This is a genomic window from Microbacterium sp. Be9, from assembly GCF_011754135.1.
Classification (GTDB): Bacteria; Actinomycetota; Actinomycetes; order Actinomycetales; family Microbacteriaceae; genus Microbacterium; species Microbacterium maritypicum_A.
In genome coordinates this window covers 113,447-171,117 of the sequence record NZ_WNWT01000002.1, presented here as the reverse complement: position 1 = coordinate 171,117, position 57,671 = coordinate 113,447, and the positions used below count along the sequence as shown (strand labels likewise).

Below are 57,671 nucleotides of genomic sequence, written 5' to 3'. Positions count from 1 at the left end.
GCCGCACCAACTGCGCCTTGAGCCCGACGACGGTCAGCGAGTGCCCGATCAGGTCGTGCACGTCGCGGGCCACCGCTTCACGCCCTTCGCTCGTCGCCAGCTCGAGGCCGAGCCTCTCCGCCTCCGCCGAACGCAGGATGAGCCACGTCGACACCGTGTTGACCACGCCGAGCAGCGCCACGATCGCGAGCACGGACAGATAGCTGATCCCCCCAGGAAGCAGGAAGACGCACAACGCCGTCACCGTGACCGCGGCGATCGTCGTGATCCAGTGCCACAGGCGCGTCAGCCCGTAGGAGGCGAACGACATGAGGAACGGCAGGAAGCTGAGCGCCGATCCTCCCTCCGCCGGGATCGAGATCACGACGCACCCGATCAGTGCGACGAACGTGATCCACTGCCTCCGCGAGGGTGCGCGACCCAGTCCGCCGCCGCCCCGCATCCCGTGCATGAAACCGGTGACGTACAGCACGACGAACGCGACCAGTGCAGCCCACCCCACCACGACCCACGGGACCGGCGCTTCCGAGCGCAGCAGCGCGATCACCGGATAGACGAGGAACACGAGCCAGATCACGGCCATCAGCCAGCCGAACCGCGCCCACGGGTCCTTCCCCGTAGCGCTGCGCGCCCCGGGAGCCGCCCATGCCGCCGGGGCCGCGCCCGCCGCCGCGAACGACGCGGCCTCGCGGGCGGACCCTGGCGTCTCTGGACTCTCCGGGTTCGTGTGTCGCGTCATCCGTCCAACCTACTGTCGCCCTGTGCCGCCGTCGGGGCCGCTACTGCCGCGCCCGGGAGCGCTTCATCCCCATCATGACGAGGAGGGCGAACAGCAGGAGCCAGACGGCGACGTTGAGGAACAGCATCCAGAGCGGATCGGTCTGTCCCGTCGTGAGCGTCCCGTCGGTGAGGGGCCACCGGCTCAGGGCGACGAAGCCGTATAGGGGGGTGAAGCGCGCGATGTCGAGCATCACACCGTCGAGCGGCAGGAACACGTTGCCGAAGAACGCGAAGAACGTCATCGAGATCGAGGCGAGGGCCGCTGCCGAGTCGGAGCTGAAGAACAGTCCGACGCCGAGACCGAAGAGTCCGTACATGAGGCCGATCCCGAGGATGATGCTCGCCGTCGCGACCCAGCGCCAGGCGTCTTCCGCCTCGGCACCGGTCATCATCCCGGCGGTGAACACCGCCACCAATGCCAGCGCCGCGAAGGCGACCGCGGTGATCAGCTTCGTCACCGCGTATCCGGCCGTCGTGAGCGGGGTCATCGCGAGCTGGCGTCCCCACCCCTGCTTGGCCTCCGTCGCGGCGAGCGACGTGAGCGAGCTCATGGCGACCGCCGTGCCATAGGCCGCCATCGAGGTCATCACGTAGAAGGAGACGTTCCCGTGACCGGCAGAGAGCGAGCCGTAGCCCATTCCGGCGCCGAACAGCAGGTACATCGCGACCGGCATCGCCAGAGTGAACGCGAGCGTATAGGGGTTGCGCAGCTGGCGGAGGCCTTCGATGCGCAGCATGGTGGGTGAGACGAGCATGTCAGTTCTCCGTCAGTGCCGTGAAGGCGGTCTCGAGGGTGGGCGCGGCGATCTCCAGGTCATGGGCACCGTTGTCGAGCAGGATGCGGGCGGCGGCGTCGGAGTCAGCGGTACGCAGGCTGAGACGATCGCCGTCGAGCCGCACGCCGGCGACACCATCAGCCGCGCTCAGCACGGTGACGAGCACGGCCGCGTCTTCGTCGACCGTCGCCGAGACGGTCCGTTCTCCGAGGCTGGCGCGCAGCAGCGCGGTGGGGGCGTCGGCGACGACCGTCCCGCGATGCATCACCACGGTGCGGCGTGCGAACTGCTCGGCCTCCTCGAGATAGTGGGTGGCGAAGACAATCGTGCGCCCGGCATCCGCATCCGCCCGCATGACATCCCAGAAGTGCCGCCGGGCCGTGACGTCCATTCCCGCCGTGGGCTCGTCGAGCACCAGGATGTCGGGGTCGGACACCATCGCGAGCGCGAACTTCACGCGCTGCTGCTCACCACCGGAGCACTTCGAGACCCTTCGGCGGGCGAGATGCTCCAGGTCGGCGCGGGCCACGACATCGTCCACCCGGTCGAGGGCGTCGGCACCGTGGAGAGAAGCGATCAGCCGCACCGTCTCTCCGACGGTCAGGTCGCCGAGCAGGCCCCCGGTCTGCAGCACCGCCCCGATCGAACCGCTGGAAGTGGCGCGCTGCGGTGTCGTCCCGAGCACCCGCACGGTGCCGCTGCTGGGCTCGGTGAGCCCGAGAAGCATGTCGAGCGTGGTGGTCTTGCCCGCACCGTTCGGTCCCAGCAGCGCGACGACCTCGCCACGTCGGATCGACAGGTCGACCCCGTCGACAGCCTGCACCCGGCGGTCGCCCGTGCCGAAGTGTCGTTTCACGGCGCTCAGCTCGAGCACCACGGGTTCATCGGTCGGGGCGGCGGTTACCGGTCGAGCGGAGGCCCGCGTCGCCGTCCCGTCCACGGAGGAGTTGTTCATGCCTCCAGCCTCGTCCGATGCGGGCGGTGGCGCCGGAGGGCGGTGTCATCTCCTGGACGTGACACATGTCATGTCCAGGAGCCCCGCCGCCCCGGGAGGAGAACTCACCCTCGGGCGGAACGACCGGGGCCGACGCTCCGCCCGTCGAGGGGATCTCCGCCCGACGCGGAGCGGAGCCCGGGACCTCAACGCGCCGGAAGCAGCGCCCCCTCGAGGAAGTCGGCCAGCTCGGTCGTGTCATACAGCGGCAGGATCGCTGCCACGTACTGGTCTGGCCGCACCACGACCACCACGCCGTCGCGCGACAGCTCGCGCGCGGCGAAGATGTCGGTCTCGGTCCACTTGCTGGGGCCCGCCGCGTACACCTTCTCCCAGTCGGTCAGTCCGAGCGGCCCGGTCTTCGGCTGGAACAGCGCGAGAGCCGAGGTGACCTCGACCTCTTCGAACGGCTGCTGATAGACCGCCTTGACATCGAAGACGGCATCGACGTCGGCGTCCTCCGGCGTGAAGCGCGCGAACAGCGGCTCGGCCGCCTCCGCCCATGTGGCGAGCCCTTCACCGGTGCGGTCGCCGAATGCGTACACCCGCCAGCGGCCGTCGGCCTTCGCGTGGTGCCCGAGGTGCACGACGTTGCCGTCGCCCACGCGCACGACCTCGGCGGACTTGAAGCGCTTCCCGAGCGGGAAACCCACGGCCAGATCCTGGTGCCGGTCGGTTCCGGTGATCATCGACGAGGTGTACTGCGTCATGAACCCCGACGGGAACTCTGCCGTGGCGAGGTAGTAGGTGGCCAGCTCGTTGGGGTCGGAGATCTCCTCGGGCTTCCGCGCCATCAGGCTCGACCACTCGCGGTCGAAGTCGATCAGCTGCTGCGCCACGGGCCGCCGCTCGGCACCGTACGTGGCCAGCAGGGCTTCCGGGGCACGGCCCGAGAGCACAGAGCCGAGCTTCCACCCGAGGTTGAAGCCGTCCTGCATCGACACGTTCATGCCCTGGCCCGCCTTGGCGCTGTGCGTGTGGCACGCGTCGCCGGTGAGGAACACCCGGGGCGTGCGTCCCGAACCGTCGATCACGTCGTCGAAGCCGTCGGTGACCCGGTGACCGACTTCGTACACGCTGTGCCAGGCGACCTCGCGGACATCGAGCGTGTACGGGTGCAGGATCTCGTTCGCGCGGCGGATGATCTCCTCGATCGGCGTCTGCCGTACGCGATGGTCATCGTCGTCCGCGACCTCGCCCAGGTCGATGTACATGCGCGAGAGGTATCCGCCCTCCCGCGGGATGTGCAGGATGTTGCCCGCCTCGGAGTTGATCGCGCACTTGGTGCGCCAGTCCGGGAAGTCGGTGTTGACGAGCACGTCCATGACGCCCCAGGCGTGCGCGGCCGAGGCGCCCACGTGCGTGCGGCCGATCGCCTGACGCACACCGCTGCGGGCGCCGTCGCAGCCGACGACGAACTTGGCACGGATGGTCCGCTCCTCGCCCGAGCGCTCCCCCGCGACGTAGCGGATGCCGACCTCGACGGGGTACTCCCCCTCGTCGTGCACCGTGAGGCCGGTGAACTCGACCCCGTAGTCGGGCACGATCCGGCCGGGTCCGTTCGCCGCGGCTTCGGCGAAGTAGTCGAGCACGCGGGCCTGGTTGACGATGAGGTGCGGGAACTCGCAGATGTCGTAGGCGTAGTCGGAGGTGCGCGAGGTGCGGACGATCTCGTCGCGCTTGTCCGGGTTCGGGCCCCAGAAGTTCATCCAGCCGATGTTGTACGCCTCGGCGATGATCCGCTCGGCGAAACCGAACGCCTGGAACGTCTCGACGCTGCGTGGCTGGATGCCGTCGGCCTGGCCGAGCGGAAGGCGCCCGTCGCGCTTCTCGATGATGCGGGTGGAGATGTCGGGATACTGCGCCATCTGGGCGGCGAGCAGCATCCCCGCAGGCCCCGAGCCGACGATGAGCACATCGATCTCGTCGGGGAGGTCGGCGGGCCGCGCGACCCCGATGCCGGCGGCGCCCTGCACGCGCGGGTCAGCGGAGACGTAGCCGTGGTGGTGGAACTGCATCGTCGTCGATTCCTTCCGGACGTCATCGTCGGGTGTGTCTGTCGGAGGTGGTTCATCGGGTCTTGCACCCGACGCCATCGTGTTCTATATTCGAACACAACGTTCTACTATTGAACACAGCCTAAACCGCGCCGTCCGCGATCGCAAGGGAGCACCCGCATGCCCGACAGCACGATCCCCTCGCCCGCCTCCCAGACTCTCAGTCGCGGCATCCGCATCCTCGAGGTACTCGCCGATGCCCGCGGCCCCCTGACGATCGACGAGATCGCGTCCCGTCTCGGTGTGCACCGCTCGATCGCCTATCGCCTGCTGCGCACACTCGAAGACCACGGGCTGGTCACGCGCGACGCCTCCGGAGCCGTGAATCTCGGGGCGCGCATGGCAGCGCTCGCGGCCGGGGTCGCGCACGACCTGCAGGCCGAGGCGCTTCCCGAGCTCACGGCGATCGCCAACGAACTCGGCATGACATGCTTCCTCGCCGTCCTCGACGGCACCGAGTGCATCACGCTGGCCAGCGTCGAGCCTCGGCACGCGGTCGCGAGTGTCGCCCAACGCCCCGGCGCCCGGCACCCGGTGTCGGTCGGCGCCCCCGGGAAAGCGATCCTCGCGCAGGTGCCGGTCGCGGAGTGGCCGGAGGAGGTTCCCGCATCGCTTCCCGCCGACGTCGATGCGGCGCGTGCCCGCGGCTATGCGACGAGCCACGACGAGGTCATCCCCACCGTCCAGTCCGTCGCGGTCCCGCTCACACTGCGCGGACAGCGCCCGGCCGCGATCGCCGTCGTGCACGTGGCAACAGACCTCGACGATGCCGAGATCGCCGCGCGACTCCGACAGGCGGCGTCCGACATCCGCGACGCTCTCGACGGCTGACGCGCGCGCAGCCCTCGAGCCGAAGCTCCCGCCGCGGTTCCTGTCGTCGCCGTATGACAGACGACAGGAAGCGCGACGGGAGCACGTCATGCCATCCGCGCGAGGTCAGGCCTTGGCGAGTCCATAGATCGGGCTGACGGACTGCTCTTCCTCATGATCCGGTCCGAGCGGGATGCCCGAGCGGTCGCGGAGCAGCAGAGTCGCGACGAGACCCAGCACGGTCATTCCGGCCAGATACCAGGTGACGGCCCCCGTCGAGCCGGTCGCCTTCACGATGGCCGTCGCGATCGTCGGGGCGAACGCACCGCCGGCGATGGCGCCGATCGCGTACGAGATCGAGACACCGGAGAACCGGATGCTCGCGGGGAACAGCTCGGCGTACAGCGCCGCCTGCGGACCGTAGGTGAATCCGAGGCCGATCGTGAGGATCGCCAACCCGGCGAACAGCAGGCCGATCTCGCCGGTGTTGACCAGCGGGAACAGCGTGAACACACCGACCAGCTGCAGCGCCCAGCCGACGATGTACGTCGTGCGGCGGCCGATGCGGTCGGACAGCCACCCCGCGAGGAGCGTGGTGAGCAGCCAGGTGACCGCGGATCCGGCGACCGCCCAGAGCACGGGGCCGCGCTCGAGGCCGATGGGGCCGGCGGGGTCCGTGGCGTACCCCTGGATGTATCCGCCCGTGGTCATGTAGCCCACGGCGTTGTTGCCGGCGAACACGAACGCGGCGATGATCACGAGCAGCAGGTGCTTGCGGAACAGCTGCGCGATCGGCATCCGCGCCTTCTCCTTGCGCGCGGCGAGCTCGGTGAAGACCGGGCTCTCCTCGACCTTGCGGCGCACGTAGTACCCGACGAGGATCAGCACCACGCTGAGCAGGAACGGCACACGCCAGCCCCACGCGAGGAACTGGTCGCCGGGGGCGATCACCGTCATGAGCGCCATCACACCGGAGGCGAGCAGGAGGCCGAGAGGCACGCCGATCTGCGGGGACGCGCCGAAGATGCCGCGCTTCTTGCGGGGCGCATGCTCGACGGCCATCAGCACGGCACCGCCCCACTCACCGCCTGCCGAGATGCCCTGCACGATGCGCAGCAGCACCAGCAGGATCGGCGCCATCAGTCCGATGGTCTCGTACGTGGGCAGGATGCCGATGAGGGCGGTGGCCGCACCCATCAGGATCAGCGTCCACATCAGCACGGCCTTGCGCCCGAGCTTGTCGCCGTAGTGGCCGGCGAGGAAGGCGCCGAGGGGACGGAACAGGAAGCTGACGCCGACCGTGGCGAAGCCGATCAGGGCGCTGTTCTCGCCGAGCGGGGCGAAGAAGAGTTGACCGAACACGAGCCCGACGGCCGTGGCATAGATGAAGAAGTCGTACCACTCGACCGTGGTGCCGACGACGGTGGCGAACACGACACGGCGCCGATCGGCCGCTGTCGCGATGGTTCCGGTGGGCGTGAACCCAGCCTGTGACTGCCCGCTCATGGGGTGTCTCCTTTGGTTGTGACCGCATTGTCACGGCGTGCAGCGGAGCGGATCCGAAGTGCTTGCCGAGGGGTGAACCGATGATATATGATTTCGAATACGACGCACAAGGCGTCACGCACGACATCGCAGACGAGCGCAAGGAGGCGCCCCGTGACGGCCCCCATCACCCGCCCCGGCAAGATCATCGCGATCCACCTGAGCTATGCCTCGCGCGCCGACCAGCGCGGCAGGCGCCCTGCCTCCCCTTCCTACTTCTTCAAGCCGGCCAGCTCGGTCGGCGTCTCCGGTGGCACCGTCGAGCGCCCTGCCGGCACCGAGCTGCTCGCCTTCGAGGGCGAGATCGCTCTCGTGATCGGCACTCCCGCCCGCCGGGTCTCGCTCGACGACGCCTGGGACCACGTCGGCTGGGTCACCGCCTCGAACGATCTCGGCCTGTACGACCTGCGCGCGAACGACAAGGGCTCGAACGTCCGCTCCAAGGGCGGCGACGGATACACGCCGCTCGGCCCCGACCTGATCGATGCCCGCACGGTCGACCCCGCCGCCCTCCGGGTGCGCGCCTGGGTGAACGGAGAGCTCCGTCAGGAGGACACCACCGCCGGCCTCATCTTCCCGCTCGCGCAGCTCGTGGCCGACCTGTCCCAGCACTTCACGCTCGAGCCCGGCGATGTGATCCTCACCGGCACTCCCGCCGGTTCTTCGGTCATCGTCCCTGGCGACGTCGTCGAGGTCGAGGTGGATGCCCCGGAGGCCCCCGGCGCTCCGACCTCGGGCCGTCTCATCACCACCGTCACGCAGGGCGAGATGCCCTTCGACGGCGACCTCGGATCGCTCCCCGCCGTCGACGACCTGCAGCGTACAGAAGCGTGGGGCTCTCGCGAGGAGGCAGGCCTGCCGCCCCTCGAGAAGACGCACGGGCTCTCCCCCGAGCTGCGCGCCCAGCTCCTCGAGGCGCCGACGGCCGGTCTGTCGGCGCAGCTCCGCAAGCGTGGACACCACTCCTGCTTCATCGACGGCGTGTCTGTGAACATCCCCGGGAGCAAGATCGTCGGCACCGCGAAGACGCTGCGCTTCGTGCCGTTCCGCGAAGACCTCTTCGCCTCCCACGGCGGCGGCTACAACGCCCAGAAGCGCGCGTTCGACGCCGTGGAAGAGGGCGAGATCATCGTGATCGAAGCCCGAGAGGATGCCACGACCGGCACCCTCGGCGACATCCTCGCCCTGCGCGCGAAGGTCCGCGGAGCGGCCGGGGTCGTCACCGACGGGGGCGTCCGCGACTTCGACGCCGTGGCCGAGATCGGTCTCCCCGTGTTCTCGCAGGGCGCGCATCCGTCCGTGCTCGGCCGCAAGCACGTGCCATGGGATGTGGACGTCACGATCTCCTGCGGCGGCGCGACCGTGCAACCGGGCGACATCATCGTCGGCGACAGCGACGGCGTGATCGTCATCCCCCCGGCGCTGGCCGCCGAGGTCGCGGCGAGCGCCGTCGCGCAGGAGATCGAAGACGCCTGGATCGCCGAGCAGGTGGCCGCCGGCCACCCCGTCGACGGGCTGTTCCCTCTGAACGCCGAGTGGCGCGCCCGCTACGAGGAGGCCATCTCCGACCGGAGCGCCGCTGACCGGAGCGCCGCTGACCGGAGTGCACGATGACCACGACGGCGGCCAGCAAGTCCGAGGTGGCTTACGAGTGGCTCCGCTCCCGCATCACGGGTCATATGTTCAGCCCCGGATATCGTCTGGTGCTGGGATCCATCGCGGACGACCTCCAGATGAGCGTCGTCCCGGTGCGCGAAGCCATCCGCCGCCTCGAAGCCGAAGGACTCGTGACGTTCGAGCGCAACGTCGGCGCACGCGTGACCCTCGTCGACGAGAGCGAATACGCCCACACCATGCAGACGCTCGGCCTCGTCGAAGGCTGCGCCACCGCGCTCTCCGCTCCCCTTCTCGACGACGCCGCCCTCGATGAGGCCACCCGCATCAACGAGCGGATGGCGCAGATGCTCGACCAACTCGACGCCCACGCCTTCACCGAGCTCAACCGCCAGTTCCATTCGGTGCTGTTCGAGCCGTGCCCCAACCCGCATCTGCTCGATCTCGTGCACCGCGGCTGGTCGCGGCTCTCCGGCATCCGCGACACGACGTTCGCATCGATCCCCGGACGCGCCCAGCACTCGGTCGAGGAGCACACCGAGATCCTCGATCTCATCCGCGTGGGTGCCGACCCTCTCGAGATCGAACTCGCCGCCCGCAACCACCGCTGGCGCACCATGGACGCGTTCCTCGACGCGCTGCACGCCCGTTCCACCCAGACGACTTCCGACCAGACGACTTCTGCCCAGACGACTTCCGACCAGACGACTTCCGACCAGACGACCGGAGAATTCTCATGACCGATTCGCGCATCCCCGCCGACCTCCCCGACCACATCCAGCACTACATCGACGGCGCATTCGTCGACTCCGTCGATGGAGACACGTTCGACGTGCTCGACCCGGTCACCAACCAGGCGTACACGACGGCCGCAGCGGGCAAGAAGGCCGACATCGAGCTCGCCGTCGCCGCCGCGAAGCGCGCGTTCGACGAGGGCCCCTGGCCGCGCATGCTCCCCCGCGAGCGGTCGCGGGTGCTGCACAAGATCGCCGACATCGTCGAGTCGCGCGATGCGCGTCTGGCCGCGCTCGAGTCGTACGACTCCGGCCTCCCGATCACGCAGGCACTGGGTCAGGCCCGTCGCGCCGCCGAGAACTTCCGCTTCTTCGCCGACCTGATCGTCGCGCAGTCCGACGACGCCTTCAAGGTGCCAGGGCGCCAGATGAACTACGTCAACCGCAAGCCGATCGGCGTCGCCGGGCTCATCACGCCATGGAACACGCCCTTCATGCTCGAGTCGTGGAAGCTCGGTCCCGCGCTCGCGACCGGCAACACGGTCGTGCTGAAGCCTGCCGAGTTCACGCCGCTATCCGCGTCCCTCTGGGCAGGGATCTTCGAGGAGGCGGGGCTGCCGAAGGGCGTCTTCAACCTCGTGAACGGCCTCGGCGAGGACGCGGGCGACGCGCTCGTGAAGCACCCCGACGTGCCGCTCATCTCCTTCACGGGTGAGAGCTCGACCGGACAGCTCATCTTCGGCAACGCCGCACCGTTCCTCAAGGGGCTGTCGATGGAGCTCGGTGGCAAGTCGCCCGCCGTGGTCTTCGCCGACGCCGACCTCGAGGCCGCCGTGGACGCCACGATCTTCGGCGTCTTCTCCCTCAACGGCGAGCGCTGCACGGCCGGATCCCGCATCCTCGTCGAGCGCTCGATCTACGAGGAGTTCGTCGAGCGCTACGCCGCTCAGGCGAAGCGCGTCAAGGTCGGCTACCCGCACGACCCCGCCACGGAGGTCGGTGCTCTCGTTCACCCCGAGCACTACGAGAAGGTGATGAGCTACGTCGAGATCGGCAAGACCGAGGGCCGCCTCGTCGCCGGCGGCGGTCGTCCCGAGGGTTTCGAGGAGGGCAACTTCGTCGCGCCGACCGTGTTCGCCGACGTCTCCCCCGACGCCCGGATCTTCCAGGAGGAGATCTTCGGACCGGTCGTCGCGATCACGCCGTTCGACTCCGACGAGGAGGCGCTGTCGCTCGCGAACAACACCAAGTACGGACTCGCCGCCTACATCTGGACCAACGACCTCAAGCGGGCGCACAACTTCGCGCAGTCGGTCGAGGCCGGCATGGTGTGGCTGAACAGCAACAACGTGCGCGACCTCCGCACCCCGTTCGGCGGTGTGAAGGCCTCGGGTCTCGGTCATGAGGGCGGCTACCGCTCGATCGACTTCTACACCGACCAGCAGAGCGTGCACATCACGCTCGGGCCCGCCCACAACCCGACCTTCGGCAAGAACTGACCCACTGTCTCGTTCCGGTCGCACTCTCCGCCGCCCCACCGACGCGGATGCGATAGAGAGTGCGACCGGAACCTCACGCAAGGACGCTGACATGACACACCGCGACGACATGACCCTGACCTCCTCCGGCTTCTACGTCTCCCAGGAGGCGCCGATCCGCTCCGAGAACCCCATCGCGACGCCGCAGAGCTCTCCCCCGGACATCCTCCGCTGCGCGTACATGGAGCTCGTGGTCACCGACCTCGCCGCCTCCCGCCAGTTCTACGTCGACATCCTGGGCCTGTACGTGACCGCGGAGGACGACGAGGCGATCTACCTGCGGTCGACGGAGGAGTTCATCCACCACAACCTGGTGCTGCGCAAGGGCCCGATCGCCGCCGTGGCCGCGTTCTCGTACCGGGTCCGCACTCCCGAAGACCTCGACCGCGCGGTGGAGTTCTACACCGAGCTGGGCTGCGATGTGCGACGAGACGAGAACGGCTTCGTCAAGGGCATCGGCGACTCGGTGCGCGTCGTCGACCCGCTCGGCTTCCCCTACGAGTTCTTCTACGCGACCGAGCACGTCGAGCGGATGTCGTGGCGCTACGACCTGCACATCCCCGGCGAGCTGGTGCGGCTGGACCACTTCAACCAGGTCACCCCCGATGTGCCGCGCGCCGTGGGGTTCATGCAGGATCTCGGATTCCGCGTCACGGAGGACATCCAGGACGACGAGGGCACGGTCTACGCCGCCTGGATGCGCCGCAAGCCCACGGTGCACGACACGGCCATGACCGGCGGCGACGGCCCCCGGATGCATCACGTGTGCTTCGCGACCCACGAGAAGCACAACATCCTCGCGATCTGCGACAAGCTCGGCGCGCTCCGCCGCTCCGACTCGATCGAGCGCGGCCCCGGGCGTCACGGCGTCTCGAACGCCTTCTACCTCTACCTGCGCGACCCCGACGGCCACCGCGTCGAGGTGTACACGCAGGACTACTACACGGGCGACCCCGACAACCCGGTCATCACGTGGGACGTCCATGACAACCAGCGTCGCGACTGGTGGGGCAACCCCGTCGTCCCGTCCTGGTACACGGATGCCTCGCTGGTCCTCGACCTCGACGGCAACCCGCAGCCGGTCGTGGCCCGCACCGACGACTCCGAGATGGCGGTCACGATCGGTGCCGATGGTTTCTCGTACACGCGCGCGGACGACGACAAGGACATGCCCGAGTACAAGCAGGGCGAGTACAAGCTGGGCCACCAGCTCTAAGGGGGCACGGATGCTGTCAGCAGAGACGATCACGCAGATCGCGGCGGAACTCGCGGAGGCCGACCGCACGCACTCCGTGATCCCGCGCATCACGGCTCGGTACCCGGAGGCCACGGTCGAGGACTCCTACGCGATCCAGGGGGTCTGGCGCGACTCGCAGATCGCCGCGGGCCGTCGACTCGTCGGTCGCAAGATCGGATTGACCTCGAAGGCGATGCAGCAGGCCACGGGCATCACCGAGCCGGACTACGGGGTGATGTTCGACGACACGGTCTACGACTCGGGCGCCGAGATCCCGGTCGACCACTTCTCGAACGTGCGCATCGAGGTCGAGCTCGCCTTCGTGCTGAAGACCCCGCTCGAGGGCCCCGACTGCACCCTCGACGATGCTCTCGCGGCGATCGACTACGCCGTCCCCGCGCTCGAGGTGCTGAACTCGCACATCGAGCTCGAGGGCCGCACGATCGTCGACACGATCAGCGACAACGCGGCGTACGGCGCGATGGTGCTCGGCACCGTGCGCAAGCGCCCCGATGAGATCGACCTGCGCTGGGTTCCCGGTGTCCTCTCCCGCAACGGCGAGATCGAGGAGACCGGTGTCGCCGCCGGGGTGCTCGGTCACCCGGCCACCGGGGTCGCGTGGCTCGCGAACAAGTTCCATCAGCACGGCGCGCGTCTCGAGGCCGGAGAGATCATCCTGGCAGGATCGTTCACACGCCCGATGTGGGTGTCGCGTGGCGACGAGGTGCTGTGCGATTACGGACCGATGGGAACAATCGCATGCCGCTTCGTCTAGCCCCTTCGTTCCGCGAGCAGATCGCGGACTCCGATCGCCCCTTCGTGGGCATGTGGGTCTGCTCCGGCAGCCCGCTGCTCGCCGAGGTCGCCGCGGGGTCGGGACTGGACTGGCTGCTGATCGACATGGAGCACTCGGCGAACACGCTCGAGTCCGTGCTCGTGCAGCTCCAGGCCGTCGCCGCGTACCCGATCGCCCCGCTCGTGCGGGTGCCGTCGAACGACACCGTCGCGATCAAGCAGATCCTCGACCTCGGAGCGCAGAACCTGATCGTGCCGATGGTCTCCTCCGCAGACGAGGCCTGCGCCGCCGTCGCGGCCACCCGCTACCCGCCCGAGGGCGTGCGCGGAGTGGGCAGCGCCCTCGCCCGCAGCGCGCGCTGGAACCGTGTCGATCGCTACCTGCAGGAATCGGCGCAGCACATCTCGCTCACGGTGCAGATCGAGACGGCGGCGGGCGTCGAGGCCGCAGCCGACATCGCCGCGGTCGACGGCGTCGACGCGGTTTTCGTCGGCCCTTCCGATCTGTCCGCGTCGATGGGCCTGCTCGGCCAGCAGACCCACCCCGAGGTCACGGCCGCCGTCAAGAGGGTCTTCGCCGCGGTCAAGGCGGCAGGTAAAGCCGTCGGCGTCAACGCGTTCGACCCTGCAACCGCCGACGCCTACTTCGCCGCCGGTGCCGACTTCGTGGCCGTCGGGGCGGATGTCGCTCTGCTCGCACGGGCGTCCGAGGCTCTGGCCGCGCGCTTCATCGCCACCGACGACTCCTCCCGCGCCAGCTACTGACCTTTCGAATCGCGCACGTGGCTGTGTCCAGGACCTGGATGCAACCGTCTGCGCGATTCGAACGACTCCCGCCCGTGGCAGGATAGCCGGGTGCATAGGACCGAGGTCGTGAGGTGAGCCGCGGGCTCGCCGCGATGCAGGACCGCAACTTCCGCTGGTTCTTCCTCGCCCGGGCGATCACGATGATCGCCGGGTCGATGTCCTCGATCGCCCTCGCCTTCGCGGTCCTGGAGATCGACAACGACGCGCGATCGCTGTCCTTCGTGCTCGCCGCCTTCACAGTGAGCAACATCGTTTTCGTGCTGTTCGGCGGCGTGATCGCCGACCGACTCCCCCGGGCGCTGATCATCCAGGCCTGCTATGTGGTCGACATCCTGTCGATCGGCACGATCGCCGCGCTCCTGTTCACCGGCAACGCCACGATCCCGCTCCTCGTGATGCTCTCGATCGTCAACGGCGCTTCGACGGCGTTCGTGCTGCCGGCGATGCAGGGCATCATCCCGCAGCTCACGACTCCCGAGCATCTGCAGCAGGCGAACGCGATGCTGTCCTTCGTGCGCTCAGCCGTGACCATCGGCGGCCCGATCATCGCGGGCATCCTGGTGGCGACCGCGGGCCCGGCCTGGGCGATGGTCGTGCAGGCGACCGGATGGGTGATCGCGATCCCGGTGCTGGCCCTGGTGAAGCTCCCTCCCCCGTCGCACGCGGGCGGCACCACGATGTTCCACGACCTCCGCATCGGATGGCGGGAGTTCTGGAGTCGCTCATGGCTGTGGACGATCGTGCTGGCCTTCATGGTCATGAACGCCATCCACGTCGGCGCCTGGGGTGTCGTGGGCCCGTACATCGCGAAGAACAACGATCTGCTCGGCATCACCGGATGGGGCTGGGTCGTGAGCGCCGAGGGCGCCGGCGTGCTGCTGATGACGCTGCTGCTGATGTGGTTCCCGCTGCGACGGCCGCTGCGCTACGGCATGATCGGCATGGCCGCCTTCGCGATCCCCGTGACGATTTTGGGCATGCATCCCGCGGTGGTCCTGCTCGCCATGGCCGCGTTCATCGCGGGGGCGGGGGCCGAGGTCTTCAGCACGGGGTGGAACCTCGCGATGATGGAGAACATCCCCGGCGAGAAGCTCTCCCGGGTGTCGAGCTACGACATGCTCGGCAGCTTCGTCGTGATGCCGATCGGCACGCTCGTGTACGGCTGGCTGATCACACATGCCGACCCCGCGACCGTGCTCATCGCCTCGGGTGCCGTGTACGCGGTGATCGCGCTGGCCACCCTGATGGTGCCGAGCGTCTGGCGGATGGGACGCCCGGAAGCCGCGACGATCTCCGCGTGAACTAGCGGATTCATAGCATCGACCGCGAGACTGTCGGCATGACCTTCGCCGCGCTCCAGCCCCTCGCCGATCGTGCCGCCCTCTTCGTCGCACTCCGTCAGGATGCTCTCTCCGCCGCCGCCGATGCCCTCGGCGAGCACCGCTGGGACGCGGACCTGGCTGCCGGCACGCTGACCTTCACGGCCGACGCCGATCCGTCCCGCCAGCTCGTGGCCCGCGCGCACCTGATCGCGACGATCGCACCGGGACCCCGGTCGCTGCTGTGGGCCTGGGCACACCCGAGCGGCGACCCGCAGGGAGTCGCCGCGCAGCTGCACGCATACGGCAATGAGCACGGCGTCGCCGAACTCACCACCGCCGAGGTCGCGTTCCCCGCCGAGGTCTCCGGCGACGACGAATGGATCGCCCAGGCGGCCCACACGGTCGGCGGCGTCGCGGTGGAGCTCACCGGGCGCTCCCCCTACTATTCCGCCCCGGTCGGCAACGGAACACGGGCGGTCTTCCTGCTCGACGCTCCGCTCGCGCCGCTCACGGTGGCCGATGCGGTCATCGCGCTCCCCCGCGTGCTCTCCGCCGCCGTCCTGCCCGATGCACGCACGGCGGTCTGGGACCTCGCCCGCCTCGCGGGCTGGACGCTCACCTGGACCGATGAGGCGTTCTCCGGGGCGACGGTGTCGGATGCCACGGGAACCGCGACGTTCCGCTTCGACGAGCAGGCCCGCATCAGCGGGATCGAGAGCACACTGCACAATCAGGGGTGACCGGGCACGCTCAGGGGTGATCGGGCACAATCAGGGGTGATCTGCCCTGGAGGTGTGGGATTCTGGGCGCATGAAGAACGGAATCGTCCGGTTCGCCGCGCTCTACGTGTTCGACGTCGCCGTGCTGCTGCTGATCGGCCTGCTGCTGCCCGGTGTGTCGGTCGGTCTGAACGCGCTGTGGGCGTCCGTCATCCTGACCCTCGCCGCCCTGTTCGTGAAGCCGCTGCTCGCCGGGGCCTTCCGCACGTCGGCCGCGAAGTCCGCCGCCGAGCGCACCAGGACCGGCGAGAAGGTCGTGCAGTACGTCCTGGTGTATCTCGTCGAGCTCATCATCTGGGTGCTCACGGTGTGGCTGAGCGGGGTGCGTGCCTCCGGCTTCTGGGCGTTCGTGCTGCCGCCGCTCGCACTGCTGTTCGGCTGGATGATCTACGACCAGATCGACGATCGGCTGCGGGCGAAGGCGGGCGAGATCTACGATTCGGTGCAGGCACGCGTGCAGGGAGGCGCGAAGGCCCCATCCTCCGCGCCCTCCGCGCCCGCCGCGCCGCCGGAGTCGCCGGAGACCCGCGCCGCCCGTGACGAGCTCCGCGACGGGCTGACGCCCGAGCAGCGACGGATGCTCGACGAACTGGGCTGATCCGGGCGGTACGCGCCCGGAACGAGGAAGGCGCCCTCCCGTCACCGGGAGGGCGCCTTTCCTGCGCGAAGGGTCGTCGTCAGAGCGACCGTTCGGCCGCTTCCACGACGTTGGTCATGAGCAGCGCGACCGTCATCGGGCCGACACCTCCCGGGTTCGGGGAGATGTAGCCCGCCACGTCGGCGACATCGGGGGCGACGTCGCCGAACACGAGGCTCTTCCCCGTCTCCTCGTCGGTCTCGCGCGTCACACCGACGTCGAGAACGGCCGCGCCGGGCTTCACGTCTTCCGCGCGGATCAGGTGCTTCACGCCGGCCGCGGCGACGATCACGTCGGCCTCACGCAGGTAGCGCGGCATGTCGACGGTGCCGGTGTGCGTGAGGGTGACCGTGGCGTTCAGGTCGCGCCGGGTGAGCAGCAGTCCGATCGAGCGTCCGATCGTGACGCCGCGCCCGACCACCACGACATGCTTGCCCTTGAGGTCGTAGTCGTTGCGCAACAGCAGTTCGATGACCCCGCGCGGCGTGCATGGCAGCGGCGTGTGGATCGGGCTGTTGACGTTCAGCACCAGGCGCCCGAGGTTGGTCGGGTGCAGGCCGTCGGCATCCTTGGCCGGGTCGATCCGCTCGAGAATCGCGTCGGTGTCCAGATGCTTGGGCAGCGGCAGCTGCACGATGTAACCGTGGCAGGCCGGGTCGGCGTTGAGCTCGTCGATCAGCGCTTCGACGTCGGCCTGGGTCGCTTCCGCCGGCAGCTCGCGCTGGATCGAGTTCATCCCGATCGCCTCGGACTGCCGATGCTTCATACCCACGTACAGCTGCGACGCCGGGTCGGCGCCCACGAGCACGGTGGCGATCCCGGGCGTCACCCCCTTGCTCTTCAGCGCGGCGACGCGCTCGGTGAGCTCGGCCCGGATCGCGGCCGAAGCCGCCTTCCCGTCGAGGATCTTCGCGGTCATGGTGTCTTCCTTACGTCGTCACCGCCGAGTGCACGGCCTCCCGTCGAGCGCACGGCTTGTTCACGTCGACAAGCCGTGCGCTCGGCAGTACCTCGTGCACTCGCGAGAGGGAGGTGCTGCGGAATTACTGCTGCAGGTCCGGGTAGAGCGGGAACGCGGCGGCCAGGGCGTCGACGCGGGCGCGCAGGGCCTCGACGTCGGCCCCCGGGAGCAGCGCGAGGGCGATGATGTCGGCCACCTCGGTGAACTCGGCATCACCGAAGCCGCGGGTCGCGAGCGCGGGCGTGCCGATGCGCAGGCCCGAGGTCACCATGGGCGGACGCGGGTCGTTCGGGACGGCGTTGCGGTTCACGGTGATGTGGATGTCGTGCAGGAGATCCTCGGACTGCTTGCCGTCGATCTCGGCGTCGCGCAGGTCGACCAGAACCAGGTGCACGTCGGTGCCGCCCGAGCGTACGGAGATGCCGGCGTCCTTCACGTCCTGCTGCGACAGGCGCTCGGCGATGAGCTTCGCCCCGCGCAGCACACGCTCCTGGCGCTCCTTGAACTCGGGGGTGCCGGCGAGCTTGAACGCCGTGGCCTTGGCCGCGATCACGTGCATGAGCGGTCCGCCCTGCTGCCCGGGGAACACCGCGGTGTTGATCTTCTTGGCGAGCTCGGCGTCGTTGGTGAGGATGAAGCCCGAGCGCGGGCCGCCGATCGTCTTGTGCACGGTCGAGGAGACGACGTGTGCGTGGGGCACCGGGTTCGGGTGCAGACCTGCGGCGACCAGACCGGCGAAGTGCGCCATGTCGACCCAGAGCAGCGCGCCGACCTCGTCGGCGATCTCGCGGAACGCGGCGAAGTCCATCGTGCGCGGGTAGGCCGACCAGCCGGCGATGATGACCTTCGGCTTGTGCTCGATCGCGAGGCGACGCACCTCCGCCATGTCGATCGTCGAGGTTTCGGGGTCGACACCGTAGGCGACGATGTCGTACAGACGGCCGGAGAAGTTGATCTTCATGCCGTGCGTGAGGTGGCCGCCCTGGTCGAGGGACAGACCGAGCAGGGTGTCGCCCGGACGGGCGATCGCGTGCAGGACCGCCGCGTTCGCGGAGGCGCCGGAGTGCGGCTGCACGTTCGCGAACTCCGCACCGAACAGGCTCTTCGCCCGCTCGATCGCGAGGGACTCCGCGACGTCGACCTCTTCGCAGCCGCCGTAGTAGCGGCGTCCGGGGTAGCCCTCTGCGTATTTGTTCGTGAGCACGGAGCCCTGCGACTGCAGCACCGAGACGGGCACGAAGTTCTCCGACGCGATCATCTCGAGGAAGGTCTGCTGACGCTTCAGCTCGCGATCCAGGACCTGAGCGATCTCGGGGTCGACCTCGGAAAGCGGGGCGTTGAAGTAACGGTCGGTCATGATGACGTGCTCCTTTGACAACGGATTCGAAAGGGGTGTTCCTATCGGCCCAGGCGCGCGGTCGAATTCCGTGGTCAGTCGCTCCCCGGTGGTAGTCCACCCAGACGCCAGTCGCGACGGTTACGAGCATAGCCGATGCGAGCCGCCGCGCACGCTGCCGTCTCATGGCGGTCGCAGAATCGATTCGAGTTCTGCCATTCCGCTGAGCGGCACCGACGGGTAGGTTTTGTTCATGGTCCTTCCTCATCCTCTTCCGCTCGTTCCCGTGCCCGTGTCCGCCGTCGCACGAGAGGGACGGATGCCGATCACCGCGAAGACGCGCGTGCGCGGTTCCTCACCCGCCGCTGCCCAGCTGATCGACGCGGTCGAGCGCCGCAGTGGCATCCGGCTCTCCGTCGACGACGAGGCCCCCGCCGACATCGAGTTGATCGTCGACCCGGAATCCTCGGCGCCGGAAGGCTACACACTCGAGATCGGCGATCAGGCCATCGTCGTCGGGGCCGACGAGGCAGGGCTCTTCTACGGCGTGCAGACACTGCTGCAGCTGCTGCGCCAGGACGACTCCGGTTGGGCGCTGCTCCGCGCCGACGTCGCGGACTCCCCGCGCTTCCCGCGACGGGGCGTCATGCTCGACGTCGCCCGGCACTTCTTCGGCGTCGACGATGTGAAGAGGTTCATCGACAGCACGAGTGCGCTCAAGTTCAACCACCTGCACCTGCACCTGAGCGACGATCAGGGGTGGCGCGTGCACATCGACTCCTGGCCGCTGCTCACCGAGCGCGCCTCCGGCACGTCGGCGAACGGCGACCCCGGCGGCTTCTACTCGAAGGACGACTACCGCGAGCTCGTGGCGTACGCCGCCTCGCGCCACATGATCGTGATCCCCGAGATCGACCTGCCCGGGCACACCCACGCGATCGGCGTGGCCTACCCCGAGCTCGTCGAGGCGCCGGTGCTGAACGACAACCTCATCGCGGATTCCGCGCGTCTGGGGCAGCCGTTGCCCGTCGCCGGCGAGACCTACCTCGGCTGGGGTGTCGGCCATTCCAGCGTCCGCATCCACGAGGAGCGCACGTACGAGTTCGTGCGCGACGTCGTCCGCGAGTTGGCCGAGATGACGCCGGGGCCGTACATCCACATCGGCGGCGACGAGTCGCTCGGCACTCCCCAGGCCGACTTCGATCTGTTCGCCGCGCGCGCGACCTCGATCGTCGTGGAAGAGGGGAAGATCCCGATGGCCTGGCACGAGATGGGCTCCGCGGCGAACATCGCCGAGGGCACCGTCGGGCAGTACTGGGGGAAGACCACGCCCGAAGGCACGCACGCCGAGGAGGCCGCCCATTTCGTCGAACGCGGAGGCGCCCTCATCATGTCGGCGGCTGACGTCACCTACCTCGACATGAAGTACACGGAGGACTTCCCCCTCGGACTCACCTGGGCGGCGATCATCGACGTCCGCTCCGCCTACGAGTGGGAACCCACCGCGGTGCTCGACGTCCCCGAGGCCGCGATCCTCGGCGTGGAGGCCCCTCTCTGGTCGGAGACCACCCGCACGATCGACGAGGTCGAGCAGCTGGTCTTCCCGCGCGCCGCTGCGCAGGCCGAGGTCGCCTGGTCGCCACGAGAGACGCCGGAGCGCACATGGGAGTCGTTCCGCCTGCGGGTCGGGTCGTTGGCGCCGCTGTGGAAGGCTGAAGGGGTCGATTTCCACCCCGCAGACGAGATCCCCTGGAGCGCACGTTGAGCACCCACTCCTCTTCGACCGGTTCGCTGGTCATCCACTCCGCGCGGATCGTCGATCACGGCGACATCGTCGAGGACGGCTGGATCCGGGTCGAGGACGGTGTCGTGACGGCCCGCGGGACGGGATCGGAGTGGACGCCGGCGGACGAGATCGTCGACGCGACCGCCGTCGCCGGCGCGGGCGCCCTGCTCACTCCCGGCTTCATCGACATCCACGGGCACGGAGGCGCCGGTGCCGCGTTCGACGACGGCGTGGAGGCGATCCGCACCGGACGAGACCTGCACCGCGCGCACGGCACCACCCGCGCGGTCATCTCGCTCGTGACCGCGTCGCTGGACTCCCTCGCGCGCAGTGTCGCGCTCATCGCGGATCTGACCGAGACGGATACCGACATCCTGGGATCGCACCTCGAGGGGCCCTTCCTCGACCCCGGGCATCACGGAGCCCACGAACCCTCCCTTCTCCGCCACCCGGCGGCGGCAGATGTCGCCCGCCTCCTGGAGGCCGGCCGCGGCACCGTCCGTCAGGTCACCATCGCGCCGGAGCTCCCTGGCGGAATCGACGCGATCCGACAGATCGTGGCAGCGGGCTCTGCGGCCGCCGTCGGCCACACCGATGCGGATGCCGCCATGGCGATCGCCGCGTTCGAGGCGGGAGCCTCCATCCTCACCCACGCGTTCAACGCGATGCCGGGGATCCATCACCGCGCTCCGGGGCCGGTTCTCGCGGCAGCGGCCGATCATCGTGTGGTGCTCGAGGCCATCGCCGACAACGTGCATCTGGACCCGCACGTCGTCAAGCTCGTCTTCGACTCCGCCCCCCGGCGGGTCGCGCTGATCACCGATGCGATGGCGGCCGCCGGGAGTGCCGACGGCCACTACGACCTCGGCGCGGTGAGCGTCACGGTGCGCGACGGCGTGGCGAGGGCTGACGACACCGGATCGATCGCCGGATCGACGCTCACGCAGGACGTGGCCCTGCGGCGGACCGTGCAGGCAGGCGTGTCGCTGCCCGAGGCCGTCCGCGCGCTCACGGAGACGCCGGCACGGGCGATCGGCCGCGATTCTGCTCTCGGCGGTCTGCGCAACGGGATGCTCGGCGATGCCGTGCTCCTGGATGCGGAACTGCGCGTCGCGCGCGTGTGGTCAGGACCCCGGCTGCTCGTCTGAGACGGCGCCGCGCGCGACGCGCAGCTCTGCGCTCTCCGGTCATGCATGTGTGACGGGGCGGGAGGCCGCCGTTCCCCAGATCGGCGGCCTCGTTCCCCCTCGTGAGACGGGCGGCCGGGTTCTCCTCCCCCGAGGATCCCGACCTGCCCGACCAGTGCGAATACCCCCCGCACCAGTGCCTGGATCCCGCCCCCCGGTGGGATCCTCACGGCTGTCTCTATGGGATGAGACGACGCTCCTCCCGATTCATTACGCGACTTCTCGAAATTCCTTCGAGAAGTTCTTCCCGATCCTCGGATCGAACGTGCGGGAGGCCGCCGCTCCCCAGATCGGCGGCCTCGTTCCCTCTCGTGAGACGGGCGGCCGGGTTCTCCTCCCCCGAGGATCCCGACCTGCCCGACCAGTGCGAATACCCCCCGCACCAGCGCCTGGATCCCGCCCCCCGGTGGAATCCTCACGGCTGTCTACATGGGATGAGACGACACTCCTCCCGATTCATTACGCGACTTCTCGAAATTCCTTCGTACGAGTTTCGGGGACCCCCGACATCCGGCTCCAGCGGCACCTCTGGCGAACCCGGGCATCGCCTTGGAGTTCCGGGAAAGGGTGGCTTCCCTGGGAGATTCGCGAGAGAATGGAGAAGTCGCGTGATGAGAGGCGCTCTCATGCGTCTCTTCCCGTGGAGGCGCACCTGCGCCCGGCGACAGATGGATGATTGTGCACGAAGAGAACACGACACACGACGAAGCGATCGGCGACGCCGACCTGATCCTCCGCACCCGTTCGGGCGACACGGAGGCGTTCGGTGAACTCTGGCGACGACACTACCCGTCGGGTCTCTCCGTGGCCCGCTCGGTCACCTCGTCGATCGACCCCGATGACCTCGTGCAGGAGTCGTACACGCGCATCTATCAGGCGATCATCAAAGGGGGCGGGCCGAACGGATCCTTCCGCGCCTACCTGTTCACGAGCATCCGCAACACGGCGGCAGGCTGGGGACGCGCCCGCCGCGAGACCGCGATCGATGAGCTCGACGCCGTCGCCGACCCCGACACCACCGATCAGGCTGCGAGCGAGGCACTCGACCGCAGCCTCACCGCGCAGGCTTTCCGCAGTCTCCCCTCCCGCTGGCAGGAGGTGCTCTGGTACACCGAGATCGAGCAGATGAAGCCGCAGGAGGTCGGCCCTCTCCTCGGGATGAAGGCCGGCGCCGTGTCGCAGTTGGCCTTCCGCGCCCGCGAGGGTCTGCGCGAAGCCTGGATCCAGGCGCATCTGCGCAGCGCCGAAGACGGCTCCGAGTGCCAGTGGACCATCGAGCACCTGGGCGCCTACTCACGTGGCAACCTCAGCACGCGCGACCACAAGCGGCTCGAACTGCACCTCGATGAGTGCGCTCGATGCATGATCGTCGCGGCCGAGGCGAAAGATGTCTCCAAGCGTCTCGCCCTGGTGCTCCTGCCTCTCGTCCTCGGCGTCACCGGCGCCGCCGGCTACCTCGCCACGCTGCAAGGCGCCGGCACGCCGATCGTCGCGCTGGCGGCCATGCCGTCGAGCATTCCCGGAGCCGTCTTCGCTGGTGACCCCGGTGCTTCACACGCCGCGACGGGCCTCGCCGCGACCGGTGGTTCAGGTTCAGGTTCCGGTGGCGGGGCCGGCGGCTCGGCGGGAGGCACTGCCGGCTCGTCCGCCGGTGCCGGATCCGCGGGTGGCGTGTTCACCGGGATCGGCGCGCTCGTCGGTGTGGGATCGGCCGCTCTGGTGGTGGCCGGTGTCGTCGCTGCCGCCACGATCCTCCCCGGACTCGCCGGTGCCGACCCGGCGACCTCGCTTCCGAGCGCGGGGGACGAGGACCCGTCGTCGATCTCGGCGGACGTCGGACCGGACGAGAAGCTGAGCCTCGACGAGCCCGTCGTCATCGAGCCGCCGGTCACCGTGCCGGAGCAGCCCCCTGCGCCGCCGGCCGCCAACGAGAGTCCGCAGCCCGGCGCCGATCAGTCCGGACCTGCTGTCACTGCTCCGCCGGTGACAGCGCCGACCACGCCCCCGGTCGAGCCGGCGAAGCCGGTCGAACCCGAGAAGCCGGTCGACCCCGTGGATCCGGGCGTTCCGACCGATGTCCCGGAGTGGGCCCTTGCGACGATCTCCGTCACCGACGATCCGCTGGGCCTCACGATCCATTACCGCGTGCCCGTCACCGGCCTGCCGGGGGCGACGGTCGAGGCGCTCCTCGACGGCAGCTCACGCGGTGGTGACCGGATCGTCCTCGACGACACCGGAACCGGCACCCTCAACTTGCGTCCCGATATCGTGCAGTATGTGTTCGCCCGCTCGACCCTGGTCAGCTTCCGGTACATCCTCGACAACGGCGACACCGGACTCTCCGTCACCCCATCACTGTTCGAACTGCAGCCCGCGCGTCCCGGCATCGAGGTTCCGATCGAGGAGATTCCCGCCGAGGAACTCCCTGCCGAAGAGACTCCGCTCTCCGCGTCGCCGGTCGACGAGCCCCTCGTTACCGTCGAGGCACCGGCAGAGGTAGCCCCGGCACCCGTGGAAGCGCCACCGGTCGAGACCGCGCCCGTCGTCCCGGCACCGATCGAGACCGCACCCGTTGCTGCAGTACCCGTCGCTGCAGTGCCCGTCGCCGCAGTACCGACCGCTCCTGCTCCCGTCGAACAGGCACCCGACGCGGAGCCGGCCGCCGGATCCCTGGCGACCGTCGACCCGGCCGCTGCCCCGGCTGAGGACGCCCCCGCCGCCGAATAGACTGGATGCATGTCCTCGGATCCCGCTCCTGTCCCCGGCGTCGACCGCCCGGTCATCACCGCTCTCGACATCGTCCGCGCCGTCGTCCTCATCGTCGCCGTGGCCTCTCTCGCCCTCTGGGGCTTCGCGAGCTGGGATCTTCCCTGGAACGTCGTCATCGGCGTCGGAGCCCCCGTCGTCGTGATCCTGATCTGGGCGCTGTTCCTGTCGCCGCGTCCGGTCCTGCGCGTGCACCCTTTCCTCCGCGCCGCCGTCGAGTTGCTGATCTACGTCGGAGTCACCATCGCCTGGTGGTCGATGGGCCAGGCGCTCATCGGCACGGCCTTCGCCCTCGTCGCGGTGGCCGCCGGTGTGCTCAGCGGCCGACGCGCGCTGTCTTAAGGCTTCTCTCGTGAGCACACCGTCGTGAGCACGCCATCATGAGCGCCCTCTCCCTCCTGCAGGAATCCCTCGGAGCGCTCGTCGACACCGACGATGCCTCGCTCGAACAGGCCAGGGCCGACCGCTCCGGTCATGCCGCAGTGGGCCGTCCACTCGCCGTCGTCCACGCGGAGCGGATCGAGCATGTGCAGCAGACCATGCGCATCGCCACCGCCACCCGCACTCCGGTCGTGATCCGCGGCGCCGGAACCGGGCTGGCGGGCGCCGCGAACGCAGGAACCGGCGAGATCGTGCTGTCGCTGCGCCGGATGACAGCGATCAACGAGATCCGTCCCGATGATCTGCTCGCCGTGGTCGAGCCCGGAATCCTGAACGCCGACCTCAACGCCGCACTCTCCGAGCACGGGCTGTGGTGGGCGCCCGACCCCGCCAGTCGCGACATCTCGACCGTCGGCGGCAACATCGCCACGGGCGCCGGCGGTCTGCTCTGCGCCAAGTACGGCGTCGTGCGCGACGCGGTACTCGGGGTCGACGTGGTGCTCGCGGACGGGCGGCTGATGCACCTCGGGCACCGCAGCGTCAAAGGCGTCACTGGACTGGATCTCACCGCACTGATGGTCGGCTCGGAAGGAACGCTCGGAGTCGTCGTCGGGGCCACCCTGAAGCTGCGCCGTCTCGTCCCCGGCGAGATCTGCACCGTCACAGCGACCTTCCCCGGCGTACGCACCGCGGCCGCCGCCTCCGCTGCCGTCACCGCTGCCGGCGTCCAGCCGGCGATCATGGAGCTGATGGACGCCGCGAGCCTCTCCGCCGTGCATGCTCTCCTCGCGCTCGCTGTTCCCCCGGAGGGCGCGGCCCAGCTGACCATCCAGACGGACGGCCCGGCGGCTGCCGCCGAAGCGGACACGATCGCCGCGATCCTGCGCGATCACGAGGGGGCGGTGATCGTCTCCCATGACCGCGACGAGGGCGAGCGCCTCCTCGCCGTCCGACGGTCTATGCACGCAGCGATGGCATCGCTGGGCACGACGCTGATCGAAGACGTCTCGGTACCGCGCAGCGCCATGCCGGCGATGTTCGACGCGATCGCGCGCATCGAGCGCGAGTACGGCATCGTGATCCCGACGGTCGCCCATGCCGGCGACGGCAACCTGCACCCGAACTTCATCTTCGAGGGGACGGAGACGCCGCCGCACGTGTGGGCGGCAGCAGACGAGCTCTTCCGCGCCGCCATCCGTCTCGGCGGCACCCTGACAGGCGAGCACGGCATCGGAGTCCTGAAACGGCGCTGGCTCGCCGAGGAGTTGGGTGACGACCAATGGCAGCTCCAACGTCAGATCGCCGCCGTGTTCGATCCGCTCGGCATCCTCAACCCCGGAAAGGTGTTCGCCTCCGATGCCTGACATCCATGTGAGCGCGGCGGTGATCGTCGATGAGTCCGGACGCGTGCTGGTCGTCCGCAAGCAGGGCACGACCATGTTCATGCAGCCGGGCGGCAAGCCCGAGGCTGGCGAGTCCGCCGCGCAGACGCTGATCCGCGAGCTCGACGAGGAACTCGGGCTGGTCCTCGACGAAGCCGACCTCGAGCCTCTCGGCACGTTCGTCTCCGCGGCAGCGAACGAACCGGGGCACCGGGTCGTCGCAGAGGCTTTCGCGACCTCCGTCGACCCCGGGGCGGTGAGTGTTCAGGCAGAGCTCGCCGAGCTGCGGTGGATCACCCCGGCCGACGTCGCCACGCTTCCGCTGGCGCCGCTGAGCGTCGAGCACCTGCTCCCGATCGCCTGGCCAGCGCCGGCGAGCTGAGCGCGCCGGCGCGGCGCTAGGGCAGGCCTCAGATGCCCTGCCAGGCGGGCTTGTTGGCGAACGTGTAGCGGTAGTAGTCGGCGAGTGCGAGGCGCGACGCCGCGGCTTCGTCGACCACGATCGTGGCGTGCGGGTGCAGCTGGATCGCGGAACCGGGCAGGAGAGCCGTGAGCGGTCCCTCGACCGCTCCGGCGACGGCCTCGGCCTTGCCCTCACCGAAGGCGAGCAGCACGAGGTGACGCGCCCTCAGGATCGTTCCGAGCCCCTGCGTGATGCAGTGCATGGGAACGTCGTCGATCGAGTCGAAGAAGCGGGCGTTGTCTTCGCGCGTCTGCTCCGTGAGCGTCTTCACGCGAGTGCGGGACGCGAACGACGATCCGGGCTCGTTGAAGCCGATGTGTCCGTCCGTGCCGATGCCGAGGATCTGCAGGTCGACGCCCCCGGCGGCATCGATGGCCGCCTCGTAGTCATCGCCCGCGTGCTGGATCGTCGCCTGCGCACCGTTGGGGACATGGATGCGCTGCGGGTCGAGGCCGAGCGGCTCGACGACCTCACGGGTGATGACGGAGCGGTAGCTCTCCGGGTGCGCGGGGTCGATCCCGACGTACTCGTCGAGGGCGAAGCCGCGCACCTGCGAGACGTCGTGACCCGCGAGCTGCGTGCGCAGCGCCTGGTACACCGGCAGCGGTGTCGATCCGGTGGCGAGGCCGAGGACCGCATCCGCACGACGCGCGATCAGCTCCACGATCTCGGTGGCGACCAACGCACCGGCAGCCTCGGCATTCTCGACGATGACGACCTCAGCCATGGGGAACGATCTCCTTCTCGGTGATGGAAGCGCCGACGAGTGCGGCGCCGAATGCGGCGGCGGGAGAACCCGCGGGGAGCAGTTCGATTCTCTCATCCAGGCGGAGCGACCGCATGAACGGTGACGCCTCGGCGCCCGCGTGCAGGGCGGCGCGGATGCCGTTCTCGAGCCGGTCTCCGAGAGCGGTGAGTCCTCCCCCGATGACCACCGTCTCGACGTCGGCGGAGAGCACGAGAACCCGCACGGCGGCTGCGGCTCCGTGGTAGAGGTCGTCGCGAAGGGAGAGTGCCAGCGGATCGCCGGCGTCCGCCGCGTCGAAGATGTCCCGGATCGGCAGCGCACCGGGGCGACCCCACGCCTTGGCCAGCGCGCCCCCACCGCAGAAGGTCTCGACGCAGCCGTGCTGTCCGCAGCCGCACAGTCGTCCACGCGGATCGACCGAGAGGTGACCGACCTCGCCGGCCGTTCCCCGCGCGCCGCGCCAGATGCGCCCGTCGATCACGATTCCGGCGGCGACGCCCGTTCCGAGGTTCAGGTAGGCCATGGACCCGGCGACTCCGCTCAGCACCGCGGCTCCGAGCGCCGCGGCCTTCACGTCGTTCTCCACCCGGAAGGGGACACCGAGTGCACGCTCGGCCGTGGCAGCGAGGTCCAGGGACTCCACCCCGAGGTTGACGGCGTGATCCACGCGGCCGGCCTCGGCGTCGACGAGTCCGGGGATCCCGATCCCCACGGATCCGACGTCGTCGAGGGCGAATCCGCTCTCGACGGCGAGGGCGGTGACCGCCGCGACGATGCTCTCGACGACGGCGTCGTCACCCCAGCCGGTCGGTCGGCGCAGTCTCCCCCGGATGTCTCCGGACGGATCGACGGCGACCGCGTCGATCTTCGTACCGCCGACGTCCAGGCCCACTCGAATGGGCCGACCGGAGCGGTCGGCACTGCCGGCACCCATCATCGGATGCTGCTCCCTGCCGTGACGGTGATGGTGGCGTCGACGATCACGACACTCCCAGCTGTCCGGAGAGCACCATGACGGCGGCTCCTCGCAGGACGATGTCCTCCTGGTGCGTCAGCCGCACCACGACATCCTCGAAGACGCCCTCGAGGGTCCGCGCGTGCAGCGTCTCGATGGCGGCGTCGATCAGGATGCCGTCGAGCAGCTCGGCCGGTCCGGAGAGCACGACCTCGGAGAGATCGAGCGCCGCGACGATCGGGGCGACCGCGATGGCCATCCGCGTTCCGGCATCACGGAGGATCTCGTCTCGCGCATCGGGGTCCACAGCGATCGCCGCGCCGAGGCGGCTCACGCTGAGCCACGCTTCGAGACAGCCGTCCTTGCCGCACGCGCAGCGCGGTCCGCCGTCGGTTCCGACCACGACGTGACCGATCTCCCCTGCGGCGAAGCGGCTGCCGAGCAGAGGCTGGCTGCCGGTGATGAGACCGGCGCCGACGCCCTTGCCGATCTTGATCAGCATGAAGTCGGCCTTGGCGTCACCGAAGGTGTACTCCGCGAGCACCGCTGCGTTGGCGTCGTTTCGGGCGAGGACGGGAAGGTCGAGGTCGACGCCGAGCTTCGCCTCGAGCGGGAAGTTCGTCCAGCCGAGGTTGGGCGAGCTGAGGACGAGGCCATCGGGACGCACCACACCGGGCGTGCCGATTCCCACACCCAGCAGAGGCTGGGTCGATGCGGCGACGAGGGCGTCCGCCAGCTCACGCAGTGCCGCATAGGCCGCCTCGCCGTCGGGCGATGCGGGGCGGGCCACCTCGCGCCGCTCGAGCACATCTCCGTCGAGACTCAGCACCGCACCGGTGAAGGCGTCCGGTCCGGAGAGGTCGAGACCGACGATCTGATGCCCGAAGCGGTCGATGTCGATGAGGATCGGCGGCTTGCCGGGGCCGACGGCCTCACGGACGCCCATCTCGATCACGATGCCGTCGGCGATGAACTCTGCGACCAGGTCGGAGATGGTGACCCGGGTGAGTCCGGTCTCCCGGGAGAGGTCGGCACGACTCATCGCGCCGGCGTGGTAGAGCGTCTGCAGCACGAGGGCGCGGTTGTGCCCTCGTGCGTGCTCGGGCAGCACCTTGGATCGTGAGCGCAGGTGGCGCCCTGGGCCGAAGGCGTGCGCATTCGCACCGACGTACTCTGACGGCGATGCGGAACGCTGTTCATCCGAAACGGACATGTTTGTTAGTAGACCTTACGAACAAAATTTGCGCAACCTCTACCCGCGGACGTGCGAGCAGGGTTACCGAAACGTTACATTACTTTCGATCGTCTTCGGCGACCGTGTTCGAGCGCTCGAGGAGACGCTCCACCAGGCCCGCGACGATCTGCTCCCGCGCCTCGATCGTGAGCGGCTTCCCCGGCACGCCGGGACGGCGCTGAGCGGGTTGCGGACCGTCAAGGGGACGATACCGCACCCCGGCGGCGGCGAGCCGGCGCAGATGGGTCGGCAGGCGGCGTCCGAAGCCGGCATACGGTGCGGCGTCGCCTCCTTCCCAGAGCCTCTCGGCGATCGCCGAGAGACGCGGGAACACCGCGAAGTCGACGCGATCCGCTGTCGGCAGATGCTCGCTCCACACGTTCGCCTGTCCCCCCACTGCGCCATCCACGACGCGCAGCGTGTAGGCGCGCTCGATCGTGAGCGGCGGACCGACCCTGATCGGCTCCTCCTCGGACTCCGACTGCGGGTAGTCGAGATAGACCTCGAGGTCGGGGCACGCCACGACCTCGATACCGAGACGCAGCGCCTCGCGCATCGCCGCCGGGCCGCGCCAGGCGAGGATGCGCACCCCCTCGGGGACATCCCCTTCGAGAACCTCGTCCCAGGCAAGCGCGGTGCGCCCCCGGGAACGCACGTGCGCCACGAAGTGCGCGGTGAACCACGGCTGCACGTCATGCGGCGTGGCGAGGCCGAGCTCACGCATCCGCGCGCCGGCCGCTGCGCTCTGCGCCCACTCGGTGACCGGCACCTCGTCGCCGCCGATCCCGATCCACTCCGAATCGAAGGCATCGCACAGCGCATCGATCGCCGCACGTCCGAAGGCCAGAGCGGCATCCGTGGGCGCCAGGGTGCGCGGGTTCACCCCGAAGCGCTCCCAGGCGGAGGGCGCCGGCTCCCCGACGTCGAGGTTGCCGAGCTCGGGGTACGCGGCGAGGCCCGCCTGGATGTGCCCCGGCAGTTCCACCTCCGGCACGAGGGTCACGAATCGCTCGCGAGCGTAAGCGACCAGATCGTGCAGTTCCGCCGTCGTATAGAACCCCTCGTGCACACCGGGGACGACGGTCGACGACGGACCGTGTCCCAGCTGTGTCGCCTCCCGCCGCCCGCCCACCTCGGTGAGCCGGGGGAAGCCGGGCACCTCGAAACGCCAACCCTGGTCGTCGGTGAGGTGCAGATGCAGGACATTCAGGTGATGGTCGGCGAGAAGGTCGATGAACCGGCGGACCTCCTCGACGCTCCGGAAGTGCCGGGCGACGTCGAGCATGGCTCCGCGCCAGCTGTACGCGGGCGCCCCTTGCCAGACCCCCGCGGGGATCAGCGCCGTCGTGGCATCCGGGTCCCGGAGCTGTCGCAGTGTGGTCGCGCCCCGGAACACCCCCGCGGGACTCGCGCCCCTGACCTCGATCCCGGAAGCGCTCACGGTCACCCGGAAGGCCTCGTCGCCGATGCGGCCGGCGACGACGGCATCCGCGCCGAGGGACTCGTCGATCACCAGACGGATCGGCGAGAGTTCGCCGTCGTCTCCGTCGCCGCCCAGGCGCGCCACGGATGCGCGGAGGTCAGCGGCGGTGAGATCAGAAGCGGTGAGATCAGAAGCGGTGGTACCGGAAGCGGTGATACCGGAAGCGGTGCGGATCGGCGTCCGTTCCGTCCACAGGAATCCCGGGGCGGCCGGATCGATACGCGCATCGACGCGCGGCACCGTTGCACGGTGCGGCGGCGGCGGCATCCGCAGCGCGCGGCCGGGAGTGAGTCCGGTGACGTCACCGGCCGACACCACCGGTACGCCGTCGACCAGTACCTCGACGATGCCCTGCGGGGCGGCGAAAGGCGCCTCGAAGGTCGCTCCCGCCGCGATGGTCTCCGGATCGAACAGCACCAGATCCGCGGTCGCACCCTGCGTGACGATGCCACGGGGTGCATCGCCGCGATCGAGCCCCAGACGCCTGGCCGGAGTTCCGGAGAGGTGACGGACGGCTTCCTCCCAGGTGAGGATGCCGAGTTCGCGCACGTAGTGCCCGAGGTATCGCGGGAATGTGCCGCGCCCGCGCGGGTGCGGCCGGGCGCCGATCAGGATCCCGTCGCTTCCGCCCGCGTGCCGCGGATGCCGCATGATCGCGCGGACGTTCTCCTCGTCGCCGATGTGCATCAGGATCCCGGTGGCCCCGGCATCGTCGAGGATCGTGTCGAGCACCACATCGACGGCGCGGCGGCCGGTCGTGGTGGAGATCTCGGCGATGGTGCGTCCGACGAGATCGGCCAGGGCCGGATCGGCGGTGCCGGAGATCTGGATCTGCGTCCAATCGGCCTTCTCACCGTGGAAGCCGTCGCAGCCGACCTCCTCGAGCTCCACGCGCACGGCCTCTCGGCCGGCACTGTCGAGCCCGGCGATGGCACCGAGCAGATCGCCGGTGGCTGCGAGCCTGCTGGGCAGCAGTGCGGAGAGGGTGGTGGCGCCGGGAAGATAGGGATACGTGTCGAGCGTGACGTCCACGCCGTCCGCGATCGCCTCGTCGACCAGAGTCAGCAGGTCACGCGCGCGCCCCCGGTTCGGAGCGAAGTTCATGGTGGCATGGGTCAGATGCACGGGGCATCCCGTGCGACGGCCGATGTCGAGCGCTTCGCGGTACGCCTCGAGCGCCCCTCCCCCGTAGCTGCGGGTGTGCGGCGCCCAGTAGCCGCCGCGTTCGGCGACGACGCGGCACAGCGCCTCGAGCTCGGCGGTGTCGGCGTACATCCCCGGCGTGTAGGTGAGTCCGCTCGACATCCCGAACGCTCCCGCATCCAGCGCTTCGCCCAGGAGGTCGGCCATGGCGGACACCTCGGCCGACGTCGCCGGACGGTTCTCATGACCGACGACCATCATCCGCAGGTTCCCCTGCGGTACGAGGACAGCGGCGTTCGCGACCGCTGCGGCGTCGATCGCCGCGAGCAGATCGTCCATCGTCCGCCATGGCACCTCGGCGGGCATGCCGTTCCATCCGGCGATCTGCGCGGGGATGACCGCGGCCGCCGCATCGTCGAGGGGCGCGTACCCGAGCCCGTCCTGACCGAGCACCTCGGTCGTGACGCCCTGGCGGATCTTCGCGTCGTGCGCGGCACCGCTCAACACGGCGAGTTCGCTGTGCGCATGCATGTCGATGAATCCGGGGGCCAGCACGAGGCCGTCGGCTCCGACCTCCACAGCCCCGTCGGGAAGCGCGAGCACCGGCTCCGATGCCCCTTCGGGGATGATCGCCACCACCCTCTTCCCCTCCACGGCGACGTCGGCGACATACCTCGGCGCGCCCGTCCCGTCGATGACGGTGGCTCCGCGATAGACCCGGACCAGGCCGGCGGCCGCCTTCTCCGCGCTCAGAAGCATGTCGCCACCGCTCCGATCACCCGAGGGTCGGCGGCGTCCGGATCGTCGATCACCGCGACCACCCGCCATTTGTCGAACGCCGTGCAGGGATGTGAGAGTCCCAGCCGCACGACATCGCCGACGGCGACCCTCGCGTCATCCGCGAGGCTCAGGAACGCGTGCTGGTCGTTCAGCGCGGTGATCGCACCCGCGACGCTCTGGGGAACGGGCAGGTCGAGATCGAAGGGCACGTCTCGACGACCGGCGTCGAGCAGCGCGAGGCCGTCCTCGGGCTGCGACACCACGCGCGACCAGGCGTGCATCGCAGAACGCAGCGGTGCGGTCCCGGTGAGCGGCCCGAAGGGCGACATGCGGGAGTAGAAGCCGTCGTCGTGGATCTGGAAGGCGCCGGAGCGCAGCACGACATCCGCCTCGGCGCCCACCGTCCCGAGCACCGCCGCCGCCCGGTCGGGGAAGGAACTGCCGCCGGCGCTCAGCACAGGGCGCACGTCGTCCGGGTACTCCAGCCGCGTGTGCAGCTCGATGAGCGTCTCCAGGTAGGCGTCGACCGCGGCCACGGAGGTATCGCTGCGGTCCGGCCCGAACGGCCCCTCGTATCCGGTGACGCCCGCGAGGCGCAGTCCCGGGGCGGCGGCGATGGCCTGCGCGATGCGCTCCCCCTCCGCCACCGTGCGCGCGCCGGTTCGACCGTGTGCGCCGCCCAGCTCGACCAGCACGTCCAGCGGACGCGACGCATCGCGCATGCCGTTCGCGAGGATCATGACGCCGTCGAGGGAGTCGGCCCAGCACAGCACACGCAGCCCGTCGTCCGCACCGAGCAGGGATCCCAGTCGGCGCACCGCCGCGGGATCGGTGACGGCGTTCGCGATGAGCACGGTCGAGACGCCGGCATCCACGGCCACTTCGGCCTGCCAGGGCGTCGCGACCGAGATCCCCCACGCGCCCGCGTCGAGCAGCCGCTGCCACAGGGCCGGCGCCATGGTGGTCTTGCCGTGTGGAGCGAGCAGCACGCCACGGTCTTTCGCCCAGGTGAAGACGGTCTCCTCGTTGTGCGCGAGGGCACCCTCATGCACCGTCAGGACCGGGGTGACCAGATCGGAGAGGTGCAGGCCGGCCTCGGCCACCTCGGCGAGACGCAGTCCCGCAGCATGCGCCGGGAAGCCCTTCGTCCAGGCGCCGATAACGGGATCCGGAATTTGTAGAGGCATCTAACAATGCTACTAGGCTTGACGGCATGACCGAGAAGATCCGCGTTTCCACCGATGCCGCCCCCGCCCCCGCCCACACGTTCTCGCAGGGGATCCGCAAGGGCCCGTTCGTGCAGGTGTCCGGTCAGGGGCCCGTCGATCCGACGACGAACGAATACCTGTTCCCCGGCGACGTGGCCGCCCAGACCACCCGCACGCTCGAGAACGTGAAGGCGATCGTCGAAGCCTCCGGCGCGACGTTCGACGATGTCGTGATGCTGCGCGTCTACCTGACCAAGCGCGAGGACTTCCCGATCATGAACGACGCATACGGGGAGTTCGTGACCGCGCACACCACGAACGGGGTGCTGCCCTCGCGCACCACCGTCTTCACCGGCCTGCCGCGCGAGGAGATGCTGGTCGAGATCGACGGCATCGCCATCGTCGACTGACCGGGGCGAAGCGGGGAGGAACGCTATCACGGACCGTTGCCTCCCCGTTACCTCCCATCCCGTACCATTGGACGTCAGGACACGTTTGAGAACCGGGGGGTGAAGTTCGTGACCGATCTGATTTCTGCGCCGGGCGCAGCAGCCGAGGCGCGTGGAGACGACTCCGCGCCCACTGCAGTGCTCACTCCCACGGACGCTCCCACCGAGACCGTTCCACCGACCACAGGCGACCAGCCCCTGGCCTGGGCACCCATCGAGCCGTCTCCCAAGAAGCGCCGCCTCGGCCTCTGGATCGGACTGGGCCTGGGGGTCGTCGCACTCGGCGCCGGCGCCGCATCCATGATCCTCATCGCACCGGGCACCACGGTCGCGGGAATTCCCGTCGGATGGATGACACCTGGAGCCGCAGCCGACGCCATCGGCTCCCACCTGGCCGAGACCGAGATCACTCTCACGGGAGACGGAGACGGCACTGTCCTGACCGGCGCCGACCTCGGCGTCACCGTCGACGCGACCGCTCTCGCCGACAAGGCCTTCGCCGAGCACCCGCTGTGGAACCTCGGCGCGTGGATGGGCGAGCCCGTGCCGGCGGAGATCGCATTCGACTCCGAGAAGGCGACCACCGCACTGCGCGACGCGGTACCGACCAGCTTCGACGACCCCGTGGACGCGGGTGTCGTCTTCGATGCCGCGAGCGGCACCTTCGTCATCACCCCGGCCGAAACCGGAACCGGCATCGACCTCACCGCGCTCAACGCCGCCTTCACCGAGGCGGTCGGCGAAGGCCGTACCACGCTCGAGTACTCGGGCGACGCGGCCGAGGCCCTGCCCGCCGTCTCGGACGACGATGCCACCGCCACGGCCACGGCTCTCAACACCATGCTCCCCACCGTCGGGTTCTATGTCGGCGAGGAGCGCACCGTGCCGGTGGACCCCGCCGTCGTCGCCACCTGGCTCACGGTCTCGGACGACGACGGTCAGCTGCGCATCGACGCCGATCCGCAGGCGATCCAGGCGACCGTCGACGGTCTTCCCGCTCTCGTCGACCGCGCGCCGGTCAATGCGACCAACATCGTCAACTCCGCCGGCACCGTGCTGCGCGCAGAGCAGGAGGGCGTCGCGGGGCGAGCGCTCGGAGACACCTCCGGCATCGCGGAGAAGTTCGCCGACCAGCTCGCCGCCGGCAACGGCGCCTTCGCGCTTTCGGTCACCGAGACCCCGTTCGAGACGGTGAGCCTGTTCCGCCGCATCGACATCAACCTGAGCTCCCAGCGCGCCGTTCTCTACGAGAACAACGTGGTCGTGAACTCGTGGGCCGTGTCGACCGGCCTTCCCGGAACGCTGACGCCCACCGGCAACTTCACGGTCTTCGCGCACACCCGCATCCAGGACATGGGCTGCTACGAAGGTGCCCCGTACTGCACCAAGGACGTGCCCTGGATCACCTGGTTCGCCCCGAACATCGGCTTCCACGGCACCTACTGGCACAACAACTTCGGCCAGCGGATGAGCCACGGTTGCGTCAACCTGCCGATCGACCTCGCCAAGTACGTCTACGACTGGTCCCCGAAGGGCCTCGAGGTCTCCGTCCACTACTGACGAGCGCTGTCCCTCTGCGCACGTGGAGGGACAGACGCGTCCCCCGCTGCCGACGACCGCATCGTCGCGCTCCGGCATCACGCGATCAGGTCGAGTGCGGAGACAGGACGCGCCACCCGCGCACCCGTACGCCCGACGCGGGATTCCGCGCGGACACGACGCGGGCTTCCGCGCGGACACGACGCGGCGGACGCGCGGGTACGCAGAAGGGGGCGGACGCCGCGGCGTCCGCCCCCTTCTGTCGACTTATGCGTCGACTGCTCAGCGCAGTGCGTCGACGATACCGTTCAGGGTCGAGGACGGACGCATGACCGCTTCGACCAACGCGTCGTCCGGACGGTAGTAGCCGCCGATCTCGACGGGCGCGCCCTGCACGGCGTTGAGCTCGGAGACGATGGCCTCCTCGTTCTGCGCGAGCGTCGCGGCGATCGGTGCGAACGCCGCAGCGAGGTCGGCGTCCTTCGTCTGCTTCGCCAGCTCCTGAGCCCAGTACAGACTCAGGTAGAAGTGGCTGCCGCGGTTGTCGATCGTGCCCAGAGCACGACCGGGCGAGCGGTCCTCCTCGAGGAACGTCCCGGTCGCGGCGTCCAGCGTCTCGGCGAGCACTCGGGCCTTCTCGTTGCCGGTGCGGTCGGCGAAGTGCTCGAGCGAGGCAGCCAGCGCGAAGAACTCACCGAGCGAGTCCCAACGCAGGTAGTTCTGCTCGACGAGCTGCTGCACGTGCTTGGGCGCCGAGCCTCCGGCACCGGTCTCGAACAGGCCGCCGCCGGCGAGCAGCGGCACGATCGAGAGCATCTTGGCGCTCGTGCCGACCTCGAGGATCGGGAACAGGTCGGTCAGGTAGTCGCGCAGCACGTTGCCGGTGACCGAGATCGTGTCGAGCCCGTGACGCATGCGAGCGAGCGTGTAACGCGTGGCCTCCTCCGGCGCGAGGATGGTGATCGTGAGGCCCTTGGTGTCGAGGGTCGCGAGACCCTGGTGCACCTTGGCGATGATCTGCGCGTCGTGCGAACGGTTCGCGTCGAGCCAGAAGACGGCGGGGTCGCCGGTCGCACGGGCACGGGTCACCGCGAGTTTGACCCAGTCCATCACCGGGATGTGCTTGGTCTGCGTCGCGCGCCAGATGTCGCCCTTGCCGACCGTGTGCTCGATGAGCACGGTGCCCTCGCTGTCGAGCACCTGGACGATGCCGTCTGCCGCGATCTCGAACGTCTTGTCGTGGCTGCCGTATTCCTCAGCCGCCTGCGCCATCAGCCCGACGTTGGGAACCGTGCCGATCGTGGCCGGGTCGAGCGGACCGTTCGCGATCACGTCGTCGATCACAGCCTGATAGACGCTCGCGTACGAGGAGTCGGGGATCACGGCGAGCGTGTCGGCCTCTTCGCCCTCCTTGCCCCAGAGCTTGCCGCCGTTGCGCACCAGTGCCGGCATCGACGCGTCGACGATCACATCGCTCGGCACGTGCAGGTTCGTGATGCCCTTGTCGGAGTTCACGTACGACAGGCGCGGACCCTCGGCGATGGCCTTGTCGAAGGCCGCGGCGATCTCGGCGCCGTCAGCCACGTTCGCGAGACCCGAGAGGATCGAGCCGAGCCCGTCGTTCGCGCTGAGGCCCGCAGCGGCCAGCTTGTCTCCGTACTGCGCGAACACGTCTGCGAAGAACGCCTTCACGACGTGACCGAAGATGATCGGGTCGCTGACCTTCATCATGGTCGCCTTGAGGTGCACCGAGTACAGCACGTCGTCGGCCTTGGCCTCTTCGAGCGTCTGGGCGAGGAACGCGTCGAGCTCCTTGGCGGAGAGGAACGTCGCGTCGATGATCTCGCGCGGGAGGACCTTGAGCCCCTCCTTCAGGACCGTGACCGTTCCGTCCTCCGCCGTGTGGCGGAAGCTCAGCACGTCGTCGTGTGCGGCGACCCAGGAGCGCTCGTTGTGCTTGAAGTCGTCGTGACCGAGAGTCGCGACGCGCGTCTTGGAGCCCGAGGCGAAGGGCTTGTTGCGGTGCGGGTGCTTCCTCGCGTAGTTCTTCACTGCCAATGGGGCACGTCGGTCGCTGTTGCCCTCACGCAGCACCGGGTTCACGGCGGAGCCCTTGATGCGGTCGTAACGAGCGCGGACGTCCTTCTCCTCGAGCGAGGACGGCTCGTCCGGGAAGTCGGGGATGTCGTAGCCCTGCTTCTGAAGCTCGGCGATGGCCCCCTTCAGCTGCGGAATCGACGCCGAGATGTTCGGCAGCTTGATGATGTTCGCCTCCGGGAGCGTGGCGAGACCGCCGAGCTCGGCGAGCGAATCGCCCACCTGCTGCTCCGGGGTGAGCTTCTGCGGGAAGGCGGCGAGGATGCGGCCTGCCAGCGAGATGTCGCGCGTCTCCACCTCGATACCGGCCTGGCCGGTGAATGCCTGGATGATCGGGAGGAACGAGGCGGTGGCGAGCGCCGGTGCCTCGTCTGTGTACGTGTAGATGATGGCGTCGTCGGTCACCGGGAGGTACTCCGTTCGCGGGGAAATTTGTCTCGATACCAAGATACCTGAGCCGGTCTGGCCCTGCGGCCTCGGCCCACGACCGGTGGCCACCCCATATCGACGAACGGCCAGAGCGCAGCGAAATGTTGTCCGGAAAGGTGTCGCGCCTGCCGGGAGGGGTTAGCCTGGGTCCATGTCCGAACTGCGCATGGTCGAACTCTCCGCTGCGACGATCGTCGCCGTGAACAACCTGTCGCTCAAGCCCGGGCAGGAGCAGTTCCTCGCTCCGGTCTCGTACGGGATCGCAGCGACCGTCATCAACCCGCAGACCTCCTGGCAGCGGGTGATCCTGGACCGCAACGAGGTCGTGGGCTTCGTCAGCGCCAACTTCGACGCGGAGGCACCGGAAGAGCACTTCCGTTCAGTGCTGTGGCGCATCAACGTCGATGCCGACGACCAGGGCCGCGGTGTCGGCCGGTACGCCGTCGAGGCGCTCGTCGATGAGGCCCGCGCGCGCGGCGTCGACCACGTCAACGTGATCTACGAGGCGGGCGAGGGCGGTCCGGAGACCTTCTTCCACCGCGTCGGCTTCACCCCTGTGGGCGAGACCGCCTACGGCGAGGTCATCGCCGAGATCCGGGTCACGACGTAGGCCGGGCGGCGGGGTCTCGAATCCCCTCCCCCATCGAGACCTCGTCGCCCTTTCACGGGGTTCCGGGGGAGCGCTCTCACGACCTCCTCACGTGACGCACTGTCGTGGCGTCCCCTCGTGACTCAGGGGCGTTCGTCCGGCTTGCCACCGCCGGGCTTGCGCCGATTCGTCCATGACGTGAGGGCGGCCGCAGCCGCACCGGCCGCCCGGTCGAGGGCTTCCGCGGAGCGGCTGAGCATGTCCTGCGCAGCGTCCTGCCACGCTGCCGTGGTCGGCGCCTCCCCCGCCTGCACCTTCGCGGCGTGCTCGGCCGCTTCGAACGCGCGCTCGAGCTCGGCGACGGCATCGCGATAGGCGGCGAACTCCGCCGGGGTGATGCGCCCTGCCGCCGCGCGGCGCATGTCCGTCGCGTGGCCGGCAGCACGGAAGTAGGCCGCCGTCTCGGGACTCTTGACGTCGGTCATCGCCGGATAGGAGATCTGCAGTGCCGGATCGGTCTCGTACCGCATCCACCGCGCCGTCACAGCATCGTGAGCGGCGTGCAACCGCTCCAAGGGGCGGGGCTCCGATGCCGAGGGCACCGCGGCCCGCGCCGCATTGAGACGCACCTGACGCGCGCGGACATCGGCCGAGGCGGCCTTCGCATCACGCTCCCGCTCCTTCAGCATCCGTCGCGCACCGGCCACCTGTTCGGCCGTCGCCCGCTGCGCCGCCCGCTCAGCGGTGACGCGAGCCAGGTCGGCGCGTGCGATCTTCCAGGCGGTGCGCCTCTCGGCCGCGGCCAGTTGCGCCTCCCTGAGATCATGACGCGCAGCATCGACTGCGAGGCGGCGTCCGCTCACCGTGCTGTTGCGACGACGCATTCCCATCACCCCCACCGTCCCCGCGGCAACCGCACTCGGCGCGATCCACCACCACTCGGCAACGAGCAGCAACGGGTCCATACCTCGATGCTACCCACGCACCGCGCTCGATGCGCGCCCCCGGACGTTCGCCCGAGGTCTCGACTGCTGCGGCCGTGATCGCCTCGCCGGGACGATGAGGCGGGCGTGGTCGCAGCAGTCGAGAGGGCGATCAGACGAGCGTCTCCTGCCACGCCGCGTGCAGCTGGGCGAACTTGCCTGTTCCGCCGATGAGCGCGGCAGGGGTGTCATCCTCGATGATGCGTCCGTGCTCCATCACGAGAACCCGGTCGGCGATCGCGACCGTCGACAGGCGGTGCGCGATGATGATCGCCGTGCGGTCCTTGAGAAGGGTCTGCAGGGCATCCTGGATCAGTCGCTCCGACGGGATGTCCAGCGACGCCGTGGCCTCGTCCAGGATCAGCACCGCCGGGTCGGCGAGGAAGGCCCGGGCGAACGAGATGAGCTGACGCTGACCGGCCGAGACCCGACCGCCGCGCTTGTTCACATCGGTGCCGTAGCCGTCGGGGAGCGACGAGATGAACCCGTCGGCGCCCACGGCCCGCGCCGCCGCCTTGATCTCGTCGAGCGTCGCCTCCGGCTTGCCGAGGGCGATGTTGTCGGCGACGGTCCCGCTGAACAGGTAGGCCTCCTGCGTGACCATGACGATCGCGCGGCGGAGGTCCTTCGGGTGCAGCGAGCGCAGGTCGACGCCGTCGAGGGTGACCCGCCCATAGGAGGGGTCGTAGAACCGGGAGATGAGCTTGGCGAGTGTCGACTTGCCCGCGCCGGTCGTGCCCACCAGAGCGATCGTCTGCCCGGCCGGGATGTCGAGGGAGAAGTTCGGGAGGATCGTCTTCTCTCCGTTGTAGCCGAACGTCACCTCGTCGAACTCCACGTGCCCGCGGGCTTCCCAGAGGTCGATCGGCTTCTCGGGATCCGGAACCGTCGGCACCTCCTCGAGCACGCCCGACACCTTCTCCAGCGCGGCCGTGGCCGACTGGTAGGAGTTCAGGAACATCGCGATCTCCTGCATCGGGGCGAAGAAGTTGCGCACATACAGCACCGCCGACAGCAGCACGCCGACGGTCAGCGCCCCCTCTGAGACGCGGATACCACCCCACAGCACGACGATTCCGAGCACGAGGGCCGCGACACCCATGAGCCCGGGCTCGAACGTGCCGAACAGCAGCATCGAGCGACGGTTGACGTCGCGATAGTCACCGGCGATCTCCTGGAACGCCTTGTCGTTGCGCGGCTCCTTGCGGAAGGCCTTCACGGCCCGGATGCCGGTCATCGTCTCGACGAACTGCACGATCACCTTCGCGCTGATCACCCGCGACTCGCGGTAGACCAACTGCGAGCGCGAGTAGAACCACTTCATCAGGAAGAACAGCGGCACGCCGCCGATCGCCAGGATGAGACCCGACTGCCAGTCCCAGAAGCACAGCGCGATGAAGGTGAAGAGCCCGAAGAGCACGCCGGAGACGAGCTCGTTCAGACCGCCGTCGAGGAGCTCCTTGATCGAGTCGAGGTCACTCGTCTGGCGCGAGATGATGCGCCCGGACGTGTACGACTCGTGGAACTCCAGGCTCAGGCGCTGGGTGTGCAGGAAGATGCGTTTGCGCAGATCGAGCAGCACCGCCTGGGTGAGCTTGGCCGCGATGATCACGTACCACGCGATCAGCACGGCGGCGAGCGCACCCGCCAGCAGATAGATGCCGCCGATCATGAACGTCGGCATCCAGTCGGCCCGATCGATGGCCGCGGGCAGCGCGCGATCGAGGCCAATGCTGATGAGGATAGGGCCGGCGACCTGGAGGGCGGTCGACACGATCAGCACCGCGGCGGCGAGGACGATCCTCGGCTTCAACGGGCTGACCAGGGATCCGAGGAGTCGGAGGGATCGACGACGGATCTCCCGGCTCTCTTCGCGGGTGTACTCGGAACGATCCTCGTTCTGGGTTCCGGTGACGGCGGAGCTCATCGCTGCACCTCCTTCTCGGTGATCGGGTCTTCGTCGGCGGCCTGCATCCCGAGGCCCTCGCGGACCTCTTCGTCGATCTCGGCCTGCTCATCGCGGATCACGGGGATCGCGCCGGTGCGCGCCGCTTCCTCGGCCTCCAGGCTCGAGATGACGTGGCGGTAGTGCCGGCTCGACTTGAGCAGCTCGGAGTGCGTCCCCACCGCCGTCACACGACCCGCCTCGAGCAGGGCTACGCGGTCGGCGAGGGCGACGGTCGAGGGCCGGTGCGCCACGATCATGGCCGTGGTGTCGGCGAGCACGTGTCGCAGGGCCTCCTCCACGAGGGCCTCGGTGTCGACATCGAGAGCCGACAGCGGGTCGTCGAGCACGAGCACCTTCGGCTTCGCCGCGACCGCACGGGCGAGGGCGAGCCGCTGACGCTGGCCGCCGGAGAGGCTGAGCCCCTCTTCACCGATCACCGTCTCGACGCCGTCGGGCAGCGCGTCGACGAACGACGCCTGGGCGACGTCGAGGGCCTCGCGGAGCACGCGCTCGCCTTCGTCGCTGTGCACATCGAGTTCGGCACGTCCGAGCAGCACGTTCTCACGGACCGTCGCCGAGAACAGTGTCGCGTCCTCGAACGCCATGGCGATGTGCTGACGGAGCTCGGCGAGAGGGAGATCCCGCACATCGACACCGTCGAGCGTCACCTTGCCGCCCGTCACGTCGTACAGACGCGTGGGCAGCGTGGTGAGAGTGGTCTTGCCGCTGCCGGTCAGGCCCACCAGCGCCATGGTCTCACCCGGGCGCAGCACCAGGTCGATACCGTCGAGCAGATCCCGCTCGTGGGCACCGGCGTCCTGATAGCGGAAGTGCGCGTTCTGGAACGCGAGCTCCCCACGCGGGTTCTCGATGTGCACCGGGTTCTCCGGGTCGGTGATGGTGTTGGTCTCCGAGAAGATGTCGAACACGCGGTCGGTCGCCGTGCGCGCATCCAGCATGAACGAGAACAGGAAGCCGATCGACTCGATGGGCCACCGCAGCACGACCGCCATCGCGAAGAAGGCGAACAGCTGTGCCTCGTCGATCTGCCCCACGGAGATCAGCCAGATGCCGGACATCAGGCTGAGACCGAAGGCGATCTGCGGCATGAGGTCGAGCCAGAACCAGATCGACGCGATCGCGCCGGCCTTGCTCATCTCGGTCTCGCGCAGCGTCTCGGCCTGGCGGCTGAAGCGGCTGAGAGCGTGCTTGCCACGACCGAACGCCTTGAGCACGCGGATGCCGTGCACGCTCTCCTCGACACTCGTGGCGAGGTCGCCGGCCTGGTCCTGGCTGCGACGGGTGAGCGCGCCGTAGCGCTTCTCGAACAGGTAACCGCGGATCCACAGCGGGATCGCGGTCACCAGGAAGATCGTGCCCAGCAGCCAGTGCCAGCGGAACAGCAGCACGGAGCCGATGATGATCGTGAGGATGTTGACGACCAGCAGCACGAGGCCGAACGCGAGCCAGCGGCGGATGAGGCCGATGTCCTGCATCATGCGGCTGAGCAACTGTCCGGAGCCCCACCGGTCGTGGAACGACACCGGAAGGGTCTGCAGGCGCGAGTAGAGCTCGGTGCGCATCTTGTACTCGACCTCGGTCGAGGGGTTGAGCACGAACTGGCGTCGCAGCCACACCATCAGGGCCTCGCCGAGGGCGAGAGCGAAGACGGCGACGGCACCCCAGACGATGGCGCTGATCTCACCGGAGCGAACGGGTCCGCTGATGATCTGCTCGAGCACGATCGGGATCATCAGGGCGATGACGGCGGCGATGAGCGCGCTGGCGGCACCGCCGGCGAGCCGCCAGATGACGGGCTTCACGAAGGGCTTCAGGCGCCACAGTGCGGCCGGAGTGGAAAGGGTCGATGAAGGCGAGGGATTCTGCACGGAAGGCGAGGAAGACATGTCTCTCAGACGAGTTTCGTATGGAAAGCGATTGCGGAGGGGGACGGATACGAGAGCGGACTCGTGGAGTCCGGTATCCGACGAAGAAGGGGCGGGGTGGCTCTAGGAGAGCGGACGCGCCGGGGTCGAGCCGAGAGCTGCGATCCGCGCGGTGGCGATCGTGGTCATGGTGTCCTCCTCAGGGGCTCGGCGATGTCGTCCGGTTGGCGCGACAGCCCACCAGCCTATTGCTGTGAACCAGCTGAAAGCAAGAGTCATTCCCGATTCGTCGACCGCGGCTCTCGAAGACCGCGGAGGGGGACGCCGGGAGCCTCAGGCGAGGGCTGCGGCTCCGAGCCCGGATCGGAGGAACCGCTGCAGGTTGCCGCCGAGGACGGCGAGGATCTCCTCTTCCCGCCAGCCACGACGCATCAGCGCCTCGGTCACGAGCGGGAGACCTGCCGGGCCCTCGAGGCCCGGCAGGTACCGATCGGCCGGCACGCCCTCGATCGTCGTCTGCACGCAGCACGGTGCCGTGGTGTCTTCCAGCACTTCGCGGACGAAGTCCGGCCCCATCCCGACGTGTTCGATTCCGGCGACCGACACCACGCGTTCGAAGTGGTCGATCAGTGTGTCGATCGTGTACGCGCTCTCATGCAGGTACGGAGCGAAGAAGTTGACGCACACGACTCCCCCGCTCTCGGCGACCCCGGCGATCTGGGCATCGGTGAGGTTGCGGTGGTGGTCGAACAGCGCACGGGCCGAGGAATGCGTGGCCATGACCGGGCGCGTGGCGAGCTCGAGCACGTGGTCGACCCCGCCCGCTCCGAGGTGGCTGATGTCGAAGATCATGCCGATGCGCTCCATCTCGGCGAGCGCTCGGACCCCGGTCCGCGTCAGCCTGCTGCCTGCGGCGTCTTCGCCGCTGCCGTCGGCGAACGCGCTGCGCCCGAAGTGCGCCACCGAGCCGATCCGCGCCCCGAGGCGATGCACGGTCTCGAGGAGCTCGACGTCGTCGGCGATGCCGGGCATCCCCTCCAGGGCGAGCACCAGCGCGATGCGGCCCTCGCCGATCACCCGATCGATGTCGTCGCCATCCCGGCACAGACCGACGGTGTCTGCGTTGCCCTCCGCCAGCCGATGCGCGGCCTCGATCATGCGGAGGGTGCGACGCAGCGCCCCCTCCGGGCGATACACGTCATCGATGAACACGGGCAGCACCTGCAGCCCGACACCGCCTTCGTGCAGCTGGGGAAGCCACTGGGCGCGGAAGTAGTCCGACCACTCGTCCGCGGGGCGGCTCGCCACCGAGCAGAGCAGATCGTTGTGTGCGTCGGCGACGACGGCGCGGCGGTGGAGGGCGAGTGGATCGTTGGCGGTCACGGCACGAGCCTATGGCCGCGTCGGTCGGGATGCTTCGTCGACGGGCACCATGTCGACCGCCCGTCGTGGTGCCGGCGACTCAACCCGCGCGACTCTCGCGCGCGAGCAGGCTCTCCTTGACATCGATCCCCCAGGCGAATCCGCCGAGGGTGCCGTCGGTGCGCAACACCCTGTGGCACGGGACGAACAGCGCCGGTGCGTTGCGCGCGCAGATGGATGCCGCCGCTCGCACGGCGCGGGGATTGTCGAGCCGCGTCGCGAAACCGGTGTACGTCAGAGGCTCGCCCGGCTCGATCGACCGCAGCGCCGACCAGCCGGCGAGTTGGAGGACTGTTCCGGTCTGCTTCACGGCGACATCGTCGATCGCGGAGAGGTCGCCGGCGTAGTAAGCGAGCGCTGCCTCGGCGGCCTCGGTCTCACCGTCTCGGAGATCTTCCGGTCGGTGCGCCGCGGACAGCCTGCCGAGGATCGCCTCGACGTCTGAGGTCCATCCGGAAGACAGTACGCGCTGCCGGTCGTCGGCAAGGATCGTGAACGCGCCGTCCGGCGTCTCGATGGTCTGGATGAGGGCGGTCATGAGGTCTCCTTCGTCGTCGTGTCTTCCGCGGGGGTGGGACGTGCCGCAGCCGAGGCGCGTCGAGGACCCACGGGGCGCACAGGTGCTGCGCGCCACAGGTGCGCGCTGAGATAGCTCCGCCAGGGGGCGGTGCGCTCGGCCCAGGCGGTGAGCGCACGTGGTTCGCCCGGCAGGCCGGAGGCCGCAGCGCCGGCGCGCAGCGCGACGTCTCCCGGGAGCAGCACATCGGGATCGCCGAGCACACGCATGCGCACGTAGTCGGCTGTCCAGGGTCCGATTCCCGGCATCGCGAGCAGAGCAGCGCGCTGGTCGACACCGTCGTCTCCGACCGTGAGCGTCAGGGAGCCGTCGGCGAGAGCGGCCGCAGCGCCGGTGATGGCGCGGATGCGGGCGGCCGGCCCTCGCAGCACCTCGGCTCCGTGGGCGGCGATCGCGGTCATCGTCGGGAAGAGCAGCCCGTTCTCGGTGCGCTCCCCCAACGCCTCGGCGAGCGCTGTGAGCGCGGTCCGGGCGGCGACCACGGTGATCTGCTGACCGACCATGGCGCGGATGAGCATCTCATGCGGATCGGCCGAACCCGGCACCCGGATGCCGGGGGTGCGCGCGACGAGCGGGGCGAGTTCGGTGTGCGCGGAGAGCGCCTCGTCGATCGCCTGCGGATCGGCATCGAGGTCGAAGATGCGCCGCACGATCGACACGAGCGGGGCCAGGTCTCCCAGCCGCGCGACCCGGGCGCGCAGGTGCAGACGAGACGCATCGTCCTGACGCACGTCGAACCATGCGGGTCCTCCCGACATCCGCAGATGCCGGGAGAACGACGTCGACGTCGTCTCCTCGATACCGGGAACGGCGCGTGCCGCCATCCAGGCGAAGATGCCGCTCGCGTCGAGCGGGCCGCGGTAGGGCAGCACGAGGTCGATCGCGCCGGGAACCGCGGACGCCGGAAGCCTTCGTCGGGACCTGAGCTCGCCCGGGGTGAGTCCGAAGACCTCGCGGATCGTGTCGTTGCATTGTCGGATGCTGGCGAATCCGGCGGAGAACGCGACATCGGAGATCGGCATGTCGGTGCCGACGAGGAGCATGCGCGCGGTGTGCGCCCTGTGTGCTCGCGCCAGTGCGAGCGGCCCGGCGCCGAGTTCGGTGGTCAGCAGCCGCGTGAGGTGCCGGCTGGAGTATCCGAGGCGCGCAGCCAGCCCGGGAACGCCCTCGCGCTCCACCACGCCATCCGAGATCAGGCGCATCGCCCGCGCGGCGGTGTCACCGCGGATGTCCCACGCGGGAGAACCGGGCGCCGCCTCGGGCAGGCATCGCTTGCACGCCCGATACCAGGCCTCGTGAGCCGCGGCGCTCGTCGGATAGAAGGTGACGTTCTGCGGCTTGGGCGTGCGGGCGGGGCAGCTCGGACGACAGTAGATCCCGGTCGAGCGGACGGCGGTCACGAACTGCCCGTCGAAGCGGGTGTCGCGCGCGCTGATCGCGCGGTAGCGCTCGTCGAAGTCGGTCAGGGGGAAGCTCATGCCTCCACTCTGTCACGCTCCCTCGACGCCGACTGGCGGAAATCGGACACGGCTGTCGAGTCGGGAACGCCGAGACCCACCCGCCTCGTCCACCCCCACGTCGCCGGAGCGGCGCGTGCGGGTCTCGACGTGGAGAGTGGGTCTCGAGGTGCGAGCGCGGAGAGCACTCAGTGGAAGAAGTGGCGCTCCCCTGTGAAGAACATCGTGACGCCGGCCTTGCGAGCCGCGTCGACGACCTCCTCATCACGCACGGATCCGCCCGGCTGCACGATCGCCGTGACTCCGGCGTCGATCAGGACCTGGGCGCCGTCCGCGAAGGGGAAGAACGCATCGGAAGACGCGACCGATCCGGCGGCGCGGTCGCCTGCGCGCTCGACCGCCAGCCGGCACGAGTCGACACGGTTGACCTGGCCCATGCCGACGCCGACCGTGGCGTTGTCTTTCGCGAGCACGATCGCGTTCGACTTCACCGCGCGGCACGCCTTCCACGCGAAGATGAGGTTCTCCATCTCCTCGTCGCTCGGACGCTCGCCGGAGACGAGCTCCCAGTTCTTCGCGACGGAGACGATGTCGTCGGGGAAGCGGTCGGCGTCCTGCAGCAGCAGTCCCCCGGAGACGAGACGCACATCCATGCGCTCCTGCTGCCAGTCCTCGGGCAGCTGCAGCAGACGCAGGTTCTTCTTCGCCTTGAACACCTCCAGCGCGGCCGGCTCGAACGACGGCGCGACGATGACCTCGGTGAAGATGTCCTTGAGGTTCTCGGCCATCTTGAGGGTGACCGTGCCGTTGGCCGCGATCACCCCGCCGTATGCGGAGACCGGGTCGCACTCGTGCGCGCGCAGGTGGGCGCTGGCGATCGGGTCGAGAGCGTTCGGCGCGGTGGTCGCGATGCCGCACGGATTGGCGTGCTTGATGATCGCGACCGCCGGCTTGACCATGTCGTACGCGGCACGCAGCGCGGCGTCGGCGTCGACGTAGTTGTTGTACGACATCTCCTTGCCCTGCAGCTGCGTCGCCTGGGCGATGCCGTGGCCACCGGCACGGGTGTAGATCGCGCCGCGCTGGTGCGAGTTCTCGCCGTAGCGGAGCGTGGCAAGGCGCTCGGCCTGGATCGTCAGGTGGGTCGGGAGGTCGCCGTCATCCTGCAGCGTCCCCTCGGCGAACCACGACGCGACCGCCGTGTCGTAGGCCGCCGTGTGCGCGAAGGCGCGGGCGGCCAGTTCGCGGCGCTGCGACACCGATGTGCCGCCGTCGGCGAGGGCCGAGATGATGCCGGGGTACGACTGCGGTGAGACCACGATCGCCACGTTGGCATGATTCTTCGCGGCGGCACGCACCATCGCGGGCCCGCCGATGTCGATCTGCTCGACGACATCGTCGCCGACGGCGCCCGAGGCGACGGTCTCGACGAAGGGGTAGAGATTCACGACGACGAGCTCGAACGGGGTGATGTCGAGTTCGGCGAGCTGGCGCTCGTGATCCTCAAGGCGCAGATCGGCGAGCAGACCGCCGTGGATCTTCGGGTGCAGCGTCTTGACGCGACCGTCGAGCATCTCGGCGACCCCCGTGACGGAGGCGACGTCGGTGACGGGGAAACCCGCATCGCGGATGGTCGATGCCGTCGAGCCGGTCGAGACGATCTCGACGCCCGCGTCGGCGAGAGCCTCGGCGAGGACCAGGAGATCGGTCTTGTCGCTCACCGAGACGAGAGCGCGCCGGATCGGCACGGTGTCGCGATCGCGGTAGAGCGTGGGGTCGTGGCGGGGGCCGGCCATGATGGGCTCCTTCGTGCGGGGGGCGTCGGGTGGAGGGGGTCAGGAAGAGGGGTCGAGGACGAGCGCGCCGGTGGCGATCCCGCGGACGACGTCGATGAGGAGTCGACGTTCGACGGGTTTGATCCGTTCGTGCAGGCTGTGCTCGGTGTCGCCCTCGAGGATCGCGACACGTTCCTGCGCCAGGATCGGCCCGGTGTCGACACCGTCGTCGACCACGATCACGCTGGCACCGGTCTCGGCCGCGCCGGAGGCGAGGGCGTCACGGACGCCGTGTGCCCCGGGGAACTCGGGAAGGTACGCGGGGTGGGTGTTGATGAGGCGTGGCGAGTACTGCGCGACGAGCGACGGAGGAAGCAGACGCATGAGGCCGCTGAGCACCACGAGATCGGGGGCCCAGACGGCGAGCTGGCGGGCGACCTCCTCCCCCCAGGCTTCGCGGCTCTCGTGCTCATGCCAGGGCACGGTGAAGCTGGGGATGCCGAACTCCTCGGCGTGGGCGAGTCCGTCCGCCTCACGGTCAGCACCGACGACGATCACCCTGGCGGGGAAATCGGGGTGACGAGCGGCCTCGAGGAGGGCGCGAAGATTCGAGCCGGTGCCCGAGATGAGAACGGCGACCGTGAGCACGCGCCCAGTCTACCGGGGCGCGAAGCCCTCTTCCGCCCGGCTTCCGCTCACGGGCGGTGGACGTCAATCGCGCTCGTGACGCGGCGGGGCGAAGCCGCGGACATCGTCCAGGGGCGCCGTGTCGTCGAACGTCGGCGTCTCGGAGAAGGGGATACCGGGCGCTGTCCGCGCCGATGCGATGCTCGGGTCGAACTCGGTCATCTCGGCGATCCAGCGGTCCGTACGCTCCTCGGCCAGCTCATCGCGGTGACGCGGTGACAGCAGCAGGATCGCGGCGCCGACGAGCACCTCCAGCCCGAGGGCCAGCATGAACGGAAGAGCCGCGGGACCGACATCGGCGAGCTTTCCCGGACCCATCGAGCCGTTCGCGAGCACCGCGGCGAGGCCCGCGACCCCTGCGCTGACGACGGCGATCCCCACCGCGATCGCCGCCCGCTGCATCGTCCCCAACGGCGTGCCCTCCCAGACGAGGCGCGAACGCACCGCCCAGCCGGCGAAAGCACCGGCGGCGATCGGGACGAGCACCACGATCAGCATCCACATCGAACTGTTCTCGGGCAGCAGCCCGAACACCGGGATGCCCGGAACGACTCCTAACTGCGTACCGGCGGGCGAGACCGCGGTTCCGACGCCGACGGCGAAGCCGGGGCCGGCGAGCCAGGACGCCGCCCACACGATCAGGGTCGGGAGATACACGAGCTGCGCCAGCGTCATCACGGTCGCGCCGAGCGCATCGACACGGGCAGCCTGGAACAGCGCCACGACCTCGCCACCGCGGAACAGCGTGATGACGGCGAGGGCCAGAGCGGCCGCTCCGATCACGCCGACCAGGGTGAAGGCCGTGCCGCGCACGATCGCGACGGGGACGGGCGCCCAATCCTCGCGGGCGTCGATGCGGTCGTGCAGACGGTCGAGGACTCCGCCATCCCCCTCTTCCCATGCGACCCGGACAGCCCCGCACACCGCACCGACGAGGTAGACGGCGGTGGGGAGCCCGATCGCGAGGGCCAGGGGGGTCTGCACGGCATCCAGTCGCGCGGTCAAAGCGACGCCGGTGGAGATGGCCGCGAACACCACCGTCCCGGACACTGAGCCGAGCAGCCACGTTCCGGCTGCCGCGGCCCTGGCACCCGAGCGGGCGGCGAAAAGCAGGGTGAAGAGCAGGAACGCCAGTGGAGTGATCGAGACCGCGAACGAGGCCGCCTGCGGGGGGATCGCGAGAGCGACCAGCAGCTCGTCCGGGATCGTGACCTCGAGGGGCACGCCGTGGCCGAACTCCCAGAGCGTGCCGGTGAGCGGCCAGAGCGCGCCCCAGTCGGCCGTGACCCCGAAGGCGAGCGTCCACAGCAGCGTCAGCGGCGCGAGCAGCACGACGAGACCGACGGCCGCAGCGATGGCGGCGTCGAAGGCGGCGAGGAGCGCGACGAGGAGGCGTTGCATAGCGTTTCGAGACTACGACGAGTTGCCGACGAAGCCCTGGGGGCGCGCGTGGGGTCGGCGACACGATAGCGTTTCTCCGGAGGTTTCCCGATGACAACTGCCCCGCCCGCCCCGGCATCCACCGAACCCAAGAACTCCCTGGACCGCTTCTTCGAGATCAGCAAGCGCGGATCCACGATCGGCACCGAGATCCGAGGGGGTCTGGTGACATTCGTCACGATGGCCTACATCGTGATCCTGAACCCGATCATCCTCTCCGGCAAGCCCGATGTCGCCGGAGACATGCTCAGCTTCAACGCCGTGGGCGCCGCCACCGCGCTGACCGCCGGTGTGATGACGATCCTGTTCGGACTGGTCACGCGCCTCCCGTTCGGTTTCGCCGCCGGCCTCGGCATCAACGCCTTCGTCGCGTTCTCGGTCGTCGGCCAGGTGACCTGGCCCGAGGCCATGGCGCTGGTGATGATCAACGGTGTCGTCATCGTGCTGCTCGCCGCCACCGGGCTGCGGAAGGCGATCTTCGACGCGGTGCCGTTCCAGCTGAAGATCGCGATCACGGTCGGTATCGGCCTCTTCATCGCGTTCATCGGCTTCGTCAACTCCGGCTTCGTCACGGCGACCGGCGCCTCGTCTCCTCCGGTCGGCCTCGGCGTGAACGGATCGGTCGCGACCGTTCCGACCCTGCTGTTCGTCATCACCCTCCTCCTCACCGGCATCCTCGTCGCCCTCAAGATCAAGGGCGGCATGCTGATCGGACTCATCGGCGGGACCGTGCTCGCGGTCATCGTCGAGGCGATCTGGCACATCGGGGCCCGCGGCTTCGACGACGAGGGCAACGTGGTCAACCCGGGCGGCTGGGGGCTCACGGTTCCCGCGCTCGACGGCTCCCCCGTGGGTGTGCCCGACCTCAGCCTGATCGGCGCCGTCGACTTCAGCTTCGATCTGAGCAAGGTCAGCCTCGTCGCGATCGTGATGATCGTCTTCACGCTGCTCTTCACGAACTTCTTCGACGCCATGGGCACCATGACGGGCCTCGCGAAGGAGGCGAACCTCGCCGACGACAACGGCGACTTCCCCCGCATCAAGTCGGCGCTGGTCGTCGAGGGTGTCGGCGCGATCGCCGGTGGCGCGACCTCCTCGTCTTCGAGCACGGTCTTCATCGAGTCGGGCGCCGGTATCGGCGAGGGTGCGCGCACCGGACTCGCGAACGTGGTCACCGGCGTCGTGTTCCTGATCGCGATGTTCCTGACCCCGCTGACGTCGATCGTCCCGACCGAGATCGCCGCTGCCGCGCTGATCATCGTCGGTGCGATGATGATGGCGCAGATCCGCTACATCGACTTCAGCGATTTCCGCGTGCTGCTGCCGGTGTTCCTCACCGTCTCGGTCATGCCGCTGACCTACTCGATCGCGAACGGCATCGGCGCGGGCTTCGTCAGCTGGGTGCTCATCCACGCGTTCTCCGGGAAGGCCAAGTCCATCAGCCCGCTGCTGTGGGTCGTGGGCGCCGGCTTCCTGATCTTCTTCGCCCGAGGTCCGATCGAAGCGCTCTTCGGCGTCGGGATCTGACGCCGATCGGAGGTCACGGTAGAGGGGCGGGTGCTGCGGGATCCGCCCCTCTTCCGTACCTCCCGCCGCCGCGGCCGTCACATGCATGTGCATCGGCCGGATGCAGGAACACACGCCCCGAGCGGCCATGCATCCGCTGAGAGGTCATGCATCTGACGAAGACGGCCACCTCGCGCGGCTCAGGCGTAGGCAGCGGCGAACTCCGGCGACGGCTCGATCGGCTCGATCACGTCGATCAGCACACCACCGGGCGCCTCGACGATGAAGTGGCGCTGACCGAAGGCCTCGTCGCGGAGCGGCAGCCGTTCCGACAGACCCCGCTCCCCCACCAGGCGCGCATGCTCGGCAGCGGCATCCGGCACCTCGACGTTGAGCAGCAGCCCGCGCACGGGCTCACGAAATCCCTTGGGGATGGTCTCGTGCGAACGGTCGAGGATCGCGAGCTCACCGCCATCGAAGCGCAGGCTCACGTACCAGTCGGCCTCGAACACCACCTCGAAGTCGAACTCCTCTCGATAGAACCGCGCGCTCGCTGCGACGTCTTCGACCATCAGCACCGGGTAGAAGCTCGTGATCCGCATTCGTCTCTCCTTTACATACAGCGTGTTTGTATTCTGCGTGACTAGGATACATACAACCTGTACGTAAGGAAAGAGTCATGCCCCGAGCATCCGCGGCCGACGCCGCCGAGACCGCGCGACGAATTCTCGAGACCGCCACGACCCATTTCGCGGCGCACGGGTACGCCACCGCATCCGTGGACGAGATCGCCCGCCTTGCCGGAGTCACACGAGGTGCGGTCTACCACCACTACACGTCGAAGCCGCTGCTCTTCCGCGACGTCGCGGCCGCCCAGCAGCAGTCCGTGGCCGACGCGATCCGCGACGCCACGGAAGACAGTGCTCCGGATGCCGCTCTCCGCGACGGCAGTCACGCGTTCCTCGACGCGATCACCCGGGGAGCGGCGTCACGCGTGCTGCTCGTCGACGGTCCCGCCGTGCTCGGCGGGGAGCAGTGGCGCCGACTCGACGCGGAGGGACCGGAGCAGGAGCTGCGCACGGGCGTACGCGAAGCCGGCGTCTCCCCCGCGCTCGTGGATCCGCTCACCGCCGCACTCTCCGGAGCGATGAACGAGCTCGCGCTGTGGCTCGCCGCGCACCCCGATGACGCCGACGCGCGGTCGGAAGCGCACGTGGCACTCGAGCGCATCCTGGATGCCGTGGTCCCGCCCAGCTGAGTGCGATGCGGCGCGCCGACGGCGCAGCGCGCCGACCGGCGTCGAGGGTGGAGTCCCGACCCTGAGGAGATCCCGTGCATCACCGACACCGCGACGACCACCCGTTCGACCTGAGACGGGACGTCGACCGGAGCCTCCTCGAGTACCGGGAGCTCATTCTGGCCAGCCTCGAAGGCCTCACCGAAGAGGAGGCGCGGTCCGCGCCGATCCCCGGCGCTCCGAGCCTGCTGGGAGTCGTGCGTCACACGGCGTACGTGGAGGGCGTCTGGTTCGACGAGAGGATCACCGGGCGCCCCCGGGCCGAGATCGGCCTGCCGGTGGCCACCGCCAACTCCTGGAAAGTGCGGCGCACCGACGATATCGCCTCCGTCACGGCAGAGTGTCGACGCATCAGCGCCCTCGCTGACAGCAATCTGACCGATCGCGGGCTCGACGACGAAGTCGGCGAGAACCGGCGCAGCCTGCTCGCGATCTACGTCCACGTGTTGAGTGAGCTGGGCTGGAACACCGGACAGCTCGACATCCTGAGGGCAGCGATACTCGCTGCCCGCCGCCGAGCCGCCGGACCGACCGAACGGGCATGAAAGAAGGCCCCGGAGTGGAGTCCGGGGCCTTCAGATCAAGCGTAGCTCAGATCAGAGCGCTTCGATGATCGCGCGCATCAGGTCTGCCGTCTCGGACGGCGTCTTGCCGACCTTGACGCCGGCGGCCTCGAGGGCCTCCTTCTTCGCCTGAGCGGTGCCGGCCGAACCGGAGACGATCGCACCGGCGTGACCCATGGTCTTGCCCTCGGGAGCCGTGAAACCCGCGACGTAGCCGACGACCGGCTTCGTGACGTTCGCCTTGATGTAGTCGGCGGCACGCTCCTCGGCGTCGCCACCGATCTCACCGATCATCACGATCGCCTTGGTCTCGGGGTCGGCCTCGAACGCCGCGAGCGCGTCGATGTGCGTGGTGCCGATGACCGGGTCGCCGCCGATGCCGATGGCGGTGGAGAAGCCCAGGTCGCGCAGCTCGAACATCATCTGGTAGGTCAGGGTGCCCGACTTCGACACGAGGCCGATCGGTCCCTTGCCCGTGATGTTCGCGGGCGTGATGCCCACGAGCGCCTCGCCCGGCGTGATGATGCCGGGGCAGTTCGGGCCGATGATGCGGGTCTTGTTGCCCTTGCTCTGCGCGTAGGCCCAGGCCTCGGCCGAGTCGCCGACGGGCACGCCCTCGGTGATGACCACGAGCAGGGGGATCTCGGCGTCGATGGCCTCGATCATCGCGTCCTTGGTGAACGCACCGGGCACGAAAGCGATCGACACGTCGGCGCCGGTCTCCTTCATGGCCTCAGCGACCGAGGCGAAGACGGGCAGCTCGACGGCGTTGCCGTCCTTGTCGGTGTGCGAGACCGTGGTGCCGGCCTTGCGGGCGTTGACGCCACCGACGACCTGGGTGCCGGCCTTGAGCATCAGTGCGGTGTGCTTGGTGCCCTCACCGCCGGTGATGCCCTGGACGATGACCTTGGAGTCCTTGTTGAGGTAGATCGACATTCTTCTCGTCCTTCAGTCTCAGGCGTTGGCGAGCTCGGCGGCCTTGTCGGCGCCCTCGTCCATGGTGGCGGCCAGGGTCACAAGCGGGTGTGCGTACTCGGCGAGGATCGCGCGACCCTCGTCGACGCGGTTGCCGTCCAGGCGCACGACGAGCGGCTTGGAGGCCGTGGCGCCCAGCGTCTCGAGAGCACCCTTGATGCCGTTGGCGACGGCATCGCACGCCGTGATGCCGCCGAAGACGTTGACGAACACGCTCTTGACCTGCGGGTCGCCGAGGATGACGTCGAGGCCGGCGGCCATGACCTCGGCCGAGGCGCCGCCGCCGATGTCGAGGAAGTTGGCAGGCTTCACGCCGTTGTGGTTCTCGCCCGCGTAGGCGACCACGTCGAGCGTCGACATGACCAGACCCGCGCCGTTGCCGATGATCCCGACCTCGCCGTCGAGCTTCACGTAGTTGAGGCCCGACTCCTTGGCCTTGGCCTCGAGCGGGTCGGCTGCGTCCTTGTCCTCGAGCGCTTCGTGCTCGGGGTGACGGATCTCGGAGGCGTTGTCGTCGAGCGTGACCTTGCCGTCGAGCGCGATGATGTCGCCCTCTTCGGTGCGCACCAGCGGGTTGACCTCGACCAGCGTCGCGTCCTCGCCCTTGTACACGTCGTAGAGCTTCACGAAGACATCGGAGACCTTCTCGATGAGGTCTTCGGGGAAGTTCGCCGCGCGAGCGATCTCGACGGCCTTCTCCTTGTCGATGCCCGTGAGCGGGTTGACCTCGACGCGTGCGAGCGCCTCGGGGCGTTCGACGGCGAGCTCTTCGATCTCCATGCCGCCCTCGACCGAGCAGAGGCTCAGGTAGGAGCGGTTGGCGCGGTCGAGCAGCACGGAGAAGTAGAACTCCTCGGCGATGCGCGCACCCTGCGCGACCATGACGCGCTTGACGATGTGGCCCTTGATGTCGAGGCCGAGGATGGCCTTCGCTGCTTCGTACGCCTCGTCGGGCGTCTTGGCGACCTTGACGCCGCCCGCCTTTCCACGGCCGCCGGTCTTCACCTGAGCCTTGACGACGACCACTCCGCCGATCTTCTCGGCAGCCGCCCTCACCTCTTCAGGGGTGTCCGCGACGATGCCGGCGAGGACCGGCACTCCGTACTTTTCGAAAACGTCTCGTGCCTGGTACTCGTACAGATCCACTGTGGTTCCTTCACTGGGCTGCTGTCTGGTAATTCTCTCGATGTCGAGACATCGACCAGTCCCCCAGCCTACTACCCCGAACTGAGCGCTCCTGCGGCCCCGGCGCCTCGACCGCTCAGCGTCGAGTCGGCACCCCGGCTCCACGCGCGGGGAGGGCGACCCGTCGAAGCTGTCGGGTGATCAGGAACGGCATGACCACCAGGGCCGTGCCCGTGGCGACGATCACGGGGCGCACCACGACCACCGGCAACGAGCCCCACAGGGCGATGAGGATCGCGCCGATCATGACGGCACCGAGCACAAGTTCGCACACGAGGAGCTGGCGGCGCACCGATGCGCTGTCCTCGGCCATGGTCGTCTCGCGCCCGCGCACCGAGATGTGCGAGGTCCATCGCGTGCCGTCCCACCAGCGCCGCGTCCCGCGCCGCCGCGTGTCGAACCAGCCGGCCGGAATCCCGTCATCTCTCACGCTCCTCAGTATGACGGCGACGCCTCGGCGTCTCCGCCCGGCGAGGTCTAGGCTTTCGCCATGCACGAATCCGCAGAACTGCGCACCGGCGTCGTCGCCGCAGCGCTCGAACTCTTCAGCGCCCAGGGGTTCGACCAGACGTCGGTGGAGCAGATCGCCAAGGCCGCCGGCGTCTCCCGCTCGACCTTCTTCCGCCAGT

At 69.1% G+C, this 57,671-nt stretch carries 49 protein-coding genes and 1 riboswitch (2 of these 50 running past the window's edge); of the genes, 23 read left to right on the top strand and 26 right to left on the bottom strand.

Annotation, left to right across the window (positions count from 1 at the left end; genetic code table 11):
- The 4 genes from GLO27_RS01875 to GLO27_RS01860 all read right to left on the bottom strand — a co-directional run.
- Positions 1-739, bottom strand: partial view of a sensor histidine kinase gene (locus GLO27_RS01875; protein WP_031206824.1) — the 5' portion only. The gene continues 455 nt to the left of window position 1, outside the view; 739 of the gene's 1,194 nt are visible here — the first part of the coding sequence; the start codon lies at positions 737-739; its stop codon lies off the left edge, out of view.
- A 40-nt stretch (positions 740-779) separates the two neighbouring features.
- A complete protein-coding gene (locus GLO27_RS01870) occupies positions 780-1,535 on the bottom strand; it encodes an ABC transporter permease (RefSeq protein WP_167253348.1) in 756 nt (251 codons plus the stop codon).
- 1 nt (position 1,536) lies between these two features.
- The gene (locus GLO27_RS01865) at positions 1,537-2,511 is read right to left on the bottom strand and encodes an ABC transporter ATP-binding protein (RefSeq protein WP_167253346.1); all 975 of its coding nucleotides are present in this window, start codon (positions 2,509-2,511) and stop codon (positions 1,537-1,539) included.
- 185 nt (positions 2,512-2,696) lie between these two features.
- Positions 2,697-4,568: an FAD-dependent monooxygenase gene (locus tag GLO27_RS01860; protein ID WP_167253344.1), complete on the bottom strand. Its 1,872-nt coding sequence runs from the start codon at positions 4,566-4,568 to the stop codon at positions 2,697-2,699.
- Positions 4,569-4,727: 159 nt separating this feature from the next.
- Between GLO27_RS01860 and GLO27_RS01855 the strand changes: the two genes are divergently transcribed.
- Complete coding sequence (locus GLO27_RS01855; RefSeq protein ID WP_167253342.1) at positions 4,728-5,438, top strand: IclR family transcriptional regulator; 711 nt, start codon at positions 4,728-4,730, stop codon at positions 5,436-5,438.
- A gap of 105 nt (positions 5,439-5,543) precedes the next feature.
- On the opposite strand, the gene GLO27_RS01850 is transcribed toward GLO27_RS01855, so the two are convergent.
- Positions 5,544-6,923 (bottom strand): MFS transporter, encoded by a 1,380-nt coding sequence (locus tag GLO27_RS01850; protein WP_021198824.1) that lies wholly within the window; start codon positions 6,921-6,923, stop codon positions 5,544-5,546.
- Positions 6,924-7,076: 153 nt separating this feature from the next.
- Here GLO27_RS01850 and GLO27_RS01845 point away from each other — a divergent pair, with 153 nt between their 5' ends.
- The 9 genes from GLO27_RS01845 (at position 7,077) to GLO27_RS01805 (ending at position 16,386) form a co-directional block, all read left to right on the top strand.
- Positions 7,077-8,576, top strand: coding sequence for a fumarylacetoacetate hydrolase family protein (locus tag GLO27_RS01845; RefSeq protein ID WP_167253340.1), 1,500 nt, complete (start codon positions 7,077-7,079; stop codon positions 8,574-8,576).
- Positions 8,573-9,316, top strand: coding sequence for a GntR family transcriptional regulator (locus GLO27_RS01840; RefSeq protein ID WP_243844698.1), 744 nt, complete (start codon positions 8,573-8,575; stop codon positions 9,314-9,316). Before GLO27_RS01845 ends, GLO27_RS01840 begins: the two co-directional genes overlap by 4 nt.
- Positions 9,313-10,809, top strand: coding sequence for a 5-carboxymethyl-2-hydroxymuconate semialdehyde dehydrogenase (hpaE, locus tag GLO27_RS01835; RefSeq protein WP_021198827.1), 1,497 nt, complete (start codon positions 9,313-9,315; stop codon positions 10,807-10,809). The genes GLO27_RS01840 and hpaE overlap by 4 nt, the downstream gene beginning before the upstream one ends.
- A 91-nt stretch (positions 10,810-10,900) precedes the next feature.
- Complete coding sequence (hpaD, locus tag GLO27_RS01830) at positions 10,901-12,064, top strand: 3,4-dihydroxyphenylacetate 2,3-dioxygenase (RefSeq protein WP_029260486.1); 1,164 nt, start codon at positions 10,901-10,903, stop codon at positions 12,062-12,064.
- Positions 12,065-12,074: 10 nt separating this feature from the next.
- A complete protein-coding gene (locus GLO27_RS01825) occupies positions 12,075-12,860 on the top strand; it encodes a fumarylacetoacetate hydrolase family protein (protein WP_167253338.1) in 786 nt (261 codons plus the stop codon).
- Positions 12,845-13,645, top strand: a complete 801-nt coding sequence (locus GLO27_RS01820) for an HpcH/HpaI aldolase/citrate lyase family protein (protein ID WP_167253336.1) — start codon at positions 12,845-12,847, stop codon at positions 13,643-13,645. Before GLO27_RS01825 ends, GLO27_RS01820 begins: the two co-directional genes overlap by 16 nt.
- A 113-nt stretch (positions 13,646-13,758) precedes the next feature.
- On the top strand, positions 13,759-14,988 hold the full coding sequence (locus GLO27_RS01815) for an MFS transporter (RefSeq protein WP_167253334.1): 1,230 nt from the start codon (positions 13,759-13,761) through the stop codon (positions 14,986-14,988).
- Between the two features lie 38 nt (positions 14,989-15,026).
- Entirely contained in the window at positions 15,027-15,749 is a 723-nt protein-coding gene (locus GLO27_RS01810; protein WP_167253332.1) for a DUF6882 domain-containing protein, read from the top strand.
- Between the two features lie 70 nt (positions 15,750-15,819).
- Positions 15,820-16,386, top strand: a complete 567-nt coding sequence (locus GLO27_RS01805) for a hypothetical protein (protein ID WP_167253331.1) — start codon at positions 15,820-15,822, stop codon at positions 16,384-16,386.
- A 79-nt stretch (positions 16,387-16,465) separates the two neighbouring features.
- Here GLO27_RS01805 and GLO27_RS01800 read toward each other — a convergent pair whose 3' ends face one another.
- Together GLO27_RS01800 and glyA are read right to left on the bottom strand one after the other, a co-directional pair.
- Positions 16,466-17,344: a bifunctional methylenetetrahydrofolate dehydrogenase/methenyltetrahydrofolate cyclohydrolase gene (locus GLO27_RS01800; protein ID WP_021198834.1), complete on the bottom strand. Its 879-nt coding sequence runs from the start codon at positions 17,342-17,344 to the stop codon at positions 16,466-16,468.
- A gap of 124 nt (positions 17,345-17,468) precedes the next feature.
- On the bottom strand, positions 17,469-18,743 hold the full coding sequence (glyA, locus tag GLO27_RS01795) for a serine hydroxymethyltransferase (RefSeq protein ID WP_021198835.1): 1,275 nt from the start codon (positions 18,741-18,743) through the stop codon (positions 17,469-17,471).
- A gap of 40 nt (positions 18,744-18,783) precedes the next feature.
- Positions 18,784-18,868, bottom strand: a riboswitch (ZMP/ZTP riboswitch).
- A 107-nt stretch (positions 18,869-18,975) separates the two neighbouring features.
- On the opposite strand from glyA, the gene GLO27_RS01790 reads away from it, so the two are divergent.
- From GLO27_RS01790 to GLO27_RS01765, 6 genes are all read left to right on the top strand, one after another.
- Positions 18,976-20,487 carry a family 20 glycosylhydrolase gene (locus tag GLO27_RS01790; RefSeq protein WP_243844697.1) on the top strand — a complete coding sequence of 504 codons (1,512 nt, stop codon included), beginning with the start codon at positions 18,976-18,978 and terminating at the stop codon, positions 20,485-20,487.
- Entirely contained in the window at positions 20,484-21,656 is a 1,173-nt protein-coding gene (nagA, locus tag GLO27_RS01785) for an N-acetylglucosamine-6-phosphate deacetylase (RefSeq protein ID WP_167253329.1), read from the top strand. The genes GLO27_RS01790 and nagA overlap by 4 nt, the downstream gene beginning before the upstream one ends.
- 717 nt (positions 21,657-22,373) lie before the next feature.
- Positions 22,374-24,422 (top strand): sigma-70 family RNA polymerase sigma factor, encoded by a 2,049-nt coding sequence (locus GLO27_RS19980; RefSeq protein ID WP_208323473.1) that lies wholly within the window; start codon positions 22,374-22,376, stop codon positions 24,420-24,422.
- Positions 24,423-24,431: 9 nt separating this feature from the next.
- Positions 24,432-24,803, top strand: coding sequence for a YrdB family protein (locus GLO27_RS01775; RefSeq protein WP_029259531.1), 372 nt, complete (start codon positions 24,432-24,434; stop codon positions 24,801-24,803).
- 38 nt (positions 24,804-24,841) lie between these two features.
- Positions 24,842-26,206, top strand: a complete 1,365-nt coding sequence (locus GLO27_RS01770; RefSeq protein WP_167253325.1) for an FAD-linked oxidase C-terminal domain-containing protein — start codon at positions 24,842-24,844, stop codon at positions 26,204-26,206.
- Positions 26,199-26,606: an NUDIX domain-containing protein gene (locus GLO27_RS01765; RefSeq protein WP_021198841.1), complete on the top strand. Its 408-nt coding sequence runs from the start codon at positions 26,199-26,201 to the stop codon at positions 26,604-26,606. The genes GLO27_RS01770 and GLO27_RS01765 overlap by 8 nt, the downstream gene beginning before the upstream one ends.
- Before the next feature lie 28 nt (positions 26,607-26,634).
- On the opposite strand, the gene nagB is transcribed toward GLO27_RS01765, so the two are convergent.
- From nagB to GLO27_RS01740, 5 genes are all read right to left on the bottom strand, one after another.
- Positions 26,635-27,414, bottom strand: coding sequence for a glucosamine-6-phosphate deaminase (gene nagB, locus GLO27_RS01760; protein ID WP_021198842.1), 780 nt, complete (start codon positions 27,412-27,414; stop codon positions 26,635-26,637).
- On the bottom strand, positions 27,407-28,372 hold the full coding sequence (locus GLO27_RS01755) for an ROK family protein (protein ID WP_021198843.1): 966 nt from the start codon (positions 28,370-28,372) through the stop codon (positions 27,407-27,409). Before GLO27_RS01755 ends, nagB begins: the two co-directional genes overlap by 8 nt.
- 43 nt (positions 28,373-28,415) lie before the next feature.
- Complete coding sequence (locus GLO27_RS01750) at positions 28,416-29,603, bottom strand: ROK family transcriptional regulator (RefSeq protein ID WP_167253323.1); 1,188 nt, start codon at positions 29,601-29,603, stop codon at positions 28,416-28,418.
- 79 nt (positions 29,604-29,682) lie between these two features.
- Positions 29,683-33,009, bottom strand: coding sequence for a family 20 glycosylhydrolase (locus GLO27_RS01745; RefSeq protein WP_167253321.1), 3,327 nt, complete (start codon positions 33,007-33,009; stop codon positions 29,683-29,685).
- On the bottom strand, positions 33,000-34,217 hold the full coding sequence (locus tag GLO27_RS01740) for an alanine racemase (protein WP_235045215.1): 1,218 nt from the start codon (positions 34,215-34,217) through the stop codon (positions 33,000-33,002). The genes GLO27_RS01745 and GLO27_RS01740 overlap by 10 nt, the downstream gene beginning before the upstream one ends.
- A 26-nt stretch (positions 34,218-34,243) precedes the next feature.
- Here GLO27_RS01740 and GLO27_RS01735 point away from each other — a divergent pair, with 26 nt between their 5' ends.
- Both GLO27_RS01735 and GLO27_RS01730 read left to right on the top strand, forming a co-directional pair.
- The gene (locus GLO27_RS01735) at positions 34,244-34,648 is read left to right on the top strand and encodes a RidA family protein (RefSeq protein WP_021198847.1); all 405 of its coding nucleotides are present in this window, start codon (positions 34,244-34,246) and stop codon (positions 34,646-34,648) included.
- A gap of 108 nt (positions 34,649-34,756) precedes the next feature.
- On the top strand, positions 34,757-36,247 hold the full coding sequence (locus GLO27_RS01730; RefSeq protein ID WP_347878383.1) for a L,D-transpeptidase family protein: 1,491 nt from the start codon (positions 34,757-34,759) through the stop codon (positions 36,245-36,247).
- 261 nt (positions 36,248-36,508) lie between these two features.
- Here GLO27_RS01730 and GLO27_RS01725 read toward each other — a convergent pair whose 3' ends face one another.
- Positions 36,509-38,728, bottom strand: a complete 2,220-nt coding sequence (locus GLO27_RS01725; protein WP_167253317.1) for an NADP-dependent isocitrate dehydrogenase — start codon at positions 38,726-38,728, stop codon at positions 36,509-36,511.
- A 175-nt stretch (positions 38,729-38,903) separates the two neighbouring features.
- Between GLO27_RS01725 and GLO27_RS01720 the strand changes: the two genes are divergently transcribed.
- Positions 38,904-39,362 (top strand): GNAT family N-acetyltransferase, encoded by a 459-nt coding sequence (locus GLO27_RS01720; RefSeq protein WP_021198850.1) that lies wholly within the window; start codon positions 38,904-38,906, stop codon positions 39,360-39,362.
- 122 nt (positions 39,363-39,484) lie between these two features.
- On the opposite strand, the gene GLO27_RS01715 is transcribed toward GLO27_RS01720, so the two are convergent.
- The 9 genes from GLO27_RS01715 to GLO27_RS01675 all read right to left on the bottom strand — a co-directional run bounded on the left by GLO27_RS01715 (position 39,485) and on the right by GLO27_RS01675 (position 51,477).
- Positions 39,485-40,306: a hypothetical protein gene (locus GLO27_RS01715; protein ID WP_051668037.1), complete on the bottom strand. Its 822-nt coding sequence runs from the start codon at positions 40,304-40,306 to the stop codon at positions 39,485-39,487.
- 130 nt (positions 40,307-40,436) lie between these two features.
- Positions 40,437-42,251, bottom strand: coding sequence for an ABC transporter ATP-binding protein (locus GLO27_RS01710; protein ID WP_167253315.1), 1,815 nt, complete (start codon positions 42,249-42,251; stop codon positions 40,437-40,439).
- Positions 42,248-44,179: an ABC transporter ATP-binding protein gene (locus GLO27_RS01705; RefSeq protein ID WP_031206834.1), complete on the bottom strand. Its 1,932-nt coding sequence runs from the start codon at positions 44,177-44,179 to the stop codon at positions 42,248-42,250. Before GLO27_RS01705 ends, GLO27_RS01710 begins: the two co-directional genes overlap by 4 nt.
- A gap of 312 nt (positions 44,180-44,491) precedes the next feature.
- A complete protein-coding gene (locus GLO27_RS01700) occupies positions 44,492-45,541 on the bottom strand; it encodes a membrane dipeptidase (RefSeq protein ID WP_167253313.1) in 1,050 nt (349 codons plus the stop codon).
- 79 nt (positions 45,542-45,620) lie between these two features.
- Positions 45,621-46,118: a methylated-DNA--[protein]-cysteine S-methyltransferase gene (locus GLO27_RS01695; RefSeq protein WP_021198854.1), complete on the bottom strand. Its 498-nt coding sequence runs from the start codon at positions 46,116-46,118 to the stop codon at positions 45,621-45,623.
- Complete coding sequence (locus GLO27_RS01690; RefSeq protein ID WP_167253311.1) at positions 46,115-47,635, bottom strand: AlkA N-terminal domain-containing protein; 1,521 nt, start codon at positions 47,633-47,635, stop codon at positions 46,115-46,117. The genes GLO27_RS01695 and GLO27_RS01690 overlap by 4 nt, the downstream gene beginning before the upstream one ends.
- Positions 47,636-47,802: 167 nt before the next feature.
- Complete coding sequence (gene purH / locus GLO27_RS01685) at positions 47,803-49,410, bottom strand: bifunctional phosphoribosylaminoimidazolecarboxamide formyltransferase/IMP cyclohydrolase (RefSeq protein ID WP_029258569.1); 1,608 nt, start codon at positions 49,408-49,410, stop codon at positions 47,803-47,805.
- A 39-nt stretch (positions 49,411-49,449) separates the two neighbouring features.
- The gene (purN, locus tag GLO27_RS01680; RefSeq protein ID WP_029258570.1) at positions 49,450-50,037 is read right to left on the bottom strand and encodes a phosphoribosylglycinamide formyltransferase; all 588 of its coding nucleotides are present in this window, start codon (positions 50,035-50,037) and stop codon (positions 49,450-49,452) included.
- 63 nt (positions 50,038-50,100) lie between these two features.
- The gene (locus tag GLO27_RS01675) at positions 50,101-51,477 is read right to left on the bottom strand and encodes a DUF6350 family protein (RefSeq protein WP_167253309.1); all 1,377 of its coding nucleotides are present in this window, start codon (positions 51,475-51,477) and stop codon (positions 50,101-50,103) included.
- A gap of 90 nt (positions 51,478-51,567) precedes the next feature.
- Between GLO27_RS01675 and GLO27_RS01670 the strand changes: the two genes are divergently transcribed.
- Positions 51,568-53,043: an NCS2 family permease gene (locus GLO27_RS01670; protein WP_021198859.1), complete on the top strand. Its 1,476-nt coding sequence runs from the start codon at positions 51,568-51,570 to the stop codon at positions 53,041-53,043.
- A gap of 179 nt (positions 53,044-53,222) precedes the next feature.
- Here the strand turns inward: GLO27_RS01670 and GLO27_RS01665 are convergent, their stop codons facing one another.
- The gene (locus GLO27_RS01665; RefSeq protein ID WP_021198860.1) at positions 53,223-53,624 is read right to left on the bottom strand and encodes a VOC family protein; all 402 of its coding nucleotides are present in this window, start codon (positions 53,622-53,624) and stop codon (positions 53,223-53,225) included.
- A 77-nt stretch (positions 53,625-53,701) separates the two neighbouring features.
- On the opposite strand from GLO27_RS01665, the gene GLO27_RS01660 reads away from it, so the two are divergent.
- A complete protein-coding gene (locus tag GLO27_RS01660) occupies positions 53,702-54,280 on the top strand; it encodes a TetR/AcrR family transcriptional regulator (protein WP_029266946.1) in 579 nt (192 codons plus the stop codon).
- Positions 54,281-54,354: 74 nt separating this feature from the next.
- Complete coding sequence (locus GLO27_RS01655; RefSeq protein ID WP_167253307.1) at positions 54,355-54,864, top strand: DUF664 domain-containing protein; 510 nt, start codon at positions 54,355-54,357, stop codon at positions 54,862-54,864.
- A 51-nt stretch (positions 54,865-54,915) separates the two neighbouring features.
- On the opposite strand, the gene sucD is transcribed toward GLO27_RS01655, so the two are convergent.
- From sucD to GLO27_RS01640, 3 genes are all read right to left on the bottom strand, one after another.
- Complete coding sequence (sucD, locus tag GLO27_RS01650; RefSeq protein ID WP_021198863.1) at positions 54,916-55,818, bottom strand: succinate--CoA ligase subunit alpha; 903 nt, start codon at positions 55,816-55,818, stop codon at positions 54,916-54,918.
- A gap of 18 nt (positions 55,819-55,836) precedes the next feature.
- The gene (gene sucC, locus GLO27_RS01645) at positions 55,837-57,003 is read right to left on the bottom strand and encodes an ADP-forming succinate--CoA ligase subunit beta (RefSeq protein ID WP_021198864.1); all 1,167 of its coding nucleotides are present in this window, start codon (positions 57,001-57,003) and stop codon (positions 55,837-55,839) included.
- 115 nt (positions 57,004-57,118) lie between these two features.
- On the bottom strand, positions 57,119-57,472 hold the full coding sequence (locus GLO27_RS01640) for a DUF2510 domain-containing protein (protein WP_021198865.1): 354 nt from the start codon (positions 57,470-57,472) through the stop codon (positions 57,119-57,121).
- 60 nt (positions 57,473-57,532) lie between these two features.
- Here GLO27_RS01640 and GLO27_RS01635 point away from each other — a divergent pair, with 60 nt between their 5' ends.
- Positions 57,533-57,671: the 5' portion of a TetR family transcriptional regulator gene (locus GLO27_RS01635; protein ID WP_029258576.1), read on the top strand. The gene runs 521 nt beyond the window's last position; only the first 139 of its 660 coding nucleotides appear in the window; the start codon lies at positions 57,533-57,535; its stop codon lies off the right edge, out of view.

Excerpts from the sequence above, each read along its gene's own strand:
- GLO27_RS01870 (WP_167253348.1), bottom strand. The coding sequence starts at position 1,535 with ATGCTCGTCTCACCCACCATGCTGCGCATCGAAGGCCTCCGCCAGCTG.
- GLO27_RS01865 (WP_167253346.1), bottom strand. The coding sequence starts at position 2,511 with ATGAACAACTCCTCCGTGGACGGGACGGCGACGCGGGCCTCCGCTCGA.
- GLO27_RS01860 (WP_167253344.1), bottom strand. The coding sequence starts at position 4,568 with ATGCAGTTCCACCACCACGGCTACGTCTCCGCTGACCCGCGCGTGCAG.
- GLO27_RS01855 (WP_167253342.1), top strand. The coding sequence starts at position 4,728 with ATGCCCGACAGCACGATCCCCTCGCCCGCCTCCCAGACTCTCAGTCGC.
- GLO27_RS01850 (WP_021198824.1), bottom strand. The coding sequence starts at position 6,923 with ATGAGCGGGCAGTCACAGGCTGGGTTCACGCCCACCGGAACCATCGCG.
- GLO27_RS01840 (WP_243844698.1), top strand. The coding sequence starts at position 8,573 with ATGACCACGACGGCGGCCAGCAAGTCCGAGGTGGCTTACGAGTGGCTC.
- hpaE (WP_021198827.1), top strand. The coding sequence starts at position 9,313 with ATGACCGATTCGCGCATCCCCGCCGACCTCCCCGACCACATCCAGCAC.
- hpaD (WP_029260486.1), top strand. The coding sequence starts at position 10,901 with ATGACACACCGCGACGACATGACCCTGACCTCCTCCGGCTTCTACGTC.
- GLO27_RS01825 (WP_167253338.1), top strand. The coding sequence starts at position 12,075 with ATGCTGTCAGCAGAGACGATCACGCAGATCGCGGCGGAACTCGCGGAG.
- GLO27_RS01820 (WP_167253336.1), top strand. The coding sequence starts at position 12,845 with ATGCCGCTTCGTCTAGCCCCTTCGTTCCGCGAGCAGATCGCGGACTCC.
- GLO27_RS01810 (WP_167253332.1), top strand. The coding sequence starts at position 15,027 with ATGACCTTCGCCGCGCTCCAGCCCCTCGCCGATCGTGCCGCCCTCTTC.
- GLO27_RS01805 (WP_167253331.1), top strand. The coding sequence starts at position 15,820 with ATGAAGAACGGAATCGTCCGGTTCGCCGCGCTCTACGTGTTCGACGTC.
- GLO27_RS01800 (WP_021198834.1), bottom strand. The coding sequence starts at position 17,344 with ATGACCGCGAAGATCCTCGACGGGAAGGCGGCTTCGGCCGCGATCCGG.
- glyA (WP_021198835.1), bottom strand. The coding sequence starts at position 18,743 with ATGACCGACCGTTACTTCAACGCCCCGCTTTCCGAGGTCGACCCCGAG.
- GLO27_RS01790 (WP_243844697.1), top strand. The coding sequence starts at position 18,976 with ATGGTCCTTCCTCATCCTCTTCCGCTCGTTCCCGTGCCCGTGTCCGCC.
- GLO27_RS01775 (WP_029259531.1), top strand. The coding sequence starts at position 24,432 with ATGTCCTCGGATCCCGCTCCTGTCCCCGGCGTCGACCGCCCGGTCATC.
- GLO27_RS01770 (WP_167253325.1), top strand. The coding sequence starts at position 24,842 with ATGAGCGCCCTCTCCCTCCTGCAGGAATCCCTCGGAGCGCTCGTCGAC.
- GLO27_RS01765 (WP_021198841.1), top strand. The coding sequence starts at position 26,199 with ATGCCTGACATCCATGTGAGCGCGGCGGTGATCGTCGATGAGTCCGGA.
- nagB (WP_021198842.1), bottom strand. The coding sequence starts at position 27,414 with ATGGCTGAGGTCGTCATCGTCGAGAATGCCGAGGCTGCCGGTGCGTTG.
- GLO27_RS01755 (WP_021198843.1), bottom strand. The coding sequence starts at position 28,372 with ATGATGGGTGCCGGCAGTGCCGACCGCTCCGGTCGGCCCATTCGAGTG.
- GLO27_RS01750 (WP_167253323.1), bottom strand. The coding sequence starts at position 29,603 with ATGTCCGTTTCGGATGAACAGCGTTCCGCATCGCCGTCAGAGTACGTC.
- GLO27_RS01745 (WP_167253321.1), bottom strand. The coding sequence starts at position 33,009 with ATGCTTCTGAGCGCGGAGAAGGCGGCCGCCGGCCTGGTCCGGGTCTAT.
- GLO27_RS01740 (WP_235045215.1), bottom strand. The coding sequence starts at position 34,217 with ATGCCTCTACAAATTCCGGATCCCGTTATCGGCGCCTGGACGAAGGGC.
- GLO27_RS01735 (WP_021198847.1), top strand. The coding sequence starts at position 34,244 with ATGACCGAGAAGATCCGCGTTTCCACCGATGCCGCCCCCGCCCCCGCC.
- GLO27_RS01720 (WP_021198850.1), top strand. The coding sequence starts at position 38,904 with ATGTCCGAACTGCGCATGGTCGAACTCTCCGCTGCGACGATCGTCGCC.
- GLO27_RS01715 (WP_051668037.1), bottom strand. The coding sequence starts at position 40,306 with ATGGACCCGTTGCTGCTCGTTGCCGAGTGGTGGTGGATCGCGCCGAGT.
- GLO27_RS01710 (WP_167253315.1), bottom strand. The coding sequence starts at position 42,251 with ATGAGCTCCGCCGTCACCGGAACCCAGAACGAGGATCGTTCCGAGTAC.
- GLO27_RS01705 (WP_031206834.1), bottom strand. The coding sequence starts at position 44,179 with ATGTCTTCCTCGCCTTCCGTGCAGAATCCCTCGCCTTCATCGACCCTT.
- GLO27_RS01695 (WP_021198854.1), bottom strand. The coding sequence starts at position 46,118 with ATGACCGCCCTCATCCAGACCATCGAGACGCCGGACGGCGCGTTCACG.
- GLO27_RS01690 (WP_167253311.1), bottom strand. The coding sequence starts at position 47,635 with ATGAGCTTCCCCCTGACCGACTTCGACGAGCGCTACCGCGCGATCAGC.
- purH (WP_029258569.1), bottom strand. The coding sequence starts at position 49,410 with ATGGCCGGCCCCCGCCACGACCCCACGCTCTACCGCGATCGCGACACC.
- GLO27_RS01675 (WP_167253309.1), bottom strand. The coding sequence starts at position 51,477 with ATGCAACGCCTCCTCGTCGCGCTCCTCGCCGCCTTCGACGCCGCCATC.
- GLO27_RS01670 (WP_021198859.1), top strand. The coding sequence starts at position 51,568 with ATGACAACTGCCCCGCCCGCCCCGGCATCCACCGAACCCAAGAACTCC.
- GLO27_RS01665 (WP_021198860.1), bottom strand. The coding sequence starts at position 53,624 with ATGCGGATCACGAGCTTCTACCCGGTGCTGATGGTCGAAGACGTCGCA.
- GLO27_RS01660 (WP_029266946.1), top strand. The coding sequence starts at position 53,702 with ATGCCCCGAGCATCCGCGGCCGACGCCGCCGAGACCGCGCGACGAATT.
- sucD (WP_021198863.1), bottom strand. The coding sequence starts at position 55,818 with ATGTCGATCTACCTCAACAAGGACTCCAAGGTCATCGTCCAGGGCATC.